The sequence below is a fragment of the Caballeronia sp. dw_19 genome, assembly GCF_018449515.1.
Lineage (GTDB): Bacteria > Pseudomonadota > Gammaproteobacteria > Burkholderiales > Burkholderiaceae > Caballeronia.
The window spans coordinates 1-57,671 of sequence record NZ_JAAVUQ010000036.1; the positions used below are offsets into that span (position 1 = coordinate 1).

Consider the following 57,671-nt stretch of genomic DNA (forward strand, 5'->3'; position numbering starts at 1 on the left):
GGAGGATGTGTGAACCCCTCTTTCTCCGAACACCGATACCCACACGCTTCGCCACCAGTGATTGAACCTGCCCAAGGGGCACCCCGCGCTATCCGCGGACAACCGCCCTCCAAATGTGTACGCACCTCGAACCACGCCGCCAACCTACCGGGTAATAAAGCTCCAAAATATGTACGGCCGTAACCGACGAAAATAACCGTGTAAGCACGCATCCAACTTACCAAAAACTGAAGCACTAAACACGCATCGAGTTGCTAGACATCAAGCTGTGATCCACGAATATGGCCGCATGAACCGGGCTGCGAACCCATCAAAAAACACGGCCGGCAGAACGCGTGAGGCCGTGCGGATTCCTTGGCAACTGGTGCTTGCCCGAGAGCGTACGGGGCGAAGCGTGTTCATGTCAGGATTCGCGAGAAGGAGGGTTTCAAACATCCGTCGCTCTGGCGAGCACCGTGCTTTTGGGGCACCTATGAATAGAAACTGCACGCTGTGGACACTTAGGGTAGCGCGGTTGGAAAGCGTTTTCTTTGCTTCGTTTCTTTGTCGCTTTGGACAAAGAAATGACGTGCCGCCACGCACAGTGGCTAATAGTGATAAAGAGAATATCCGACTCTCGCAGACCACTAGCACTGAAAGCAGCAACCCGGCATTGACCCCGACCACGAACCCCAGAACCGACCACCCCGACCGCCCCCCCCCAAAACCTGGCAACCGGGCACTCGCCCCCCCCGCCCACCCCCACCCCTGACATCCTCCCAAACCCAAGTGCCAACGCCACCCCTCCGACGCCTTATAATTCCCCCGACCCCCGCTTCTTTTACGCATTTTTCGGCAGATTCCACCCCATGAGTGACAACACGAGTGACAACACGCTTGCGAAGAGTTTCGAGCCCCAGAACATCGAGTCCCATTGGGGCCCGGAATGGGAAAAGCGCGGCTACGCTGCGCCGACCCTGATCGAAGGTAAAAAAGATTTTTCGATCCAACTCCCGCCGCCGAACGTCACCGGCACGCTGCACATGGGTCACGCGTTCAACCAGACCATCATGGACAGCCTCACCCGCTACCACCGCATGCTCGGCGAAAACACGCTGTGGCTGCCCGGAACGGATCACGCGGGAATCGCCACGCAAATCGTCGTTGAACGGCAACTCGATGCACAAGGCGTATCGCGTCATGATCTCGGCCGCGAAGAATTCCTGAAACGCGTCTGGGAATGGAAGCAGAAATCCGGCTCGACCATCACGGGCCAGGTGCGCCGCCTGGGCGCATCCATCGACTGGTCGCGCGAATATTTCACAATGGACGACAAAATGTCGCCCGTTGTCATCGATGTGTTCGTCACGCTGTTCAAACAAGGCCTGATCTATCGCGGCAAACGGCTGGTGAACTGGGACCCGGTGCTGGGTACCGCCGTCTCGGACCTGGAAGTCGCCAGCGAAGAAGAAGCCGGCAGCCTCTGGCATATCCAGTATCCGTTGCCGGACGGCTCCGGCCACGTGACGGTCGCCACCACGCGCCCGGAAACCATGCTCGGCGACACCGCCGTGATGGTCCACCCGGAAGACGAGCGTTACGCGCACCTGATCGGCAAGACGGTCATGCTGCCGTTATCGAATCGGGAAATTCCGGTGATCGCGGACGATTACGTGGATCGCGAATTCGGCACCGGCGTGGTCAAGGTCACGCCCGCGCACGACTTCAACGACTATCAAGTCGGCCTGCGCCACAAGTTGCCGATGATCGAGATCCTCACGCTCGACGCAAAAATCAACGACAACGCGCCGGAAAAGTATCGCGGCATGGACCGCTTCGTCGCACGCAAGCAGGTCGTGGCCGACCTGGAAGCGCTCGGCCTGCTGGAATCCGTCAAACCTCACGCGCTGATGGTGCCGCGCGGCGACCGTACGGGCGTCGTGATCGAGCCCATGCTCACTGACCAATGGTTCGTCGCCATGAGCAAGCCGGCGCCGGAAGGCACGTTCCATCCGGGCAAATCGATCGCTGAAACGGCGCTCGACGTCGTGCGAAACGGTGAAATCAAGTTCGTCCCGGAAAACTGGTCGACAACCTATTACCAGTGGCTCGAAAACATTCAGGACTGGTGCATCTCGCGCCAACTCTGGTGGGGCCACCAAATCCCGGCCTGGTACGGCGACAACGGCGAAATCTTCGTGGCGAAGACCGAAGAAGAAGCGCGCGCGGAAGCCACGGAAAAAGGCTACACCGGCGCCCTCAAACGCGACGACGATGTGCTCGACACCTGGTTTTCATCGGCGCTCGTACCGTTTTCCTCGCTCGGCTGGCCCAACGAGACGCCCGAACTCAAGCACTTCCTGCCTTCCTCCGTGCTCGTGACGGGTTTCGACATCATCTTCTTCTGGGTTGCCCGGATGGTGATGATGACCACGCATTTCACCGGCAAGGTCCCTTTCGACACGGTCTACGTCCACGGTCTCGTGCGCGACGCGGAAGGCCAGAAGATGTCGAAGAGCAAGGGCAATACGCTCGACCCGATCGATATCGTCGATGGCATCGACCTGGAAACGCTCGTCTCCAAGCGAATTACCGGCCTGATGAACCCGAAGCAAGCCGAGAAAATCGAGAAAAAGACCCGCAAGGAATTCCCCGATGGGATCCAGCCGTTCGGCACGGACGCGCTGCGTTTCACCATGGCGTCCATGGCGACGCTCGGTCGCAATGTGAATTTTGATCTGGCAAGGTGCGAGGGATATCGCAATTTTTGCAATAAATTGTGGAATGCGACTCGCTTTGTGCTGATGAATACCGAAGGCCACGACTGTGGTTTCGGCAAGCCCGAGGAATGCGAGGCAGGCGATTGCGGACCGGGTGGATACCTCCACTTCTCCCAGGCGGACTTCTGGATCGTGTCGCTTTTGCAGCGCGTGGAAGCCGAAGTGGAAAAGGGTTTCGCCGATTACCGTTTCGACAACGTGGCGAGCGCAATCTACAAATTCGTCTGGGACGAGTATTGCGACTGGTATCTGGAACTGGCCAAGGTACAGATCCAGACCGGCGCGCCCGAGCAGCAACGCGCCACCCGCCGCACCCTCCTTCGCGTGCTGGAAACGGTGCTGCGCCTGGCACATCCGGTGATCCCGTTCATCACGGAAGCCTTGTGGCAGAAGGTTGCACCGCTGACGGACCTGTATCCACAAGCCGCACAAGGCGGGGAAACCGCGTCTATCATGGTTCAGCCTTACCCGGTCGCGCAGCCGTCTAAAATTGATGAGTCTTCTGAACAGTGGGCAGCCGAACTGAAGGCCATTATCGATTCATGTCGTAATCTGCGCGGCGAGATGAACCTGTCGCCGGCGGTCAAGGTGCCACTGCTGGCAACAGGTGACGAAGCGCGGCTCAAGTCGTTTGCCCCTTATGTCCAGGCGCTGGCGCGTTTGTCGGAGGTAAAGATCATTGCCGACGAATCCGCGCTCGACGCAGAGGCAAGTGGCGCGCCAGTTGCTATCGTAGGAACGAACAAGCTGGTGTTGAAGGTCGAAATCGACGTTGCGGCGGAACGCGAACGGCTCACGAAGGAAGTGGATCGGCTGACGCAGGAAATCGCGAAGGCCCGTGTGAAGCTGGAAAACGAAAGTTTCGTGGCGCGCGCGCCGGCCGCAGTGGTCGAGCAGGAGCGCAAGCGGCTGGCGGAATTCGAATCGACTTCTGATAAGTTGAAAGCGCAATTGTCACGGCTTCCGGCGTAGGTAGGGCCTCGGCGGCCTTAGCCGGTCAAGCGCGGCCGGCTAAGCGCTGAAAACAACCGATTGCTTGTTCCGCCTTATAGCAAAGTGCGTATTCATGCTTGAAGAATTAATCTCGCCGCACTTTTTTATCAACGCATCAACCTGCATCATGGCATCTGCTTCCATGCCCAACGTTTCAGGCTTGACGTTTAAACACGATACGAGGATCAGGGTCATCAAATGCTAAAAGTTACGAAAGCGGTTTTCCCGGTTGCGGGTCTCGGTACCCGATTCCTCCCCGCGACCAAGGCCAGCCCGAAGGAAATGCTGCCCGTTGTCGACAAACCGCTGATCCAGTACGCGGTCGAAGAGGCCATGGCGGCCGGCATCACGGAAATGATCTTCGTGACGGGCCGCAGCAAGCGCGCGATCGAGGATCACTTCGACAAGTCGTATGAGATCGAAGCCGAACTCGAAGCACGCGGCAAGCAAAAGCTGCTCGATCTCGTGCGCAGCATCAAACCGAGCCACGTGGATTGTTTCTATGTGCGTCAGGCCGAAGCGCTCGGTCTGGGCCACGCCGTGCTGTGCGCCGAAAAGCTGGTGGGCGACAACCCGTTTGCCGTGATTCTCGCGGACGACTTGTTGTACGGCACGCCGCCGGTGATGACGCAGATGATCGAAGTGTTCGATCACTATCACAGCTCGGTGATCGGCGTGGAGGAGATCCCCGCTCAGGATTCCAAATCGTATGGTGTGATCGACGGGAAAGAGTGGGAAGACAATATCTTCAAGCTGTCGGGCATTGTGGAAAAGCCGGAACCTGAAGTTGCGCCTTCGAATCTGGGCGTGGTCGGGCGGTATGTGCTCAAGCCGCGCATCTTCGATCACATCCGTGCATTGAAGCCGGGCGCCGGCGGCGAGCTGCAACTGACGGACGCAATCCAGTCATTGCTCGCTGACGAACAAGTGCTGGCGTACAAGTATCACGGCACGCGTTTCGATTGCGGCAGCAAGCTCGGTTATTTGAAAGCAACGGTGGAATTCGCGCTGCGCCATCCGGAAGTGGCCAAGGACTTTCAGGAATACCTGAACACGCGTTCGCCGCATTTGGTCGGCTAAGCGCTAACGCCTAAGCCGTAAGTTGCCGGCACGCGGTTTGCGGCCGTAAAAAAATGCCCATGACTAAAATCATGGGCATTTTTTATTGGCCTTCAGTCGATCAGCGGCGTCGCATGAGGAAGGTGAACACCTTGTCGTGCGACGTCGATTCGACCAGTTCGTTGCCGGTCTGCTTCGAAAACGCGGCAAAGTCGCGTTGCGAACCCGGATCGGTCGCCAGCACTTTCAATATCTGACCGCTCTGCATATCGGCCAGCGCCTTCTTCGCCCGCAGGATGGGCAACGGGCACGTAAGCCCGCGCGCATCGACTTCCTTGTGCACTTCCATCGAATTGAGCCTTGTTCGAACCCGCTTATTGATCCCGCTAATGAGAGTTCGATTTTACCCCACTGCCTAAAAATTCACCGCCTGGCCTTTAGCCAGAGACTCCCGCATCGCAATCCCAATGCGCGTGGCCTCTCGCGCATCGTCAAGCGTCAGGCCCGTCGCGGGGCCTCCGCTCAGCGACGCCACGAACACCTCCGCTTCGTTCAGGAACGCTTGCTCGAAGCGCTCGAAGAAGGTCGGCGTGCATTCGTTGCGAATACCGCCGGCATCGTAGATTTCCACGCGATTCGCCCGCGGATTGTGTCCCACCGACAGCGCCCCACCCGTCCCGATCACTTCCGTCTGGGTATCGTGACCGTGGGCGCTGGTCCGCGATGCCTGGAACACCGCCAGCCGGCCGCCCTCGAATTCGCAGATGGAGACACCGTTGTCGATATCGCCGCATTCGGCCAGCCCTTCGTGGATCGCGATCGTGCCGCTGGCGAACACGCGTGTAACGCGCGGGTTACCCAGCATCCAGCGCGCGAGGTCGATGTCATGGACACTGCAATCGAGGAACAAACCGCCCGATGTCGGCGCGAAACGGACGAAAAAACCATCGGGATCGTTCTTGTCGATAGTCTGCGAACGGACCATGAACGGCCGGCCGATCGCGCCTTGGCTGATCTTGTTGAAAGCGTCGCGATAACTGGCATCGAAACGGCGCACGAAACCGATCATCACCTGAAGATGCGGAACGCGCGCGCTTTCTTCAATCACGCGATCACATTGCGCCAGGTCCAGCGACAACGGTTTTTCGCAGAACACATGCTTGCCCGCGCGCAACGCAGCGATGATCTGGTCAGCGTGCAGCGAAGTCGGCGTGACCAGCCAGACGGCGTCAAGCGATGCGTCTTTCAGCATCGATCCGTAGTCGTCGTAGAGCGTGAGTTCAGGCAGGTTGGCCGCCGCCCATTCGCGTTCCGCCGCGACCGGACTGCACGCCGCCGCGAGCGTTGCGCCCGGCACGTGCCACGCAAGGTTACGTGCGTGGCGCTGGCCTAGCCGCCCTAAGCCGACAATCCCTATCCGCACCGGCGTTTTCATGCCGCCCCCAGCTTGATGATCGTGCCTTCACGCCAGGACCGCGTGGCAGCTTCTGCAAGTTCCAATGCCTTCAGACCGTCCGCGACCGTCGTGCGAACCGGCTTGCCTTCCTGCACGGCATCGAAGAAATGGGCGATTTCCAGTGCGTACGCCGCGCGATAACGCTCCAGGAAAAACGCTTCCGGCACATCGCTCGAAACCGCGGTCTTTGAATAGGCCGTGACTTCAGTCGGGCGCACATTGCCGGCTTGCAACATGCCTTGGCTGCCGAGCAGTTCGAAACGCTGGTCGTAGCCGTAGGCCGCGCGCCGCGTCGTGTTGATCTGGCACAAGCGGCCGCGTTTGGTGCGAATCGTCACAGCCGTCGAATCGATATCACCCGCCTCCGCAATCGCCGAATCCGTCAGACAGCTTCCGGTTGCGTGCAGCGTGTCGGCTTCGTCGTCGAGCATCCAGCGGAAGATATCGAAGTCATGGATCAGCATGTCTTTGAAAATGCCGCCCGAATGCTTGATGTATTCCACCGGCGGCGCGCCCGGATCGCGGCTCGTGATCACCAGCATTTCCGGATCCCCGATCTCACCCGCCTCCACGCGCGCCTTCAACGCGGAAAAAGTCGGATCGAAGCGGCGCTGGAAACCGACCATGCACACCACGCCGGCTTTCGCGACGGCATCGGCACAAGCGCGTGCGCGTTCGAGCGTCAAGTCCACCGGCTTTTCGCAGAACACATGCTTCTTCTGCGCCGCCGATTTCAGGATCAGGTCGGCGTGCGTGTCCGTGCTCGAACACACGACGGTCGCGCCTATCGATGCGTCCCCAAGCGCGCCCTCCACATCGGCCACTTGCGCGCCGTGAAGCGCGGCCAATGCGGCAGCGGCTTCCTTATTTACGTCCACCACGTACTTCAGGCGCACACCCGGCTGCTTCGCCAGGTTCGCCGCGTGGATCTTGCCGATCCGCCCTGCTCCGAACACCGCCACATCAATCGTCATAGCCGCCTGTCTCCCTTGATTCTTCTACGTTCAGTTCAAGCCGGTACGCAAGCGCGATAAACAGCGCCTGGCACAGGCAGATCGTGCTCGTGAGCGAACGGAACGCGAACGCGCTGCCTTCCTTCACGAACAAATGCGCGCTCGCGTGACGCGCGAGCGGCGAAAGCTGGCCATCGGTAATCACGAGCGTCTTGGCGCCGTGATGCTGCGCCGCGCGCACGCAGTACTGCGTCTCCTTGCCATAAGGCGCGAAGCTGATTGCGACCACCACGTCGCCCTTCTTCACGCTGCGGATCTGCTCCCGATACATCCCGCCGAAACCGGACACCAGATGCACGCGTTTGGCCGTGTGCTGCAGCGCGTAGACGATATAACTCGCCACCGGAAACGAGCGCCGCACGCCGACCACGTAAATGTTCTCGGCCTGTTCCAGCATCTTCACCGCGGCTTCGAACTGGACGTCGTCGAGACCCGCTTCGAGTTCCTCCAATCCGCTGCGGCTCGCCGCGATAAATTCGCGCGCCACCGATCCGCCCGACAACTTGCCCGGCTTTTCATCGATGAGTTTCCTGATGCGCTGCTGATAGCTCTGCGCGGAACCGTTCTGGCCCGTGTAGGCCTGCTTGAAGATGGCCTGGAGGTCGGAGAAGCCCGAGAAGCCGAAGCGCTGCGCGAAGCGCACGACAGCCGATGGATGCACGCCGCACGCGCTGGCAATGTCGCCGGTGCGATCCATCATCACGTTGCTGCGATGCTGTTCAATATACGTTGCCACGCTTTTTAGCTGGCGCGGCAACGCGTCGTACGCCTCGGTGATCCGCAGCATCAGTTCGTCGACTGTGAGCGTCTCGGTCGTCTCTTGGGGATCTTGCGTGTCTTCCTGCATGCCGCGCTCATGGTGTGTTCTGTATTCGATGCAACCGATTATAGATACCTGATCGAACAAATGGAATTTATTTTCCAAACGATGCATAGTTAAACTTCCTATTGCAGAGCGACGAAACTTGTCCTAACCTTGGTCGTGAGCACAGGGCGATAAGCGCCGTATCCCAGACGCCGGGTGCTCGTTCAGAACAACAACCGAGATAGGTGGAGACAATGAGACTTTGCAATGGCCGAGCCGCGCTGCGCGTGCTCGCGGCTGCCGCTGCGTTGTGCGGCGCAGCAGCACTGAGCAGTCAGGCAGCGCACGCCGCTCCCGACGCCCATTTCGTTTTGATCAGCCACGCGCCGGATTCGGATTCGTGGTGGAACACGATCAAGAACGCCATCAAACAGGCGGACGAGGACTTCAATGTCCAGACGGATTACCGCAACCCGCCGAACGGCGATATTGCCGACATGGCGCGGCTGATCGAGCAAGCTGCGGCACGCAACTATGACGGCGTGATCGTCAGCATTGCCGACTTCGACGTGCTGAAGGGTTCGATCGCCAAGGTCACGGCGAAGCACATCCCGCTCATCACGATCAATTCCGGTACCGAGGAGCAAAGTGCCCAGCTCGGCGCGATCATGCACGTGGGTCAGCCTGAATACGTAGCCGGTAAAGCAGCGGGCGAGAAGGCGAAGGCGGCGGGCATCAAGTCGTTCCTATGCGTGAACCACTACGCGACCAATCCGGCTTCGTTCGAACGCTGCCGGGGTTTCGCCGATGCGATTGGCGTCGACTTCAAGTCCTCCACGCTGGACGCAGGCCAGGACCCGACCACGGTGCAATCCAAGGTGAGTGCGTATTTGCGTAATCACCCGGATACCCAGGCCGTGCTCGCACTCGGCCCGTTGTCGGCGGACCCGACCATCAAGGCGCTCAAGCAGATGGGCGTGGCGGGCAAGCTCTGGTTCGCAACCTTCGACTTCGATAGCGATATTGCGAAGGCAATCCAGGATGGCACGATCCAGTTCGCCATCGACCAGCAACCCTACTTGCAGGGTTATATCCCGGTCGCGGTACTGGCTATCGTGAAGAAGGAACATACGACCGACCCGGTCAAGATTCGCCAGATCCTTGAAGCGAATCCGAAGTTCCAGGCGCGGCTTAGCACCTACGGGCTCGCTCCGTCCTATGGGCCACGCAATATCGGCTCAGGGCCGGGCTTTATCAGCAAGGAAAATGTCGACAAGGTGCTGAAGTACGCAGGTCAGTACAGATGAACCCGATGGCGGCGCGGTTAGTTTGACCTCAAGCGTGTTGCAAACCGCGCCGCCATCTTCGAAAACACTTTCAAGCATTCATCACGTCATCCGCATTATTGAACCGTATCGCTCGCGCATCAGCATGTTCGCCCCGTGAACCAACGCCGCATCGCGAATGAAAGACGAAGGAGACATCATGGGCGTAGCCGGAAAACCTATTCTCTCGGGACATCGCAAGCCGTCTGACGGCGTCGCGACATCGAGCTCATCCACCGTCACCGCAGCGGCCTCGGCCGACGAGCGTATCCGCCGCGAATCCCGTTTCGGGCACATCCTGAATCGTCCGGAATTCGCCGCGATCTCGGGCGCCGTACTGGTCTTTGTCGTGTTCGGGATCGCTGCCGGCGGCTCGGGCATGTTCAATCTTGACGGCATCATGAACTGGTCGCAGGTGTCCGCTTACCTGGGCATCCTCGCCGTCGGCGCCTGCCTGCTGATGATTGCCGGCGAGTTCGACCTCTCGATCGGCTCCATGATCGGCTTTGCCGGGATGATGGTCGCCATTCCCACCGTCTATTTCCACTGGCCGATCTGGCTTGCGATCATTTTCGCCTTCGCGGGCTGCATGCTGCTCGGCGCGCTGAACGGCTATATCGTCATGCGCACGCGGCTGCCGTCGTTCATCGTCACGCTGGCCTTCCTGTTCATCCTGCGCGGCCTGACGCTCGCTCTATCGATCATGTTCGCCGACCGGACGATCGTTTCCGGCGTAGGCGACATTGCCGCGAAAGACTGGCTTGCCAATACCCTTTTCCATGGCGTCGCCCTCCGCGATTTATTCGTGTGGCTCGGGCACGTAGGAATCCTGAAGATGCTCGACAACGGCCAGCCGCTCGTACCGGGTATTCCGAAAGTGATCATCTGGTGGGTCGTGCTCGCCGCCATTGGCGCGTTCGTGCTCGCGAAGACCCGTTTCGGCAACTGGATTTTCGCGGCCGGCGGCGACGCGGTGGCGGCCAAGAATGTCGGCGTGCCGGTGCGGCGCGTGAAGATCTCGCTCTTTGTGCTGACCGCATTCTGTGCGTGCCTGTTTGCTGTGCTGCAGGTGTGCGACATCGGTTCGGCTGCGGCAGACCGGGGCCTCGAAAAGGAATTCGAGGCGATCATTGCCGCCGTGATTGGCGGGACCTTGCTCACCGGCGGCTATGGCTCGGTAATCGGTGCGTGTTTCGGCGCGCTCATCTTCGGCGTGGTCCAGATCGGCATTGGCTACACCAGCGTGCCCTCTGACTGGTTCCGCGTGTTCCTCGGCATGATGCTGCTGATCGCCGTGCTGTTCAATCACTACGTGCGCCGCCGCGTGTCACAGGCTCAATGAGCAGCCTCAATAAGGTCAAGGAGAAGAAACCATGTCCGATCCCATCCAGAGCGCACCGCCCGCGCCCGAAGACACCATCCTCGCGCTGGAAAACGTCAGCAAGTTTTTCGGCAAGGTGATCGCGCTGAACGGCGTCACGCTACGCCTCAAACGCGGCGAAGTGCATTGCCTGCTCGGCGACAACGGCGCCGGCAAATCGACCCTGATCAAGACGCTGGCGGGCGTCCATACGCCCTCCTCCGGCGAGTATCTCGTCGATGGCAAACCGGTCCGCTTCGGCTCACCAAAAGAAGCGCTCGATCTGGGTATTGCAACGGTCTATCAGGATCTCGCGCTAGTGCCGCTGTTGTCGGTGGCGCGTAATTTCTTCATGGGACGCGAGCCGCAGAAAAAACGCTTCGGCTTTATCAACGTGATGGACCTGGATCTGGCCGCAGAAACATCGCGCGCGCGGCTCTCCGAAATGGGCATCAACGTGCGGGACGCGCATCAACCCATTGGCACGATGTCCGGCGGCGAAAAACAATGTCTCGCTATCGCACGGGCGATCCACTTCGGCGCGCGCGTCCTGATCCTCGATGAACCCACTGCAGCGCTCGGCGTGAAGCAAAGCTTTAACGTGCTGAAGCTGATTCACACGGCGCGCGCGAAAGGCATCTCCGTGATCTTCATCACGCACAACGTACACCACGCGTATCCCATCGGTGATTCGTTCACGCTGCTCAATCGCGGCAAGTCGATGGGTACGTTTACGAAAGACACGATCACCAAAAACGAAGTACTCGACATGATGGCGGGCGGCGCCGAAATGCAGGAAATGATGAACGAACTCGAGGGCGCGCCGGCTTGAGCCGCCACGCGCCGCCGCGGCGGTTTTCGTCATCTACAGAACAGGATCGAACATGGCATTGCAATCATCAACCGGATCGCGCTTCGCAACCGGGCGAACTCGCGACATCGTGTGCCTCGGGCGGCTCGCGGTCGATCTCTACGCGCAGCAAGTCGGCGCACGGCTCGAAGACGTGTCGAGCTTCGCGAAATATCTCGGCGGCTCGTCGGCGAATATTGCGTTCGGGTGCGCTCGGCTCGGCCTCAGATCGGCGATGCTTTCGCGCGTCGGCAACGACCACATGGGCCGTTTTCTCACCGAGACACTGGAGCGCGAGGGCTGCGATACCAGCCACGTGCGCATCGATCATGACCGGCTGACCGGCTTGGTGCTGCTCGGCATAGAAGACCGCGATACGTTCCCGCTCGTGTTTTACCGCGATGACTGCGCGGACATGGCCGTCGATGAAAACGACTTCGACGAGGCGTTCATCGCTTCATCGAAAGCGCTGCTGATTACGGGAACGCATTTCTCCACCGATCAGGTCAACCGCACGAGCCGTCGTGCGCTCGATTACGCGCGCCGCAACCAGGTTCGCACGGTGCTCGATATCGATTATCGGCCGGTACTTTGGGGACTCACCGGCAAGGCCGATGGCGAGACACGGTTCATCGCGAATGAAGGCGTGACCGCGCATCTGCAAAGCATCCTGCCGTTGATGGATCTTGTGATCGGCACCGAAGAAGAGTTTCGGATTGCTGGCGGCAAGGACACGATGATCGACGCACTCGCTGCCGTTCGCGCCGTAACAGACGCAATGCTGGTGGTCAAGCGCGGGCCGATGGGCTGCTCGATCATCGATGGCGACGTGCCGGTTTCCATCGACGATGCGCCGGTTTATCGCGGTGTTGAAGTGGAGGTGCTGAACGTGCTCGGCGCGGGCGATGCCTTCGCGTCCGGCTTCCTCGCCGGATGGTTAAGAGACGAATCGCTCGAAGTCTGCGCGCGCACGGCGAATGCGTGCGGTGGGCTTGTCGTATCGCGTCATGGTTGCGCGCCCGCCATGCCGACGCCCGCCGAACTCACCTACTTCCTCAATGCCGCGCAGGCCGACCCTATCCGCATGCGCAGGCCCGATCGCGACGCAACGCTCGCGCGTCTGCATCGTGTCACGCCAGCTCGAAAAACATGGGATGAAGTGCTCGGTTTTGCCTTCGATCATCGCAACCAGTTCTTCGATCTCGCGCAGCAAACCGGCGCAGATGAATCGCGCATTGCTGCGCTCAAAGCCTTATTCGTGGAGGCCGTGGCGCAAACGGAAAAAGAACGCGGCCTGGAAGGACGCATCGGTGTACTGATCGACGACCGCTACGGCCAAGATGCGTTGAACGCGGCGACGGGTCGTGGATGGTGGATCGGACGGCCCGTGGAATTGCCGGGCTCCATGCCGCTTGTCTTCGATCATGGCCGATCAATAGGCACGACGCTGATCGAGTGGCCACGTGAGCATGTGGCGAAGTGCCTGGTTCACTATCATCCCGATCATCCGCACGATCTCCGCCTTGAACAGGAAGCGCAGATTCGCGCGCTATACGACGCGGTTCAGGCCAGCGGGCACGAGTTATTGCTCGAAATCATCGTGCCGAAGAACGGTCCGCCGATCGAGGAAGATACAGCGTTGCGATCGTTGAAACGGCTTTATAACCTTGGCATCTATCCCGAGTGGTGGAAGCTCGAACCCATGAGCGCGGCGCAGTGGCAAGCTGTCGATGCACTGATTGCCGAGCGTGATCCGGCATGCCGCGGAGTCGTGCTGCTGGGCTTGTCCGCCGCTGTCGATCAACTGTGCGAGGGCTTCAAACCGGCGGCTTTATCGAAGACGTGCCGTGGATTCACCGTCGGCAGGACGATATTTCACGAGCCGAGTCACGCGTGGCTGGCGGGTTCCATCGACGACGCTGAACTCATCGCGCGGGTTCGACGGACGTTCGAAACGCTGATCGATGCATGGCGCGCGGCACGGACGAAGAACGCCACGCAAGCGCTTACGCAGGAGCAGGCAGCATGAACAGCACGCTTCGTTTAACCACCGCGCAAGCGCTGGTCCGCTATCTCGCCGCGCAGCAAACGCCGGACGGCGAGCCGCTGTTCGGCGGCGTCTTCGCGATCTTCGGGCATGGCAACGTGGCGGGTATTGGCGAGGCGTTGTACGCGCATCGCGAGACGTTGCCGACCTACCGCGCGCATAACGAGCAGGCGATGGCGCACGCGGCTATCGCCTATGCAAAGGCACATTTTCGACGCCGCATGATGGCGGTGACCACGTCCATTGGTCCGGGCGCGACCAACCTGGTGACCGCCGCCGCGCTCGCGCATGTGAACCGGTTGCCGGTGTTGTTGCTACCCGGCGATGTGTTCGTATCGCGCGCCCCCGATCCGGTCTTGCAGCAAGTAGAAGATTTCGCCGATGGCGGTATTTCCGCGAACGATGCATTGAAACCCGTCTCGCGTTACTTCGACCGCATCGTGCATCCGGCGCAATTGCTGACTGCGTTGCCGCGCGCCATGCGGGTGCTCACAGACGCCGCATTGTGCGGACCGGTGACCCTCGCGCTGCCGCAGGACGTGCAGGCGATGGCCTATGACTACCCCGCGTCGTTCTTCGAACCGCGTGTGGTTCCGTTCCACGCGCCCTCCCCGGTCGATGAAGAAATCGCGCAGGCCGCCGCTGCATTGCGCGCGGCTAAAAAGCCCTTGCTCGTGTCGGGCGGTGGCGTTCTCTACGGTCTCGCAACCGATGCATTGCGTTCTTTCTCCGAGCGCCACGGCATCCCCGTTGCCGAAACGCAAGCCGGAAAAAGTGCGCTCGCATGGGACCATCCGCTGAATCTTGGCGGTATCGGCGTGACGGGATCGGACGCGGCCAACGCACTCGCGCACGAAGCGGATTGTGTGCTCGCGGTCGGTACGCGGCTGCAGGATTTTACGACCGGATCGAACACGCTGTTCACACAGGCCAAGCTGGTTGGCATTAACGCAAATGCATTCGATGCCTTGAAACAAGGCGCTTTATCGGTCGAAGCCGATGCGCGTCTTGCCCTCGGTGCGTTAAGCGCAGCACTCGGTGACTGGCGCGCGTCGCCGCCGTGGACCGCGCGTGCGCATGAACTTGCCGATAGCTGGCGTGCCACCGTCGACCAGGTAACGAACGCGCATCAAGACGACAACACGTTGCCGCGCGAAGCCGACGTGATCGGTGCGGTGCAGCGCTCTAGCGCGCAATCGGCGGCGCATGACGTGGTGGTTTGCGCGGCAGGAACGTTACCCGCCGATCTGCAAAAACTATGGCGCACGAGCACACCGGGCGGTTATCACGTCGAATACGGCTACTCGTGCATGGGCTACGAGATCGCCGGCGGTCTCGGTGCGAAACTCGCGCGGCCGGCAAGTGAAGTGATCGTGATTGTCGGCGACGGCAGCTATCTGATGATGAACAGCGAGTTGGCTACGTCGGTGATGCTTGGGGCCAAACTGATCGTGGTACTGCTCGACAATCGCGGATACGGTTGCATCAACCGTTTGCAGCAAGCATGCGGCGGCGCTCCGTTCAATAACCTGATCGACGATTGCCGCCAGGGCCCCGAAGGCGCGCCCGTTATCGACTTCGCGATGCACGCACGCTCGCTCGGCGCGAGCGCTGAACATGTTGCGAATATCGATGAACTCGAAGCCGCGATGCAACGCGCCCGTGCCTCCACACGCTCGTATCTGATCAGCATCGACACCGATCCGGCACGTCCCACAGAAGAAGGCGGCTGGTGGTGGGAAGTGGCGGTGCCGGAAGTGTCATCGCGTGAAGCGGTGCGCTCGGCGCGCGCAAACTATGAACATGAAATCACGGCGCGTTCGAAGCGCACGAAGGAATAAGCGATGAGCACGTTCGATGTACGGATCGGCATCAATCCGCTGTCATGGATGAACGACGACCTGCCCTCGCTCGGCGGTGAGACCCCGCTAAGCGTGGCCCTGACCGAAGGCAAGCAGATCGGCTACGAAGGGTTTGAACTCGGCAACAAATTCCCCCGCGAACCGGAAGCGTTGAAAACGCTGCTCGCCGGCTATGACCTCGCGCTCGTCTCCGGCTGGTATTCCGGACGGCTCGCCGAGCGCAGCGCGGAAGACGAGATCGCGGCCGTGGGTCCGCATCTCGACCTGCTTGCAAAAAACGGCGCGACAGTCATGGTCTACGGTGAAGTCTCGGACTCTATCCAGGGCGCACCGCGACCGCTGTATCAGCGCCCGCGTTTTTTCTCCGATGATCGTTGGAACGAGTACGCAAACCGCCTCAACACATTCGCCGAATACACGCTTTCGCGCGGCGTCCGGGTGGCCTATCACCATCACATGGGCGCTTATGTCGAAACGCCTGCGGATGTCGATCGCCTGATGAGCCTCACCAACGAAGCCGTGGGCCTGCTCTTCGACGCCGGTCACATTACGTTCGCCGGCGGCGATCCGCTGACGGTTCTCAACAAGCACATCGCGCGGGTTTGCCATGTGCATTGCAAGGATGTCCGGCCAGAAATCATCAAGCTTGCCCGGAACCGGAACTGGAGCTTCCTGGAAGCGGTGATCAACGGCGCGTTCACCGTTCCCGGCGACGGCACGGTGGACTTTCCATCGATCATCGCCCGATTGAAGCAGCAGGGTTATCGCGGCTGGCTCGTGGTCGAAGCGGAGCAGGATCCCGTCATTGCCACCAGCTATGCGTATGCCGAGAAAGGCCACAAGACGCTGCGCGCGCTCGTCGATCAAACACTTCAGGAGGCAGCATGAGCCTGCTCGTCAAGGCATCGCGCGAAGGCCAGACCATCGCGCGCGTCACGCCCGAAACTGCTCTATGGAAACACGTGGGCTTCGCCGCCTATCGGCTGGAAACCGGCGACATCGTGCATGTGCATGAGGCGCAGCGTGAAGTGTGCATCGTCGTGTTGTCGGGGACGGTGAGCATAGAAGCCGGTGAGCATAAATGGGAGAAACTCGGCTCGCGCAACAGCGTGTTCGAGGACACCGCGCCCTACGCGGTTTATCTGCCGCCCAAGCTCGCCGCGACTATACGGGCGGATCGCGATGCGGAGATCGGTGTGGCGAGTGCGCCCGCTACGGGCAAGTATCCGGCACGGTTGATCGAGCCATCACAGATGACACGCTCAACCCGCGGCAAAGGTGCGAATACGCGTTACGTCTGCGATATTCTTCCGCAAACCGAACCCGCAGAAGGTTTGCTTGTAGTCGAGGTAAGGACGCCCGGTGGTCACGCTTCAAGCTACCCTCCGCACAAGCACGACACGGACAATGTGCCGATCGAGAGTTCGCTTGAGGAGACTTATTATCATCGGTTGAATCCGCCGCAAGGGTTTGCCTTCCAGCGCGTTTATACCGACGAACGCGATCTCGATGAAACCATGGCCGTTGAAGATCACGACGTCGTCATGGTGCCGCGCGGTTATCACCCTGTCGTGGTGCCGTATGGTTACGACAACTACTACCTGAACGTGATGGCCGGCGACAAACGGACCTGGCACTTTAAAAACGACCCGAAGCACGAATGGATCGTCGAGAGGGATAGCAAGGCTTCGTGACTTAACTTCGTCAGTTAACCGCCGACCGAGAGCCATTCGTTGATCACGCGCTCGTTCGCGGCAAGCGCGTCGGGCGTGTCGTCGAAGACAATCGCACCGTGACCCATGACGGCGACGCGCGTAGCCAGCTCACGCGCAATGCTCATGCGTTGTTCGATCAATAGAATCGCCACGCCTCGCTCCCGCAGCTTTTTCAAGCAGGAAGAGACTTGCACCACGACTTGTGGCGCAAGTCCTTCCGTCGGTTCATCGACGATCACGAACGATGGATCACCCATTAACGTCCGGGCAAGCGCCAGCATTTGCTGCTCGCCTCCCGACAACATCCCCGCCTTCACGGCCGCGCGTTCTTGCAACACAGGGAAAAGTTGCTCCGCGTCGCCGATGGTGAAACGTGATCCACCCCGCTTCATGCCGAGCTGAAGGTTTTCTCTCACGCTCAACGTCGGGAAAACATCGCGCTGTTCGGGCACGTAGCCCATGCCCATGCGGGCGATTGCATAAGGACGTTTCCCCAGCACCGATACCCCGCGAAAGTTCGCCACCCCTTGCGCGTGCACCAGTCCCATCAGTGCTTTGGCGAGCGTCGAACGCCCCGAACCGTTGCGTCCAGCCAAGGCCACGATCTCGCCTTCTCCTATACACAAACTCACGCCGTGCAGCACGTGACTTGTGCCATACCATGCATTCAGGCCGTCGATTTCAAGCAGTGTTGTCATGGCATTTCGCCGAGATACGCGGCGCGAACCATCGGGTCCGCAGCGATGTCAGCGGGCGTTCCCGTTGCGATAATCTGGCCTTGCACAAGCACTGAAATGCGGTCGGCGAGTGCAAACACCGCGTCCATATCGTGCTCCACGATCAGCAATGTTTTGCCCTGCGTTGTCTCGCGAATCAATGCGAGTGCACGAGCAGCTTCCGCGCGATTCATGCCTGCGGTGGGTTCATCGAGCAACAGCACGGATGCGCCTGTTGCAAGCGCAAGGCCCAGATCAAGCGCGCGTAACTCCGCATAGCTGAGGCGGGTGGCAAGTGCATCGCTACGATCAAGCAAGCCGATAGCAGCTATCACCCGATGTGTCTCCTCGTCGATCACGCGCGAACGGAACCATCGGTCCTTCCACGACGCCGTACGGGAACCGAGGACTGCGCAACGAACATTGTCGCGAACGGTTAGACCCGTGAACACGCTTGTTGTCTGGAAGCTGCGCGCAAGACCCTGGCGTCCCAGCCGATAAGCCGGCATTCCCGTCACGTCGACGCCGTTCAACGCGATGTGGCCGCTCGTCGGTTGCGTGCGCCCCGAGATCAGGTCGAACAACGTCGACTTGCCGGCGCCATTGGGACCGATCAACGCATGACGCTCGCCTTCACGAATGTTCAGATCGACGCCGCGAAGGATCTGCGTCGTGCCGAAACACTTCGTGATGTGCTTTAGTTCGAGCGCGGTGGTCATCGTGTGCTCCGGGCTTGCCGTGTGAATACAACGGCAAGTACAGCGCTGAAGAACGCACAGCCCCAGGGAACGGCATGGCGGCCATCGAGAAGGAAACCGGCGATGTGCGCCAAGCCGTCGCCATGACTATCGAATTGCAGCGCGTAGGCGAGTTCTATGGCAATGACGATTGCCAGCAGCCACGCGGCAAAAGCGCACAACGCGAACGCGATCGCCACGTAACCCTCGCGTGATCGTGCAGCGATAAATCCGGCCAAGCCCTTGGGCGCCACCACCACGACCCACACAAAAAACAGCCCAAGATAGGCCACCCACGCCGGCGATACATTAGCCACTGCCACGCTGAAAAACGTGAGCACCACGGCTCCCAACACCGGCCCAAAAAATTCTGCCGTCCCACCGATCACCGTTGCGATCAGCACGCTTCCCGAGCGCGCGAGCCCAACCCCTTCCGCCGATGCCAGTTCCACATTGATGAGCCCAAGGCCGCCCGCCATGCCCGCGAAAAACGCCGCTACGATGACCATCGCAAAGCGCACGCGACGCGGATCGAAGCCGATGGCCGCAGCACGCACGGGGTTATCGCGGACCGCGTTCGCCACCTGCACGAACGGCGTGCGCGAGAACACGAACATTGCGATACACGCCAGTACGCACCATCCGGCAATCAACGCATAAGCCTGGATCGAGGGCCCGAAGTTCAAGCCCAAAATGGCCGGACCGCTCGCCCGGTCGATGGGAATGCCACCTTCTCCGCCGAACCAACCGGGCACGAGCGATACACCCGCCGCAACCAGTTCGCCAATACCGAGCGTGATCATCGCGAATGTCGTGCCGGCGCGACGTGTTGAAAAGAAGCCGAACACAACACCCACAAGCGCCGCCGACACGCCACCAACCAACGGCAACAAAGGCAGCGGCACCGCGAATCGATTGAAGATCTGCGCAGCGGCGAACGCACCAAGACCCGCGTACACAGCATGACCAAAAGACAGCAACCCTGTCTCGCCAAGCAGCAGATTGAACGAGAGCGCAAACACGATCATGGTCGCGGTTTGCGCGAGATAGGCAAGCAGCCAGCTCTGCGATGTAAAGACCGGCGGCAACGCAAGACCCGCCACGAGCAGCAGCCACGGAAGCACCTGACGCAAAGAGAAAGGCGCGTTAAGCATCGTCGTCGCCACGCTGGCCAAACAGCCCGCGAGGACGCAGCGCGAGCATCGCGACAAGCAGCACATACGGCAGCACGGGCGCAATCTGCGCGACGCTCAACGACGCCCACGCAGGCGGCAACACAGCGCCGGCAAGCTGGGCGATACCACCAAGCGACAACGTCGTCCCGACGGCAAACGTCTGCACGCAGCCGATCAGAATAGATGCCACCAGCGCGCCGCCCACCGACCCCAGCCCACCGACTACCACGACAACAAACACGATAGGTCCGATGTTCTCGGCCATCGAAGGTTCGATGACAAACAACGGCGCACCGATCACACCGGCCAACGCCGCGAGCGCGGTGCCGCTCGCGAACACCAGCGTAAGCACACGAGGAACGTTGTGCCCAAGCGTCTCGACAGTCGCCGCATGCGTGAGTGAGGCCCTCACCACCAGCCCTATCCGCGAGACCCGCAGCACGGCGTACAAAGCCAGCAGCATCGCCAACGATATGCTCATCATGAATGCGCGATAACGCGGGAAAGCGGCGCCGTAAAACGTGAACAACGGGCCATCGAGAGCAGAAGGAATAACAGCGTTGATGGGCGCAAGACCCCATACAAGCTTCACCGCTTCAGCGATCAGATACGCTGCACCGAACGTCAGCAAAAGCTCGGCAAGCGCACCGCGCCTTTCAATCCGGCGCAATAAAAGCCGCTCGAACAACCCGCCCAGCGCGCCAACGAGCAGCGGTGAAACAACCAGCGCAAACCAGAAGCCCCCATGCGCCGCGAGCGCGTAACCCACATATGCGCCGAGCATATAAAAGCTCGCGTGAGCGAAGTTGAGCACGCCCATCATGCTGAAGATCAGCGTCAATCCCGCTGACAGCATGAACAGCAGCAACCCGACGCTCACTCCATTCAGAAGGTTGATCGAGAACCACTGAACGAACGAGGTCACGTTACGCGAACCTACCCGGTGACAACGGTGACAACGCTGACGAGCGGCTTGAGCGCCGCGACGAGCGTCTCGGGCAAGGCAACCGGACGGCGCGTATCGCGATCGACATAAACGTGCACAAAATACCCTTGCGCCGCGGGTCGCTCGGAACCCGCGCTGAAGATGCCCACTTCGTAGCGCACGCTCGTGGACCCGATCTGGGCCACGCGCAGACCGGCATCGATACGTTCTGGAAACGCCAGCGAAGCGAAGTAGCTGCAATGCGTTTCCACCACGAGCCCGATCGTCTTGCCCGCCTCCAGATCGAGCGCGCCGTGCCGGATCAGATACTCGTTCACGACCGTATCGAAGTAGCTGTAATACACCACGTTGTTCACGTGGCCGTAGAGATCGTTATCGGACCAGCGCGTATTGATCGACAGGAAATGCGGATAATCCGCGCGCGTCGTCGGGACAGGGCGGCTCATGAATCAGAACGACTCCTGCAGCATCCGCCGATAATCGTCCGCACTCGCCTCGCGCGGATTGGTCTTGTGACAATGATCGGCAAGCGCACCCTTGATCACCTTGTCGAACATGTCCTGCTCGACACCCATTTGCGACAGGCGGGTCGGCAGGCCGAGACGCTCGGTCATGTCGTGGACGGCCTGAGCGATATCAGCATCGGCGGCGAGATTCATCACGCGGCGCATCCGTGCAAAACGCTTGTCGGCCACCACGCTCGGCGCGCTTTCGTTGAAGCGCAGTACGGCCGGAAGAACAACCGCATTCAGCGTGCCGTGATGCAGCCCGGTGCGCCCGTTCACGACCAAACCTCCCAGCGGATGCGAGAGCGAATGCACGCAGCCCAGACCCTTCTGGAACGCCATGGCGCCCTGCATCGACGCACTCATCATGTTCAGGCGCGCATCGCGGTCCTGGCCATCGTGCGTCGCCCGCTCGATAGACGCCCACGCGCGCTCAAGCCCATCCAGCGCGATGCCATCGGCCGGCGGATTGAACGCCGGGGCGAGAAACGTTTCGATGCAATGCGCGATCGCGTCCATGCCGGTTGCAGCGGTAAGCATGGGCGGCAAGCCCAGCGTCAGCGACGGATCGCAAACGGCCGACTTGGGTAGCAGATGCCACGAGTGGAAGCCGAGCTTGCGGCCATCGTCGAGAATAATGATCGCCCCGCGCGCCACTTCGCTGCCGGTGCCCGAGGTGGTCGGCACAGCAATCAGCGGTGCGGCCTCAGCGGTGATCTTGTTGCTGCCGCCTTCGATGGTCGCGTACTCCGTCAGCGTCCCCGGATGGGTCGCCATGATCGCGACGCCCTTCGCCAGATCGATGGACGAACCGCCGCCCACGGCGATCAGGCCATCGCAGCCTTCGCTTTTGTAGAGCGCGGCGGCTTTCATCACCATCGCTTCAGTAGGATTCGACGGGGTCTCATCGAAGATGGGAACAGCGCCCGCATCCAGGTTCAGCGCCTGCACGGTTTGCGACACCAGCCCCGCGGCCAGGACGCCTTTGTCCGTGATGATCAGCGGCCGCTTGATGCCGACGCGCGTGCATTCGCTGTCGAGCATAGCGAGTGCGTCGTAACCGAGGTGGATGTGGGTAACGTAGAAAATGAAGGCCATGACGAGTGTCCGCGGTTGAGTGAGGCGTCAGGCATGTTAGGAGTCCGGCGGGAGTCCGTCAATCCGCGCGGACGCATGGTTCGTGCGGGCTTGACGGATGCTACTGCCCCGGCCGGTCCACATATTCCACGGCCAGGCCGCGACGGCGCATCCATTCGGCCACGGCATGGCCGGTTCCCGCGCGCCACGGCCTGAGCTTCGCCGGCTCGACCAGACGATATTCGAGCAATTCCGGCGACAGGCTGATGCTCCCGTTCGCCTTCACGTGATACGCGATGATCAGCTCGTTCTTGCGGATGAATTCGTACACGCCGACCAGTTCCACCGACTGCGCGACCAGCGACGTTTCTTCAAGCACTTCCCGCGCGATGCCTTCCTCGGGCGTCTCGCCGTTCTCGAGAAAACCCGTGATCAGCGCGAACATGCCCTCGACCCACGCTGCATTGCGCGCGAGCAGGATCTTGCCCTCGTACTCCACGATTGCCGCGACCACCGGCAGCGGATTGTTCCAGTGCACGAAGCCGCATTCCGGGTCCGGACACGCGAGTCGCACGCGCCCGCCTTCGTGGCTTTCGTCGGTGCGTTCGACCAGCTGGTTGGCATCGCGTGGACAGAATTGGTATTCGATCATGGTGTGATTCCGGAGACTCGAAAAGTCAGTGGACCGAGCAAAGCGCGCGGATCTCGGCGGCGAACTGTTCCACCGTTTCCGGCAGCGTGTCCCACGCACACATCAGCCGGCAGCCGCCCGATCCGATGAACTGATAAAACTTCCAGCCCTTGTTACGCAGCGCTTGCGCAACAGCCGGCGGCAGCTCGGCGAACACCGCGTTCCCTTGCGGCTTGAACATCACCTTCACGCCTTCTATGCCTTCCAGCCGCGCGGCCATCAATTGCGCCATTGCGTTTGCATGGCGTGCGTTGCGCAGCCAGACATCGTTATTGAGCAAGCCGAGCCACGGCGCCGAGATAAACCGCATCTTCGACGCCAGTTGCCCCGCCTGTTTCAGCCGATACGCAAAGTCGACGGCCAGCGCCTTATCGAAGAAAATCACTGCCTCGCCGACCGGCAGGCCGTTCTTCGTGCCGCCGAAACACAGCACGTCGACACCCGCGCGCCACGTGATTTCCGACGGATGCACATTCAGCGACGCAACCGCGTTCGCAAACCGTGCGCCGTCCATGTGGACCTTCAAATGACGGCGTTTCGCGATCGCTGCGATCGCGCGGACTTCTTCCACGCTGTAGACGGTGCCCACTTCGGTGGACTGCGTCAGCGTGACGACCTTGGGCTTCGGATAGTGAATGTCAGCGCGACGCGTGACAATGGCTTCAATAGCATCCGGCGTAAGCTTTCCGTCGATACCCGGCGCCGTCAGCAATTTCGAACCGCCCGAGAAGAATTCGGGGCCGCCGCATTCATCGGTTTCGATGTGCGCGAGCTCGTGGCAAATCACTGAGTGATACGACTGGCAGAGCGATGCGAGCGCCAGTGAATTGGCCGCCGTGCCGTTGAAGACGAAGAAGACTTCGCAGTCGGTCTGAAACAGGTCGCGGATGCGGTCGCACACGCCTTGAGTCCAGGAATCGTCGCCGTAGGCCGGCTCGTGGCCGCTGTTATTGGCTTCGATCAGCGCGGCGAGCGCTTCGGGGCAGATGCCGGCGTAGTTGTCGGAGGCGAAATGTTGCATGCGGTCAGGGTGGCCAAGGCGAAGGTGAGTGTGGCCGTCATTTTAACGTTTCGAGCGTGAACACGCGGAGACGTCAATAACCGCCAAGCCCGTGTCTGTTTGTCCCCTGTTCGCTGACCGCTTTGCGATTTATTTTCCGGCGGGTTGATCAGATCCCGCAGCCTGCTGCGCCTTCTTGTCCTTCTTGTTTGCTTCGTGATGACCGATCGCGCAACCGCCGGCTGCGCCCACCGCGCCGTGCTTGCCCGCAACGTGGCCCGCCACGCCGCCTACTGCCGCACCTTCCAGACATCCTTTGGCGTAGACGGCACCCGTGGCGAAAAACATCGAAGAAGCAGCGACGAGTGTGACGAGTTTTCGATTCATGAGACAGGTTCCTTTCGTAGTCGATGCACAAGGCTTCGTGCCTGCGCTGACTAAAGCATGGCAAGTCGCGTACCTGTCGTTTTGCTTGCGGTTTTCGCGGATGCTTGCTGTGGCATCCGCCTTTCAAGGCCGCGTAGCGACCCCTTTTTCGTGGACGAAAAAAAGCCCGTTCTCTGTCGCAGCAGAACGGGCTTTTTTCAAAACATTGAGGCGCGTAGTAAGTTGAACGCGGCTAGACGCAGCTAGACGCTTAGAGCTTTCCCTTCACCCAGTCATTCACGCCGGCCAGTGCCGCTTCCAGGTTCTCCGGCTCGGTGCCGCCCGCTTGCGCCATATCCGGCCGTCCGCCGCCCTTGCCGCCAACTTGCTGCGCGACGAAGTTCACCAGATCCCCCGCTTTAACCTTCTTCGATGCCTCCGCTGTCACGCCTGCAATCAGGCTGACCTTGTTGCCATCGACGGCTGCCAGAACGATGGCTGCGTTCTTCAGCTTGTCCTTCAATTTATCGACGGTTTCGCGCAGCGTCTTGCTATCCGCGCCCGGCAACTGCGCCGCCAGCACATGGATGCCACCGATCTCGACCGCCTGCGACACGAGTTCGTCGCCCTGGCTGGATGCAAGCTTCGACTTCAGCGCGCCGAGTTCCTTTTCCAGCGCCTTCACGTGCTCCTGAACCTGCGTGATGCGCTGCGTGAGTTCGGACGGCTGCGCCTTCAGCAGCGCCGATGCCGCGTTGATCCGCGCATCGAGTTCCTGCACGAAGCGCACGGCGTTGTCGCCGGTGATCGCTTCCACGCGGCGAATCCCGGCAGCCACGCCACCTTCCATCACGATCTTGAACAAGCCGATGTCGCCCGTGCGATGCACGTGCGTGCCGCCGCAAAGTTCGCGCGAAAAACCGAGGTCGAGCACGCGCACTTCGTCGCCGTATTTTTCGCCGAACAACGCCATCGCGCCGCCCTTCACGGCCTCGTCATACGGCATCACGCGCACGATACCCGGCGCGTTTGCCAGCACTTCGGCGTTGACGATTTCTTCCACGCGACGAATCTGCTCGTCGGTCATAGGCGCGTTGTGCGCGAAGTCGAAGCGGGTCTTGTCCGGATCGACGAGCGAACCCTTTTGCTGCACGTGGCTGCCGAGCACTTCGCGCAGCGCCTTGTGCATCAAGTGCGTGGCCGAGTGATTGCGGGCGGTGCGAAGACGGCGAACCGTATCGATTTCCGCCTTCACTACGTCGCCTACTTTCAGCGTGCCCTGCTCGACCGTGCCGTGATGGCCAACGACGTCGGACTGGACCTTGAGGGTATCGACGACGGCGAAGCGCACCACCGCGTTCGCGAGCACGCCCTGATCGCCCGCCTGACCGCCCGATTCGGCGTAGAACGGCGTGTGATCGAGCACGACGACGGCCTGCTGGCCGGCCTGCGCTTCCTTCACCGAACCACCGTCCACGTAGAGCGCGACCACTTTGGCGTCGTCGAAGATTTCGTTTTCGTAGCCGTGGAACGTGGTTTTCGTGCCCGCGTAGTCCAGGCCTTGCGCCGACTTGAACTTGCCGGCCGAACGAGCCTGCTCGCGTTGACGTGCCATGGCTTCGTCGAACGCAGCTTCGTCGACCGTGATGCCGCGCTCGCGGCAAACGTCCGCGGTCAGATCCAGCGGGAAGCCGAATGTGTCGTGGAGTTTGAACGCGAGTTCGCCGTCCAGTTGCTTGGAGCCCTTGGCGTCGAGCGTGGCGAGTTCTGTTTCGAGCATCGACATGCCGTGTTCGATTGTCTCGAAGAAACGTTCTTCTTCCTGCCGCAGAACGTCCGTCACGCGCGTTTGCGCGTCCTTGAGTTCAGGGTAGGCCGCGCCCATTTCCTCGACCAGATCGGCCACGAGCTTATGGAAAAACGCGCCCTTGCGGCCGAGTTTGTAGCCGTGGCGGATGGCGCGGCGCACGATCCGGCGCAGCACATAACCGCGGCCTTCGTTGCCGGGAATCACGCCGTCGACGATCAGGAACGAGCATGCACGAATATGGTCCGCGATCACCTTCAGCGAGTTGTTGGTGAGATCCGGCGTGTCGGTTTCGCGGGCGGCGGCCTTGATCAGCGTCTGGAACAGGTCGATCTCGTAGTTGCTGTGCACATGCTGGAGCACCGCGGCGAGGCGTTCGAGGCCCATGCCGGTATCGACGCTCTGCTTGGGCAGCTTCGTCATGTTGCCCTGGACGTCGCGGTTGAACTGCATGAACACGAGATTCCAGATCTCGATGAAGCGGTCGCCGTCCTCTTCCGGGGATCCCGGCGGGCCGCCCCAGATTTCCGGGCCGTGGTCGTAGAACACTTCCGAGCACGGGCCGCACGGGCCGGTGTCGCCCATGGTCCAGAAATTATCCGATGCGTAGCGCGCGCCCTTGTTGTCGCCGATCCGGATGATCCGTTCCTTCGGCACGCCGATTTCGTTTTCCCAGATGGCGAACGCTTCGTCGTCTTCCTGGTAGACCGTGACCGTGAGCATTTCCGGCGGCAGGCCGTAGACCTTGGTCAGCAGTTCCCAGCAATAGTGGATGGCGTCGCGCTTGAAATAGTCGCCGAACGAGAAGTTGCCCAGCATTTCAAAGAACGTGTGATGGCGGGCTGTGTAGCCGACGTTTTCGAGGTCGTTGTGCTTGCCGCCGGCGCGCACGCTGCGCTGCGAGGTCGTGGCGCGCGAATACGGCCGGCTCTCCGTGCCGAGGAAGACGTCCTTGAACTGGACCATGCCGGAGTTGACGAACAGGAGCGTGGGATCGTTGCCGGGCACGAGGCTCGACGAGCGGACGATCGTGTGGCCCTTCGATTCAAAGAACTTGAGGAATTTCTCGCGGATGTCGGCGGCTTTCATGGCGTGCGGGTCTGCTGTTTTGTACGGCGGCGGCGCTGGGGGCGGAGCTTCTGACTTTTGTGTTTAGTCGCTCGCGCGGGCGGGCCGGTGCCGGGTGCCAAAATGGGATTGTCGATTATACGGGGTTTGGAGGGGGATTTTGTTCGCACTGGTGGACGGGGCTTTTCGTTCGCACCGGTGGACGGTTTTCAGGGCTCGCGGGGGAGGGTGATGTCCGGTTGCCAGGTTTTTTTGGGGTTGGCGGTTGGGGTCAGTGCCGGGTTGGTGCTTTCAGCGTTAGCGGTCTGCAAGAGTCGGATTTTCTCTTTATCACTGTTAGCCACTGTGCGTGGCGGCACGTCATTTCTTTGTCCAAAGCGACAAAGAAACGAAGCAAAGAAAACGCTTTCAACCACGCTACCCTAAGTGTCCACAGCGTGCAGTTTCTATTCATAGGTGCCCCAAAAGCACGGTGCTCGCCAGAGCGGAGGATGTCTGAACCCCTCCTTCTCGCGAATCCTGACACGAACACGCTTCGCCCCGTACGCTCTCGGGCAAGCACCATTGCCAAGGAACCACCACGGCCTCACGCGCCTTTTCGGTTTCGTTTTTTGGCGCATTGGCTACGTGGTCTGAACAGTTGTTTCCGCCGGCAATAGCATCTCGCGTATTGGTACTTCCGTATTGATACTTCATTTCTTGGCGGGTTAACTGCGTGGACCACCCGCTTATTTTCGCCGACTACGGCCTCACGCATTTTCGCGGCCTTGTTTCCAGAAGGGTTAGCTAGTTGGTTCGAGGCGCATGCACATTTGGTGGTTGGTCGTCCGCGGATAGCGCGGGGTGCTCCTTGGGCAGGTTCAATCACTGGTGGCGAAGCGTGTGGGTATCCGTGTTCGGAGAAAGAGGGGTTCACACATCCTTCGCTCTGGCGAGCACCGTGCTTTTGGGGCACCTATGAATAGAAACTGCACGCTGTGGACACTTAGGGTAGCGTGGTTGAAAGCGTTTTCTTTGCTTCGTTTCTTTGTCGCTTTGGACAAAGAAATGACGTGCCGCCACGCACAGTGGCTAATAGTGATAAAGAGAAAATCCGACTCTCGCAGACCACTAACACTGAAAGCAGCAACCCGGCATAGACCCCGACCGCTAACCCCAGAACCGACCAATCCGGCACTGGCACTAACCCCGCCCGCTCCCACCCCAAAACCCTGGCAACCCGGACATCAGCCCCACTCACGAACCCTGAAAAACCCCAAACCGTCCACCGGTGCGAACGAAAATCTTATCTCACTCCAGCCCCGATCAACCCGCCCGCCGCCGCGCCCGCGACCGTCCCAATCGGACCACCCGTCAGCACATAACCCAATGCCCCGCCGGCAGCCGCCCCAATACCCGCGTGCGCCTGCGTACGGCTCACCGCACAGGCCGAAAGCGAAGCGATAAACACCCCAATTGCCGCGACCCGCGCAACCTGAAAAGAAACCCGCGTGATCTTGTCCATGATGAAATTGTCCTTTTTATCGTCGATACCATCTGCATCCAAAACCTTTCAATTTCATTATTTCGGAACGCGTGGCTATCTTAAAATCCTCCCCTCAACGTCGACAATTCGATTTACGTCCCGTTACGCTGGATACAACCAGTGTTGAAAACGCCGTGGCCTGGTTACAACCGCACCGCAACCAAACAACAACCAAACAACCATCCGCGATGGCTCCCGGATGTCGCAGCCACGCCGCACATCGCGGCAAAATCCCGGCCTGCGCTGTCCTGACCCTCTCGCTAAGGTAGAATCGAAAGACCAGATAAGTCTTACCGAACGCAAGCCGCAGGTCTTCAACGCTAGCGCCCTCGTCCGCTCTCCTTTTTCTCGCATGAACACCGATCGCAACGACGCCCCGGCGGTAAACAATTTCATCCGCAATATCATTGACGAAGACAATCGCAACGGCAAATGGTCGCAGCGGGTCGAAACACGTTTTCCGCCCGAGCCAAATGGCTATCTGCACATTGGCCATGCGAAGAGCATTTGCGTCAATTTCGGCATCGCGCGTGATTACGGCGGCGTCTGCCACCTCCGTTTCGACGACACGAACCCGGAAAAGGAAAGCGTCGAATACGTCGATTCCATCATCGACGCCGTCAAATGGCTCGGCTTCGACTGGAACAAAGACGGCACCGAACACCTGTACTTCGCCAGCGACTACTACGACAAACTCTACGAATTCGCCGAGCTGCTGATCGAACGCGGCCAGGCTTATGTAGACAGCCAGTCGGCCGAAGAGATGCGCCTCACACGCGGCTCGGCCCAGGAGCCCGGCAAGAATTCGCCATTCCGCGACCGCACGCCGGAAGAGAACCTCGACCTGTTCCGCCGCATGAAAGCAGGCGAGTTCAAGGAAGGCGAGCACGTGCTGCGCGCGAAAATCGACATGGCATCGCCGAATTTCAACATGCGCGATCCCGTGATCTACCGGATTCGTTTTGCGCATCATTACCGGACCGGTGACACATGGTGCATCTACCCCATGTACGACTACACGCATTGTGTGTCGGACGCGCTCGAAAACATCACGCATTCACTGTGCACGCTCGAGTTTGAAGATCACCGTCCGCTGTACGACTGGTTCCTGAATCAACTCGCCGACGACGGCAAGTTCACCCGTCCGCTGCCGCAGCAAATCGAATTCTCCCGCCTGAACCTGACCTACGCGATCACCAGCAAACGCAAGCTGCTGCAACTGGTGACGGAAAATCACGTCGACGGCTGGGACGACCCGCGCATGCCAACAATCGTTGGCGTTCGGCGTCGGGGTTTCACGCCGGAAAGCATCCGGCTCATGTGCGACCGCGTGGCGGTGACGAAGGTGGATTCGTGGATCGACATGAGCGTGCTGGAAGGCGCGTTGCGCGACGATCTCGACGAAAAGGCGCCCCGTGCAATCGCGGTGCTGGACCCGCTGAAACTGATCATCGACAACTATCCGGAAGGCACGAGCGAAAATTGCAGTGCGCCGGTTCACCCGCATCATCCTGAGCGCGGCACCCGCGAATTTCCGTTTTCAAGGGAATTGTGGATCGAGCGCGAGGACTTCCAGGAAGCGCCGAAGAAAGGCTATTTCCGTTTGTTCCCGGGCAACAAGGTACGGCTGAAGTACGGCTTCGTCGTGGAATGCACTGGCGCGGATAAGGACGAGCACGGCAACATCACGGCCGTGCATTGCACGTATTTCCCCGATAGCAAGTCCGGCACGGAAGGCGCAAACGGCTATAAGGTCAAGGGCACCATTCACTGGGTCAGCGCAGAAGGCGCGTACGAAGCCGAAGTGCGGATCTACGACCGCCTCTTCAAAGAACCGCAACCTGGCGCAGGCGGCGCAGAGTTTCTTGATGCGCTGAACCCGGACTCGAAGCGCATTGTGCGTGCTTATCTCGAACCGGGCGCACGCCAGGCAAACGCCGAAGATCGCTACCAGTTCGAACGCCACGGCTATTTCGTCGCCGACCGTATCGATTCGAAACCCGGCATGCCGGTGTTCAATCGCATCGTCAGCCTGCGCGATAGCTGGACCAAGCCGGCCTAAAGCCATCGGCGCATTCCGCCGAACGTACGCACGCTCATTGTTGTTGGGGGATCCTTTGCAACGCACCTTGCCAAGGTCGTTCGTCCGCGCGTGGCACGTGTCACGCACGTCTCGCATGTCGTGCGCGTTCGCGCTGCTGGTCGCGGCGCAAACGGCTTTCGCGGGCACAGTCGACCTGTCCTCGCCTACGTTACGCAAGATCGCCGAGAACAACAGCATTGTTCTCGGCGTGCGCGAGTCGTCGGTCCCCTTCTCCTATCTCGACGCGAACGGACAGCCTATCGGCTATTCACAGGCCATTGCGCTCAAAATAGTCGACGAAGTCAGGCGCCGCTTGCAAACACCGCGGCTTGCCGTGAGCACGGTCGTCATCACGTCGGCGAACCGATTGTCGTATGTGGTAAATCACCAGATCGACCTGGAGTGCGGATCGACCGCCCACATTCGTGACCGGGAGCAATTGGTCGCGTTCTCGAACAGCTTCTTCAGCTACGGCATCCGGATGGCGGTAAAGCAAAAATCCGGCATTTCCAACTACGCCGATCTTGCCGGCAAGACTGTATCGACCACAGCAGGCACATCCGACGAACAGCTACTGCGGGAGCTGTCGCTGAACCGGAAACTCGATCTCCGAATCTTCAGCGCGAAAGACCACGCAGAAGGTTTCGATGCATTGAAAACCGGCCGCGCCGTGGCGTTCGTGATGGATGATCCGTTGCTGTACGGAAAAATAGCCCAGGAAGGTCCGGCCCAAAACGAGTACATGGTCACGGGCGACTCGCTCGCGCACGAATCCTACGCATGCATGATGCGCAAGGGCGACCCGGTCTTCAAGAAACTGGCCGATGACGTGATTGCCGACATGGAGCGCTCAGGCGAAGCCGAAAAACTCTACGACCAGTGGTTCATGCAAGCCATTCCCCCCGATAACATCAACTTGCGGTTCCCTCTGTCGCCAGAAATGAGAGCGTTGTTCGCCAATCCGAACGACCACGCCTCCGAAAACTAGCATTGGCCAAGTAGCCAGCGCCGATCAATGGCGACCCGCGACACGACGCACGCCCAAGCCTTCCGGCTCAGGCGAGCGTCTGGTGCAGCTCAGTCAGCGACAACGTGGTCTGGAACAGGCGCGCGAGGCTGCGGCTTGCGTACTGATCGACATCAACCGGCGTGACCCATCTGTACGCGTCCATTTCGGGGATCATCGCGCCGTCCCGGCGACGCGGAAAATACGATTCGCAGACGCACTCTTCAAGCTTCACTTCGTCGTCGGTCACTCGCACCGCAAACAGATGCAGGTCCTTGTCGCGGCGATAAACAAACCGCCCCAGATCCTTCAACCGATCCGCATTCAGCACGATCCCCGTCTCTTCCACGAGTTCCCGCAACGCCGCTTCCACGGGTTGTTCGTCCGCCTCACCCTGGCCTTTCGGAATATCCCAGTGCGACGTCTCGGTCGCGTGGCACAGCAACACGTCCCCTTGCGTGTTAAGAATCACGACGCCGCACGAAACCGTCCGGTCCGCCATTTAAGCGGCCTTCCGGATTCGCGATACCGCGTGACAGGAAACTTCGGGCTGGTTAAAACAGGTCACTGTTTCAACAATGCCCATTTACCGCCGTCCGGCTTGCAGACGGTGGGAGCCCAGGTCTGCGTCTGGCCCTTGGCGTGAGCCACCATGGTGAGCTTGCGGCACGTACGGTCGCCGTCTTTCTTCGTATCCGACGGCGTGATCGTGCCGTTGACCGCAACCGGATTACCCGCGCCTTCGTTGTTCCAGTCGAGCGACTCTCCGTCCTGCTTGGTGTCGAGCGCCGAGTGCGCCGCGTTGTTGAGCACCTGCAAGTCGCGCTGCTTCATGTAGGTAATCGGCGTGTTGTTGAGAAACCCGAGGTTGGCCGCGTGCGCCGCGCCGCTGGCAAGCACGACACAGCTTGCGATCAGTTTCACGGCGAATTGCACGGAGACGCGTTTGAGCGCGCGAGATGGGTATGACATGAAACATTCTCCCTCGTTGGTATTGATATTGAATTTCGGCAAGATCAGCGACATCAGCGACATCAGCGAGATCGCCGCAGGATCGATATGACTGCATGATTGGCGACGATTGCCATAACCACGTTTCAAAAAAGTCAGAAACGCTCAGGATCGACTGATAAATCACGATCATCTGGCGTCGAGGATAGCATGAGGGCACAAGGACTTTGCAAGCGCCGAACGCCCTCCGAATGGCCATGTGCTCTGTTTTTCAGAGCGACCAGGAACTATCTCAGAAGCGTCTGATAGTCGCATTGGAGACGGAAAACTAGGATCGAAAGCTTGTCGACTACGCTTCAAATCCGATCATGCCGACCCTTCTCGCTACCGCCCAGACACCCACGCTCTACGAGTGGCTGTGCATCGCCATTATCGCGTGTGCGATCACGATGCCCAAAGGGCTCATGGCGATGGACCGGATGCTGGCCAGACGGCCTGAACGGTCCGAGTGGTCAGGGTGCTCCTATGTTCCCGATCCGCGCGGCGCTACGCAGCCGCCAATCTGGCCGCGCGTGATGACCGCCATAGGCGGCGTGTTCTGGATCGGCGCATTGCTCACGCTGGTGTTTTTGTGCCGGCAACTCACGCCATAGATTTCTCGCAACCCGACATGAATCAAGGGCAGCTTCGGCTTCCTTTTTTGTTGTCGACCGCTGTCGCATTTCCGTTTTTCGGATTCCGTCATTAGCTTCGAAGCATCGCTTATTCGACGCGCAAACCCATCGCCGCTATGGTCGACGATATCGTCGCGATCTCTTCTCCCACGGAAATTTCCATGAAAAGGCTGGGTTCGTCGTTGTCTTTATCAGCGTTATGGGTCGCTGCTGCGTTCACGTTGTTGCCGCTGTCCGCGTCGGCACAAAACGCGGCGAGTGCGCCCGCGAAGCAATTGCGGATCGGATTTCAGAAGGCAGGCCTGCTTGCCGTGCTCAAGGCCCAGGGTTCGCTCGAACAAAAACTCAAGCCGCTCGGCTATACCGTCAGTTGGTATGAGTTTCCCGCCGGGCCGCAATTGCTCGAGGCGCTCAATACAAGCAACATCGATTTCGGCTACACCGGCGCGCCGCCGCCCATTTTTGCGCAGGCTGCGGGCGTGAATTTCGTTTATGTCGGCGCAGAGCCAGGCGGAGAAACCAACGAAGCGCTGTTCGTCAAACCCAATTCACCGATCCATTCGCTGGCCGATCTGAAAGGCCGGCGCATCGCGTTGCAAAAGGGATCAAGCTCGAACTTCCTGCTGCTTGCCATACTGCAGAAAGCGGGCTTGAAACTCGATGATATCCAGCCGGTTTATCTCGCGCCCGCGGACGCCCGCGCGGCCTTCGAAAACGGCGATGTCGATGCATGGATCGTCTGGGACCCGTATTACGCCGCCGCCCAAAAGGCGTTGACCGTGCGCACGCTCGCGGACTACACCGGGTTGCCGAAACCGTTCAATTTCTACGAGGCCACGCGCAGCTTCGCCACCCAGAATCCACAGGCGGTGCGTGCTGTGATCGAGCAGTTGCGCACGACCGGCGCATGGGTCACACAGCATCCGGCGGACACGGCGGCGTTGCTCGCGCCGAAAATCGGGCTTGATGCGGGACTGGTGGAGACGTGGATACGCCGGGTACCGTATGCCGCTACGCCGATCGATGAGAAAATTGTCGCGACCCAGCAGGGCGTGGCAGATACGTTCTATCGCGCGAAGCTGATTCCGAAAGCGGTGACGGTGAAGGACAACGTGTGGCGGGACCAGAGCGCGCTGACCGCGCAGTAGGCGGAACGCCTTTTGAAGCGTGGAGGGGCGCGTGAGCGCGCCCTGCTAAACATCACGCGATGCTGCGGTTTCGCCCGCCCGAGGCGTTGAGACGAACCCGAGGTTCTGGTACGGCAGGAGGGACTCGAACCCCCGCCCCTCGGCTTAGAAGGCCGATGCTCTATCCAGCTGAGCTACTGCCGCGTTGCAGGTGATCCGGGATTTTACCTCATCGAAAGGATGCGAGGCCTCATTCCGAAACCTCGCCCGCTTCAATGCGGTTTAAACCTGCTTTAAATCTGCTTTAAACCGGTTGCGGATGCAGCATGAACCAGCCAAGACAGAACGCGCCCGCGACCACGCAATACAAGCCGAAAGCCGCCAGCCGGCCGCGGCCTTCGAAGTAACGCATCAGGAAACGCACGCTCAAGTACGCCGCGATTCCCGTCAGCACGCCACCGAGGACGGCATCGAAGAGTTGATCCGGTGCGTGGAACAGCTTCGGCAATTCGAGTACGCCGGCGGCGAAGATGATCGGCGTGCCAAGCAGGAACGAGAACTCCGCCGCTTTCTCGGAACTCATTCCGGCGCCGACGCCCGCGATAATCGTCAGTCCGCTGCGCGAAAACCCCGGAATCAGCGCACCGATCTGCGCAAGACCAACCAGGAACGCCTGCTTGAACGTGAGGTCTTCAGGCGAACGTTCGGCGCGCGCACGCGTCAGCCGGTCGCCGACCCACAACAGCACGCCGTTCACCATCAACGCCGCCGCGACGATCCGCAGATCGTGGAACAGTGCCTCAAGCCGCTTTTCAAGCACCAGCCCGACGATACCCGTCGGAATCGTGCCAATGATCAGCGCCCACATCATGTGGCCGTCGGCGTTTTTGCGGCCGCGCAGCGATCCGATAAACCCCTTGATCAGCGCAATCCAGCGCTTGCGGAAATACCACAGCAGCGCGAGCGCCGTACCGAGGTGCAACGCGACCAGGAACGGCAGCAACTGCGGCGCGTGTTTATCGATGTGCATCCCGATCAGGCCGGGCACCAGAAGCGTATGTCCAAGACTGCTGACCGGGAACAATTCAGTCACACCCTGGAGTACGCTCAGAAAAATCAGAAACCACAAAGTCACGCGTCGATCCTCTTTCGTTATTGACGACAGGCGCATAGCCGCGGCGGCGCAGCAAATGGCCAAGCAAACCGGGCCGATTATGCCGGTCACCAAAAGCAGCGCCAAGCCTTTGCGTAGGCCTTTCGCCATCGAAAGCAAATCGTTTGGTTAAAAGAATATTTTTGTAAAAAATAAAAAAGCCCGTTGTAAGAACGGGCTTTTTGTTTGACTGCGTCACATCTGCGTCACGGTCGCAGCTTGTATAAGAACAGCAGTGTGCCGGCGCCGAACGTTCCAAAAATGAACACTCCAAACATCATCGCCAGATCCATATCGTCCTCGTCGTTCGGCAGGACCCATCGATCTGCGTGAGATCGTCAAGGTCGAAAAATGTTTCATGCGCGTTACATCGTGCTTGCATTATCGGGGCAATGAAAGCGGCTGTGTCAGTCGCAATTTCCCCAAAAGGGTTTCCCCGTAGAATTGAGCCGCCCATTGCGCCACACCGTCTGTTCGTTGCACGTTCGAACACTTGTGTTTGATCACGCAGTTTGACCACTTCCTCAAGGAGACCACCGACATGTCATCCCAGCCTGAAGACATCCTGGAAATCACGTTCGATGACGCCGTTCTAGAACTCGCGCCGCGCGCGGGCGGACGGCTGATGACGTGGCGCGTCGGCGGCGAGCCGGTTATTTTCTGGCCGGCCGCGCCGGACTGGTCCAACTTCGTCAAGATTCGCGGCGGCAACCCGTTATTGTTTCCGTTTCTCGGCCGCCATTTCGTCGATGGCGAAATCGGCAAATGGCGCGATCAGGAAGGCGTCGTGCACGAACTCCCCATGCACGGTTTTGCGCGCAATCTGCCGTTCGAGCACCGGAAAGACCCGGACGGCCATGGCGTGCGAATGACGCTCGTGGACAACGATTTCACGCGCCAGGGGTACCCGTTCGCGTTTCGTTTCGAGGCGGCATACAGGCTGGTCGACGCCGTGACGCTCGATGTCGAACTCACCACGTCGAATCCGGGCGAAGTGCCGCTGCCCTACTACGCGGGCCATCATTTCTATTTCGCCCTGCCGCACGACCAGCGCGGCATGAGCAGCCTGGAATTGCCGCGCACTGAAACCCGTCGGCAACTCGACGATGGCGCTATCACTGACCCGCAACCGGGCGCCGCGCGCTACGCGCTGGACGACGCCAACATCCTGGATCGTTTCCATTGTTTTACTGGCCCCTCCGACCACCCGGTCCGCCTCGTCACGCCGGGTTTGAAACGTGCGGTGAACTTCGACCTGCAACGCCCCGACTCGGTGCCCTGGTACGCGGTGACGACCTGGACCCTGGAGCCCACATCGGATTTCTACTGCGTCGAGCCGTGGGTCGGACTCCCCGATGCCATTCACAATGGCCGCGGACTGCGCTGGCTCGCGCCGGGAAAAACCGAAACGGCAGCACTGCGGCTGACCATTTCGCCGGCCGCCTGAAGGGAGAGAGGAAGCGGGCAACGAGCGGCAACTAGCCGGCCATCCGGGCCGCTTCTGAGGGCAGCGACGCCGGGACGGTAAAATCGGACATTTCGCCGATGCGCGTACTGGTTTGTTTGCCGCAGCGTTTTCGGTTTGTGCGGCGCTTTGCGAGGTTTTGGGTTTGGTAAAAATAATTCGACGGCTGACCTGCGTGTCGTTGGTCGCAGTGCTCGCCGCGTGCGGCTCCGCGCCGGTCGGACCAGGGTTTTATCGAGTTGAACGGGGCGACACGGTGTCGAAGGTCGCGCGGGCGAACCGGACGTCGGTCCAGAACATCGCGCGCTGGAACAACCTCACCGACCCGAATGCTATCGAGGTCGGCCAGGTGCTGCGTGTGGCGCCGCCCGCAGGCAGCGTGACTTCGGCCGGGTCATCAGCACCGCCGGCCCGCACGAGCAGCAGCGCGGGCACATCGGACTCGGCGCCATCGTCATCCGCATTGGTCACGCCGGCCACCAGCATTTCGCTTATCTGGCCGACGCAAGGCAGCGTGATTCGCGGTTTCGACGGCAAGAGTTCGAAGGGTATCGACATTGCCGGCGCGTCCGGGACGCAGATCGTGGCGGCCGCCGCGGGGACGGTAGTCTATGCGGGGAATGGGCTGCGCGGTTACGGCAACCTGCTGATCGTGAAGCACAACGCCGACTACCTGACCGCCTACGCGCATAACCGCGCGCTGCTCGTGAAGGAGGGCCAGAGCATCACGCAGGGTCAACCCATCGCGGAAATGGGCGACACCGACACGAATCGCGTGATGCTGCATTTCGAATTGCGCTACAAGGGTAGTTCGATCGATCCATCGCGTTATCTGCCGGCACGGTAACGCGCAAGGCACGCTCATGCAGGCGCGCGTGCCTAATCAAACACAGGGAAGAATCGATGAAATTACAAGTTTGCGCCACGACGCTTGGAAAGGTGGCCGCGACAGCTGCGGTAATGGTGGCTGCGCTGACGCTCGCGGGCTGCGCCGACTCGGCGAAGATGACCTATCTGCCGTCCGGTGACACCGGTTTTGCGATCAACTGCAGCGGTGGCGACGCAAGTACAAGCTGGGCGGAATGCTACAAAAAAGCGGGCGAGATGTGCGGGTCGTATGGCTACGACGTCGTGTCGAAGGACGTTGACAACGGAGCGACGTCTGGCGGAACGGTGGCCGGGATTTTCGGCGCGAACGTCAAGAACCGGTCGATGGTGATTCGCTGCAAGCAATAGCGCTCGCCTGTTTCTTGATCGAGCGGCCGAGGCGCGCAACGTTTTCGCCCAACGCCAGGTTTGCTCGCGGACCCAGCAGTTGCGCACCGCGCCACCGACCGGACAACGGGTCGATATGCGAGGCGAACACGAGCAGCGAACCCAGCGCGATCGGACAAATGGCGAGGAAAATCCACAACGAGGTCATGGTCGGGAATCGATTTCAGGAAATGCGATCATACCTTTGCGGCAAGAAATTCGCATAATCCGCCGCCAAAGCTGCGTGTCGATCGTAGTAATTACGTGTCGCGGCCTTCGTTGACCAGACAGGCTTAAACCTCCGGAAAGCCCGTGCACATTGGGTTACGCGTTGATACAAGTGATCACAATCAACCCGATTGATGCACTTTAGAATACGGTCAGCCCGCGATTCTCTGCGCGAACAGTCCTCGCGGGTCAGAAGCCCCGGTGTGCCCGCATCGGGGCTTCGCTTTATTCAGGCCGTCAGTTTGGGCGTCAGCGCGCGGCTCTAAGGCTCGGCGCTCACACAGCGGCGTTCGAAGCCATCCATGGAATACAAAAGGCCGTTGCCGACTGACGTCGGAAACGGCCTTTTTTGCGGGCGCTGCGCTTTATGCGTTGCGCGGGGAGATCAATGCGACGCGTGATCGTGCTGATGCGCGCTGGGGTCTTCAGCGGCCTGACATGCCGGACAAATGCCCTTTAACTCGATGTCGTCGCCGGCCAGCCGATACCCGCTCGCCTCGACCTGCGACATCAGGGTCTGGCGCAACTGTTGTTGCTGCTGCAACTCGGTCACGCGGCCACATTGCTGACACACGATCAGCACGCCGTGCTGGCAATGCGTGAGATCGTGGCAGACGGTGAACGCATTGATGGACTCAATCCGATGAATCAGCCCCGCCGACAGCAGGAAATCCAGCGCCCGATACACCGTGGGAGGTGACGCGTTCGGATGCATCGCCCGCATTTCGTCGAGCAACGTATAGGCTTTGGTCGCCCGGCCTGAAGCCAGCAGCAACTCGAGCACGGTGCGGCGAATGGGCGTGAGTTTCTGACCACGCTCGCGACAATAATCGTCGGCCATCGTGACCGCCGCCTGGAGCGCGTCGGCGGACGAGTGGGCGTGAGAGTGGGCGTCGTTGGTGGGCGTGTTCATAGGCGGATTATACGCTGCGACATAAGGGCCAAGTTCCGGGCGTGCGGCGTCACGGCTTTATTGCGGCTGCTCGGGCTTGGCCGGCGCGATGATCATGACCGGCGGCGTGGTGTCGGTGGGCACGCCCTTGTAGTCGGGCGGATCTTGCGGCGGCGTGTGGTGAGGCACGGTGGCGTCGCCACAGGCCGACAGGAGCAGGGAGCAGATAAACAAAGCAGCGAAACGCGGCATGGACGGCCCGGAAATGAAGTTCAGGAGGTTTTAGATACGAATACGAAGAGTGAACGCAGAAGATTAAACGATATCGGAGATTGGCGAGAGAACGGAAACGTGGGCGCTGTGACCACAGCGCCAGAAATGGCGAAGGGGTCACGAGTTAAACTCGTGACCCCTTCATTTAAAACGTGGTCGGAGCGAAAGGATTCGAACCTTCGACCCTCTGATCCCAAATCAGATGCGCTACCAGGCTGCGCTACGCTCCGACAAGAACGAGATGATAGCGTTTTACCGACACCCGCGCAATCGAAACTATTGGACGCCGCGTTGAGTCCGAAGCCATAGCACTTGCGCGGCCTTCGCCGGTCCAAATTGAAAAACCCACAGGAGACATCCGATGAACCTCATTCTCTGGCGCCACGCCGAAGCAGAAGACCAGGCTGCGAGCGATCTCGTGCGCCAGCTGACGCCGCGTGGCGTAAAACAGGCTCAGGGCGCGGCGAAGTGGCTGAAGAGCCGGTTAGACGACGATGCGGTGTTTCTCGTCAGTCCGGCCACGCGCACGATCCAGACAATGGAAGCGTTTGGCGACCGCTATCGCGTCGCAAAGGAACTCGCGCCGGGGGCCAGCGCCCAGGCCGTGCTGGATGCCGCGGAATGGCCGCGCGGCGTCGCGGAGACTGTCGTCGTAGTCGGACATCAACCAACGCTCGGGCGCGTCGCGGCTTCGCTGATGACCGGCCACGAAGCCGAATGGACCCTGAAGAAAGGCGGTATCTGGTGGTTCCAGCAACGCTCCCGCGCAGGCGACGACCAAGTCGTGCTGCGGGCGGTAACAAGTCCTGATTTACTGTAGCAAAAGACTGTAGCAATAGCTCAAACAGCCCCCCAAGGCGGCAAAACCGTGGCTTCGCGGTGACGCTTCATTGAATCGTCATAGTCACGCCATGCGAGCGTCATTCGGAATACTTACATTGGCGGCTAAACGGTAATACGTCAGCCAAATCCACTTGGGGGTTGCCAATGCAGAAATCGACGACGCTCGCTTTATTGAGCACATCGAATGGACTGAGCGGGTCTGGTGGCTCGAACGTTGCTGAACTCCGCCGGCGTTTGCCGAGTGCGGCGGAGACCGTGGCGGGGCAACATCGGCTGCGGGTATCGTGGGCGCATTCCGAAGCTGAATTGCGCGAAGCGCAGCGCCTGCGGTATCGCGTGTTCGCCGATGAGATGGGGGCACAACTGAAGGGTCCGGCCGGCCTGGACGTAGACGCGTTCGATGCCTTTTGCGACCACTTGCTCGTCCGCGACCTGAACACGCTGAAGGTGGTGGGAACGTATCGCGTGCTGCCCCCGCATCAGGCGGCGCGCGCCGGACGTCTCTATGCCGAGAGCGAATTCGATGTATCCCGTCTCGCGCATCTACGCCCGAAGCTGGTGGAACTCGGCCGCTCGTGCGTGCATGCGGACTACCGCAGCGGTGGAGTGATCATGTCGTTGTGGGGCGGCCTGGCCGCGTACATGAAGCAGAACGGCTACGAGACCATGCTGGGTTGCGCGAGCGTCGCAATGGCGGACGGTGGCCACTACGCCGCCGACCTGTACGAAGGGTTGGAGAAGGAAGCGCTGACGTCGCCGGAATACCGGGCGTTTGCGCATACACCGTTGCCGGTGCAGGAACTGCGGACGGGCGCCAAGGTAGCGCCGCCGCCTTTGCTGAAGGGCTATTTGCGTCTGGGCGCGAAAATCTGCGGCGCGCCGGCGTGGGATCCCGATTTCAATACGGCGGACTTTTTGACCTTGCTGCGCATATCGGAGATAGGGGACCGCTACGCGCGTCACTTCATGGCCGACTGACAACGCCAACGAGCAACAAGAAAAGCGGAAGAGACGAAGCGCGCCAGCGATAACGATCAGACCAACACCGCTGGCGGCACGTACTACGATGCCGCAATAACTGCGCGTGACGGGTATTCCGTTCAAGCGTAAAAAATAGGTTCGAAGTCCGTACTACTTTTTCACAGGGAGACGGTCGAGGGATCAACGTGGCCCAAGAGAAGCCGTCGCCCTCCTCCGCCGGACCCCTCAAACGCCCGTATAAACCACCCGATACGGCTTGCCGATCTTCTCCCACTCAGCCGCTTCCTGAACGAGGCTGTAGTCGGTAAGCGGATTGAGCGAGACCCAGTCGTTGGGCAAACGCACATCGAAGCCGCCGTTGGCCAGCGAAACCTGAATGGCCGGAAACCCGACATCCGCCCGCCGCCGGCAAAGCAGCGCCGCAAGCCGCAGACAAAACAGCAAGGTCCAGTCGACATCCCGAGCTTGCGACAGCTTGCCCAACTTGCCCACATGCCCAAGCACCAGGCCGGCTAACCGGGCCTGATCAGTCCGCGAGAACCCGGGCATATCCGCATGACTCGCGATATACGCAGAATGCTTGTGATAAGCGCTATGCGAGATAGAAAGCCCGATCTCGTGCAATGCCGCCGCCCATCCCAGGAACATCTGATTTTCGATCCGCCGGTCGGCGTCGATATCGATCGCTTCGATCTGCTCATAGAAACCGATTGCCAGTTCGGCAATACGGTCCGATTGCTCGCCATCCACCGCATAGCGCCGCTTGAAGCCTTCCACCGTCACCGTACGCATGTCCTGGTGCTGCGTGCGCCCCAGCAGGTCATAGAGCACGCCAAGACGCAGCGCGCCATCGGTGGTATCGACGTATTCAATCCCCAGCTCCTCGAACACGCCGAGCATGATCGACAAGCCGCCCGCCAGCACGGGAATCCGGTCAGACTTCAACGCGATCAACTTCAGCCGGTTCACATTCTCAGCCTTGATCAGCGCCTTCTTCAGCCGCTCCAGCCCGCCGCGTGAAATGCCGTGGGTAATGCCGGGATCGTTGAAACCGTTTGCTTCGATCAACTCGGCCAGCGCCCGCGCCGTACCCGACGATCCAATTGCCTGATCCCAGCCCGTCTGTTTGTATTCGCTCGAGATAATCTCGATTTCTCGCTTGGCGGCGAGTTCGGCTTGCCGCATTGAATATTCATCGACATTGCCGGCTGCGAAAAACTGCCGGCTGTGACTCACGCAACCTATATACAGGCTCTCCATATGAATGGGCGTATAGTGCGAGCCGATAATAAATTCCGTCGATCCCCCGCCGATATCCACCACCAGCCGCTTGCCCGCGCTCGCCGGCACCGAATGCGCAGCACCCGCATAAATAAGACGCGCTTCTTCCCGTCCGGCAATCACTTCAATGGGAAAGCCAAGTGCGTTCTGTGCTTCGGCCAGGAATTCGTCAGCGTTTTTAGCCACGCGCAGCGTGTTGGTCGCGACCGCGCGCACGTGGTCGGGATGAAAGTCCCGCAGCCGCTCGCCGAACCGCTTCAGCGCGTCCCAGCCGCGCAGTTGCGAGGCCCGGTCGAGGAACTTGTCCCGCGACAATCCCGCCGCGAGCCGCACGGGTTCACGCAGCGCGTCTACCTGATAGATCGGGCTGCCGGAAGGCGTCTCCTCGACGCGGCCAACAATCAGCCTGAAGCTGTTCGATCCGAGATCTACGGCTGCCAAAAGATGAGGGGGGTTGACCATCGATTTTCCAGGTTCCGTAGGGTTGTGCCCGCGAGCTCGTTGCAACCAGACGCGGTCCGGGCAGCATTTGAACACGCCGAGCCGCAGCAGCGCGCCAATTTTAAGTCCAAGCGGACGACTGTGCTGGCCTGGCAAATAATCCAATGCAGCAAACTGCGCCAATGAATCGATTTCAATTGTTAGCCGAAATTGGGCGAATGTCGCCAGGATCAACCATATCCGAGACGTGCGTTAGATTTATGACACCATGTTTTCACAAAAACGTCATCATACTGTGGCCCATTCCGAGCGATCCTTGCACATTCTGATTTTTTGACTGCCAATACTATCGATGTCCTTACGCTATCCCCTTCTTAATCGCGAACTGGGCATTCTGGGTTTTAACGAACGAGTATTGTCGCAGGCCGCCGACACCGGCGTCCCGCTGCTCGAACGGCTCCGCTTCATCTGTATTACCAGCAGCAACCTCGACGAGTTTTTCGAAGTCCGCATGGCCGGCATGCAGGAACAGATGCGCGACAACCCGGGCTCGCTCTCGCCCGACGGCATGTCGCTGCAGCATGTGTACGACCTTGTGGTCGAACGCGCGCATCGCCTGGTCCATCAGCAATACGTCATGCTCCAGGACACCGTGTTTCCCGCGCTGGAAAGCGAAGGGATCTACTTTCACGGCGTGGAATCATGGACCGAAGCGCAGACGGGCTGGGCGCGCGATTATTTCCAGAACGAGTTGCTGCCGGTGCTGACGCCAATCGGACTGGACCCCGCGCACCCGTTTCCGCGCGTGCTAAACAAGAGCCTGAACTTCGTTGTCGAACTGGAGGGCCGCGACGCGTTCGGCCGCCAGGCGATGATGGGCATCGTGCAGGCGCCGCGCGCGCTGCCGCGGCTCGTGCGCATGCCCGAGCCGCTGTCGGGGTATCCGCACGGCTTTGTGCTGCTGAGCTCGCTGCTGCAGCGTTTTGTCGACGCGCTGTTTCCGCATCTGGTCGTGCGCAGTTGCAACCAGTTTCGCATCACGCGCAACAGCGAATTGTTCGTCGATGAAGACGAAATCACCAACCTGCGCGTGGCGCTGCAGGGCGAACTGCCCGCGCGGCATCTGGGCAATGCGGTACGTCTGGAAGTGTCGGCGGAGACGCCACCGCACATGATCCGGCGCCTGCTTGACGAGAGCGAACTGAACGACCGCGATTGTTATCGCGTGAACGGGCCGGTCAATCTCGTGCGCCTGATGCAGTTGCCCGAGATGGTCGACCGGCCGGACCTGAAGTTCGTGCCGCATATTCCGGCCGTGCCGAAAGCTATTGCGGCCGCATCGAACATGTTCGATGCCATCGATCAGGCCGATATCCTCCTGCACCATCCGTACGAGAGTTTTCAGCCCGTGCTCGAGTTGCTGCTGCAGGCGGCCAAAGATCCGCAGGTGGTGGCGATCAAGCAAACAATCTATCGGACCGGTACGGACTCGCCACTGATGGACGCGCTGATGCAAGCCGCGCGCAACGGCAAGGAAGTCACCGTAGTGGTGGAACTGCTCGCGCGCTTCGACGAAGAGACGAATATCAACTGGGCGTCGCAGCTCGAAGCCGTGGGCGCGCATGTGGTGTACGGCGTGGTCGGCCACAAATGCCACGCGAAAATGATGCTGATCGTGCGGCGCGTGTCGCACAACGGCAAGATGATGCTCAGGCGTTATGTGCATCTCGGCACGGGGAACTATCACCCGCGTACTGCGCGTCTTTATACCGATTTCGGCGTGATGACTTCGGATCAGGAAGTCTGCGAAGACGTGCATCACGTGTTCCAGCAACTCACCGGCATCGGCGGCGAATTGCGCTTGCACCAGCTCTGGCAAGCGCCTTTTACGTTGCATCCGAATCTGATGGAAGCCATTCGTGCTGAAGCCGACAACGCGCGCGCGGGAAAGAAAGCGCGGATTGTCGCGAAGATGAATGCGCTGCTCGAACCGACCGTGATCATCGCGTTGTATGAAGCGTCTCAGGCAGGCGTGAAAATCGACCTGATCGTGCGCGGTGTCTGCGCGTTGAAACCCGGCGTGGAAGACCTGTCCGAGAACATCACGGTGCGCTCCATCGTCGGACGCTTTCTAGAGCATCACCGCATCTTTTATTTTTACTCGGGCGGAGAGGAGAAGGTGTATTTGTCGAGCGCGGACTGGATGGACCGCAACTTCTTCCGGCGCGTCGAAGTGGCATTTCCCGTGAATGACCGGCGCCTGAAACGGCGCGTGATTGCCGAAGGACTCTCAGTCTTTCTCGGCGATAACCAGTCGGCATGGCTCATGCAAAGTGACGGCCATTACAAGCGCCGCCGCCCGGGCAAGTCGATGCGTAATGCGCAACTCGGCCTGCTCGCGAAGTTCTGCCCTTGATGTTTTGATGTTGCCGCGGCTTGGGGCGCGCGCTGCCTTCCAGGCACGTCAAGCCGTTGCAAACCCCTGCAAGCTCATTCAAGCCGCGATCGACTTTCTCATCGCCGTGCGGGCGGCCGAAAACTTGACCGAGAAGGTGCTTCCCCGCCCTTCCTCGCTCTTGACTTCGAGGTCGGCCAGATGGCGTTGCAATACATGCTTCACGATCGCGAGCCCAAGGCCCGTGCCGCCGGTATCGCGCGAGCGGCTTCTATCGACACGATAAAACCGCTCGGTCAGACGCGGAATATGTTCGGCCGGAATACCGAGTCCGCTATCGCGTACTGAAAACACCGCCCGATCGCGAACGCGCTGCCACGAGACGTCAATGGTTCCGCCGTCCGGCGTATAGCGAATCGCATTCGTCACGAGATTCGCGAGCGCACTGACAATCTCCGTTTCCGAACCGGACACCGTCAACGCTTCATCAATATCGAATGTAATTCGATGTCGGCCATTCGAAAGATTATCAGCGTCTTCTTCAAGGTGGCGCAGAACCGCGCGCATATCGAGAACGTCGTCGCTCGGTGGTTTGACATCGCCTTCCAGATTCGCGAGCACGAGCAGATCGCGCACGATGTTCTGCATGCGTGACGACTGCTGCTCCATCATCTCCAGATAACGCGCCCGGTCGGATTCATCCAGCGGCAACTCGCGCATGGTTTCAAGAAAGCCGGATAGCACGGTCAGCGGCGTCTTCAACTCGTGCGAAACATTTGCGACAAAATCCCGGCGCATGGAATCCGTTCTTTCCAGTTCCGTTATGTCCTGGGTCAGAATCAGCTTCCGGTTTTCACCATAGGGGAATATTTGCACCGACAACACATGCTGCCGGTTCAGCCCCATCCCGCGCATCACCAGCACCGACTCATAATGCTGCGAAGCGAGATAACGAACGAAGTCGGGTTGGCGTACGAGATGCGTGATGTGCTGGCGCAGATCGCGTTTGGCGTCGAGCCCGAAATGCGTTTCCGCGATGGCGTTGCACCACTCTATCTGGTCGCTGTCGTCGAGCATGGCCACGCCATTCGGTGACGCCTGAATGCCCTGGATAAACCGTGAATGCTGCTGCTCGACCTGGCGCACCTGCGCGTGCCAGCGCTTCGCAAGCTTATGCAGCCGATAATAAATCTCGCCCCACACGCCAGGCGCGCTCGGCACTTCGCCGTACACGGGCGCGTCGAGCAAACGCCACAAGCGCTGCGTATGAAAGGTGGTGAAGAGGGTTTGCAGAACTAGCATGACGAGCGCAAAACAGAGCGCGGCGCGCACTCCGAACAGCACGCCCACAATCCCGCTCAATACCGCGAGCAACGCGAGGGACACGAGGGAACGCGTCCAGATGATATTCATGAATTAGCGGGATCGAGATTATTGCCACGCGACCACAATTGGCCGCGGGCTTCATTCACTCTTCTCAAGCACTCTTCTCATTTACTCCATCAAGCACTCTTGGCCAGCCTGTAACCACTGCCGCGAACCGTTTCAATCATAGCATCGCAACCAGCCGGCTTTAAGGCTGCCCGCAGACGCTTGATATGCACGTCCACCGTCCGCTCTTCCACGAATACATGGTCGCCCCATACCTGATCCAGCAATTGCGTGCGGCTATGCACGCGCTCAGGATGCGTCATGAAGAAGTGCAGCAAGCGGAACTCGGTCGGCCCGAGATCGAGCTTGATGTCGTCGCTACCCTGACCGTTCGAATGCGCCGCTACCCTATGGGTCGCCGGATCGAGGCGCAAGCCGTTGATCGCGACCACGTCTTCCGTCAATTGCGGCGCGCGCCTGCGCAATACCGCCTTGATCCGCGCCATCAATTCTTTCGGCGAAAACGGCTTCGTCACATAATCGTCGGCACCAATTTCAAGTCCGAGCACCTTGTCCTGCTCATCGCCACGGGCAGTGAGCATGATGATCGGAATATGTTTCGTGCGTTCGTTGCCCCGTAATTCCCGCGCAAAGGCGATGCCGGATTTACCCGGCAGCATCCAGTCGAGAAGTACTAAGTCCGGCAAGACGTCGCTGATCAGGTTTTGCGCCTGTTCCGCGTTATAAGCACGAATGGGGCAATGGCCCGCGTGTTGCAGATTCACCGAAATCAATTCGGAAATCGCGGGTTCGTCTTCTATAACGAGAATGCTGCTGGGCATCGGCACCTCTGTAACCTTCTTCGCGTAAGTTGAACAACTGACATCTGAATCACAAAAGAATCAGCTCAGTGCTTCGCGTTCGAGTTGATCGCGCGACACATGGCGGACATCCGTTCCCTTCACAATGTAAATAATGAACTCCGCAATGTTCTTTGCATGATCGCCAATTCGTTCGACCGCTTTAGCGATGAACAGATAGTCGAGACCCGCCGAAATCATGCGTGGATCTTCCATCATGTACGTCACCAGCTTGCGCACGAACGCACGGAATTCTTCGTCGATGGCTTTGTCGTCGCGAACGATTTGAGCGGCGGCGACCGTATCCAGGCGCGCGAATGCATCTAGCGCACGGCGCAGGATGGAGACCGCCATTTCGCCGGACAACTTGATTTCCGCGATGTTGACGTTACGCCCCATGCCATCTTCATTGATGCGCCTCACGCGCTTGGCGATCTTTTCGGCTTCATCGCCCGCACGCTCGAGATTCGTAATCGTTTTCGAAATTGCCATCAACAAACGCAAGTCACGCGCAGCCGGCTGACGGCGCGCGATGATGTTGCTGCATTCCTCGTCGATCTCGACTTCCATGGTGTTCAGGCGCGTCTCGGCGAGCACTACCTCTTCGACAATATTCATGTCGAACGTATTGAGCGCCTGCATGGCCTTGATGATCTGGGACTCGACCAGACCACCCATTTCCAGCACCTTCGATGACACCGCATTCAGATCGGCGTCGAACTGGCTCGACAAATGTTTATCGGACATATTTGCTCCTGAAGTCCTTTTTTAGCCCGTGTGACCTGGCGGCAAACTCCGCCGCGCGATTCAACCAAACCGGCCGGTGATGTAGTCTTCCGTTTCCTTTCGGGACGGTTTGATGAAGATCTTTTCCGTATCGCCGAATTCAATCAATTCGCCCAGATACATATAAGCAGTGTAGTCCGAACAACGCGCCGCCTGCTGCATGTTGTGCGTGACGATCACCACCGTGTAATCATCCTTCAGTTCGGCAATCAATTCTTCAATGCGGCCCGTCGAAATCGGGTCGAGCGCGGAGCACGGTTCGTCGAGTAACAGCACTTCCGGGCGAATGGCAATGCCGCGTGCAATGCACAGGCGCTGCTGTTGTCCGCCCGACAGGCCATAGCCGCTTTGCGGCAGCTTGTCCTTCACTTCGTTCCAGAGCGCCGCTTTCGTCAGCGCCCATTCCACGCGGTCATCCATCTCCGAGCGCGACAGTTGCTCGAACATCTTTACGCCGAACGCAATGTTGTCGTAGATCGACATGGGAAACGGCGTCGGCTTCTGGAACACCATGCCCACGCGTGCACGCAGCAGCGAGATATCACGGCTGGTATCGAGCAGGTTGTTGCCGTCCATCAGGATCTCGCCTTCCGCGCGCTGCTCCGGATACAGCGCGTACATCTTGTTGAACGTGCGCAACAACGTGGACTTGCCGCACCCCGACGGACCGATGAACGCCGTCACCTTATGTTCAGGAATCCGCAGGTTAATGTTCTTCAGTGCATGAAACTTGTTGTAGAAGAAGTTGAGGTTGTTCACCTCGATCTTCGGTTTCATCGATCCGACCGGCGGCGCCTGATGGGCCGGCTTGAAGCCCCCGGGTGTTGCACCGCGCTCAACCGTGCTGGAATGGTCACCGCTGGCGGCGGGATTAGCGCTCCGGGCGCTCACATCGCTTGCGACTGTGTTCATGGAATGATTCCGCCTTATTTTTTCGAGAAGATCGTGCGTGCCAGGATGTTCAGACCGAGCACGCCGAGCGTGATCAGGAACACGCCGGCCCACGCGAGCGCTTGCCATTGGGGGAACGGGCTCATCGCGAACTTGTAGATCGTGACGGGCAGGTTGGCCACCGGTTGATTCATGTCCCACGAGAAGAACTGGTTGGACAGCGCCGTGAAGAGCAGCGGCGCGGTTTCGCCGGTGATGCGTGCAACAGCCAGCAGGACGCCCGTCACGATGCCGCTGACCGACGCCTTCAGCGTGATCGAGACAATCATCTTCCACTTCGGCGTGCCGAGTGCGAAGGCGGCTTCACGCAACGCGTTCGGCACGAGCCTCAGCATGTTCTCGGTCGTACGGATCACGATCGGGATCTGCAGCAACGCCAGCGCGATCACGCCGGCCCAGCCGCTGAAGCGGCCCATTTGCGCAACCACCAGCGCATACACGAACAAGCCGATCACAATAGACGGCGCCGACAAGAGGATGTCGTTGATGAACCGCGTCACGCTCGCCAGCCAGCGCTTGTCGCCGTATTCAGCGAGATAAACGCCCGCGAGAATGCCGAGCGGCGTGCCAACGCAAGTCGCGAGAACCACCAGCATCAAGCTGCCGACAATGGCGTTCAGCAACCCACCGCCATCGGTATTAGGCGGCGGCGTGTTCTGCGTGAACAACTCAATCGACAAACCGCCGATACCCAGCTTCAGCGTTGTATAGAGAATCCAGATGAGCCAGAAGAGGCCGAACGCCATGGCCGCGAGCGACAACACCAGCGCGACGACATTCTTGCCGCGGCGGCGGCGCTGCAATTTGTTGCGCGTGGCTTCTTCCCGTTCCGGATTGCCGGAGCCGGGGAATTGAATGGTGGACTGGCTCACTTGGCGCCCTCCCCTTTTTCAAGTCGAAGCAGCATGAGTTTGGACAGCGACAACACAATGAACGTGATCAGGAAGAGGATCAACCCGAGCTCCATCAACGCCGATGTATGCAAGCCCGGACTCGCTTCGGCAAACTCGTTGGCGAGTGCCGAGGTAATGCTGTTGCCTGGTGAAAACAACGAGACGTTATCGAGCAGATTGGTGTTGCCGATCACGAATGTCACCGCCATCGTCTCGCCGAGCGCGCGGCCGAGGCCAAGCATCACGCCGCCGATCACACCGGTCCGCGTGAAAGGCAGCACGATTTTCCACATCACTTCCCACGTCGTGCAGCCGATGCCATACGCCGATTCCTTCAGCAGGACCGGCGTGACTTCGAACACATCGCGCATCACGGCCGCGATGTACGGAATGATCATGATCGCGAGAATGACGCCGGCACACAGGATGCCGATGCCAATTGGTGGCCCCTGAAAGAAGCGGCCGATAAGCCAGACATCGCCGAGCAGTTTGCCCAGCGGTTTTTCGAAATACGTCGCAAAAATGGGGGCAAAAACGAGCAGGCCCCACATGCCATAGACAATCGACGGGATCGCCGCGAGCAGTTCAATTGCCACGCCGAGCGGCCGGCGCAGCCATGCGGGCGCGAGCTCAGTCAGGAACAGCGCAATGCCGAAGCTCACAGGCACGGCGATGATCAACGCGATGATTGAGGTGGCGATGGTGCCGTAGATAGGCACGAGCGCGCCGAAACTATCGGTCTGCGGATCCCACTCGGCGCGCCAGAGGAAACTGAGACCAAATTTTTCAAGCGTAGGCAGCGAGGCCACGACCAGCGAGACGATAATGCCGCCCAGCAGCAGCAGCGTGACGACGGCGGAAAGCCGCGTCAGCCCACCGAAAACGATATCACCGAGTCGGCTCGGAGCGCGTTGAGCGCGGCTGGCCGGCGGAGTCGATGCGAGGTTGATGTCCGACATGGGAACCTTCGGAAGGGCCGCGCGGCGGATGCCGCGCGGCAATACGGACCAAGAAGCCGGATGCTTGTTGCTTAACGCTCAAAAATGCGGCTTACTGCGCGACTGCCTTGCCCGACGCGTCCTTGACCTTCGATTTCCACTGCGTTTCGATTTCGGCGACAACCGAATCCGGCAACGAGATGTAGTCGAGATCGTTTGCTGCTTGCGTGCCGTTCTTGAACGCCCAGCCGAAGAACTTCAGCGTTTCCGCGCCTTGCGCTTCCTTGTCCTGCGTCGTGTGCAGCAGCACGAAGGTTGCGCCCACGATCGGCCATGCGTCCTTGCCCGGCTCGTCCGTCAGGATCTGGTAGAACGACTTCGACCAGTCCGCGCCCGCTGCCGCTGCCTTGAACGTTTCCGTTTTCGGCTCGACCACTGCGCCCGACGAATTCTTCAGGCCGACGTACGTCATCTTGTTTTGCTTAGCGTACGCCCATTCCACGTAACCGATAGCACCCGGCAGACGCTGAACGAACGCGGCGACGCCGTCGTTGCCCTTGCCGCCCGTGCCCGTCGGCCAGTTGACCGTCGAACCTTCACCCACCTTGGCTTTCCATTCGGCGTTCACCTTGGACAAGTAGTTCGTCCAGATGAAGCTCGTGCCCGAACCGTCGGCGCGGCGCACGACGGCGATGTCGTCATCCGGCAGCTTCAGCTTCGGATTCAACGCGACGATAGCCGGGTCGTTCCATTTCTTGATCTTGCCGAGGTAGATGTCGCCGAGAACTTCACCCGACAGCGTCATCTCGCCTGCTTTGATGCCCGGCACGTTGATGGTCGGTACTACGCCGCCCACTACCGTCGGAAACTGGAAAAGCCCCTGCTTTGCCAGTTCGTCATCTTTCAGCGGTGCGTCCGAGCCAGCGAAATCCACCGTCTTTGCGATGATTTGCTTGATACCGCCCGAGGAACCGATGCCTTGGTAGTTGACCTTGCCGCCGCCCGACTTCTGGTACGTATCAGCCCATTTCGTGTAAATCGGTGCAGCGAAGGTACTGCCCGCGCCGGTGATGTCGGCTGCTTGTGCCGACATCGCGAACATTGCGCCGACGATGCCTGCGAGCGCAGTGTGCATCAATTTCATGTGATCTCCAGGGTTGTGAGCAAGTGGCTCGACACCGCGAAGGATAGGGCGTCAATGTGACAGTCCGATGACGATTGATGAAGGAAACGTGACAACGGGCTTACGATGACGAAAGTTCGGAGCATGGCGGAAATTCGACGGTTGCGTATTAAGGAAGCGCATTCTTACCTATGAATGCCGGGCGCACCATGAAAAAAAGGGCGATCCGGAAATCCGGATCGCCCTTTTTACCTCAATGTAACTTCAAGCGGTTTAGAACTCGTAACCTGCCTGCGCGCGCACGCCCGTGTCACCATTCGGCGTGACCGAAACCGCCGCGTTCATCAACCACTTGCTGTTCTCCGAACGATACGTCGCGCCTGCTGCAAAGGCGCTGTAGCCCTTGTAATTCGCCACGCCCGCACCCACGACCGTCTTGCCTGGCGCGCTAGGCATCAGGTTCGGCATGGCCATGGCCGCCGCTACGCCACTCATTGCCGATCGTTCGATCGACGACAAGCTGCTGCTTACGTCGTTGCGCAATGCATTCAACTGGTTCACGTTAGTCGCGTCGGTTCCATTGACACCCGGCGCCACATTAGTCACGCGGCGTTCGTTACCTGCCGATCCCATCGACACCGTGTTGGCTTCGTTGGCGACCGAGTTCGCGCCAATCGCCACGGAGTTGTCGCCCGAAGCGATGCTGTTGGCGCCCATTGCCATGGAATTGCTTCCCGAGGCTTGCGAGTTCCCGCCGATAGCCACGGCATTATCAGCAGTCGCGGCAGCATTGCCACCGAAGGCCGCCGACGAATCGCCCGAGGCCATCGAATGAGCGCCTGCAGCTGTCGAATTGTCGCCGGAGGCCGTGGAGTTAGAACCCGTTGCAGTCGAGTCATTGCCCGACGCTGCGGCATTCGCACCTGCTGCAGTGGAATTGTCGCCGGAAGCCGTGGAGTTAGAACCCATTGCGGTCGAGTCACTGCCCGACGCTGCGGCATTCGAGCCTGCTGCAGTGGAATTGTCGCCGGAAGCATCGGCATTCGTGCCCATCGCCGCTGCGTCTTGGCCTGTCGCCGTTGATCCGCCGCCCGATGCCTCAAGGTTGGCGATGGCGGATTCCGTGGCAGAGACTCGGGCGTTGGTCGCGCCGAGTTGGCTGCCATTGACGGCATCCGTGCTCGAGTCCGAAAGATCGCCCGCAGCCACGTTGGTCAACTGCACGGTCGCGCTTGAATCCGTGCCGCCCAGCGTGACCTTGCTGTGATCGGCGGAATCGTAGGCCACGGCGTTCGCAGCGGTCTTCGATACATCGGCGAGATCGCCCTTGATTCCAGCTATGTCCGCGCTGTTTTGCGTGACGCGGCCATCAAGGTTGCTGACGGCTGAACCGACATCGCTTACCTGTTTGCCGCCCACCGAGTATGAAGGCGCCGTCACGCCGCCGTTCGCGTCCACACTTGCTCCGCCGCCCAACGCCGTAGCAACGCTCGTCGATGCATTGAACAGCTGCGAGCCGTTGATCGCTTCCGAGCTGGCGCTGCTGACCGCGCCGTTTGCTACGCCGGTAAGCACGCGTGCGCCGTTCAGACCTGCGAAGCTGATGACGCCACCGCCCGTATTGGCGCCGACGCTAAGCGCCAGCGTCGTGGCGTCCTGGCGCACCAGTCCGGCCGTTCCGTCGTTCAAGTTGTTCATCGATACATTCAGGCTCGCAATATCCGTCGTGTTTTGCGTGACGTTCTGCGTGACCGTGTACAACTGCGAACCGTTCACGGCGTCAAGGCTGCTCGCCGATACATCGCCTGCCTTGACATTCGTCAGCGCCACGGGCGTGCCCGGGTTGCCGAGAGTGATCGTGTCGTGGCTGCTCGAATCGTAGCGAACCGAGTCCGCCAGAGCGGCGCCTTGATCGCTGACACTTTGCTGCACGGAGAACAATTGCGAACCGTTCACGGCCTCGGTGCTGTCTGCCGTCATTTGTCCCGCGGCCACGTTCTTGATTACCGTGCCTGCCGAGCCGCCCAGCGTCATCGAGCCATGTCCGGCGTCGTCATATTTGACGGTGTCGGCCATTTGCGTGTTCAGCGTGCTGATATCGCTGGTATTCGCTGCGATAGCCGTCGCGTTTTGCGCCACGTTCTGGTTCGTCGCGTAGAGCTGGGAGCCGTTCACCGCGTCCGTGCTCGTGGCCGATGAAATATCGCCTGCGGCTACGTTTGTGATCTTCGTGCCGGCTGGGCCGTCCAAGGTGATCGAGTCGTGTGCTGCGCTGTCGTATTTCACGGCATCGGCGACTTGCGTATTCAGCGTGCTGATATCGCTCGTGTTTTGCGCGATGTCGGTTGTGTTCGTTGCGATGTCAGCCGTGTTGGCGGCGATCGCCGTCGTGTTTGCCACTACGTTCTGATTCGTCGCATACAGTTGCGAACCGTTCACCGCGTCCCTGCTGGTTGCCGATGAAACATCGCCCGCCGCTACGTTCGTGATCTTCGTGCCGGCTGTGCCGTCGAGGGTAATCGAGTCGTGCGTTGCGCTATCGTATTTCACGGCATCGGCGATCTGTGTATTCAGCGTGCCGACTTGCGTATTGATCGTGCTGATATCGCTCGTGTTTTGTGCGATGTCGCTTGTGTTGGCAGCGATAGCCGTCGTGTTCGTCGCAATGTCAGCCGTGTTGGCAGCGATAGCCGTCGTGTTTGCCACTACGTTCTGGTTTGTCGCATACAGTTGCGAGCCGTTCACCGCGTCCGTGCTGGTCGCCGATGACACATCGCCCGCCGCTACGTTCGTGATCTTCGTGCCGGCTGTGCCGTCGAGGGTAATCGAGTCGTGCGCTGCGCTGTCGTATTTCACGGCATCGGCGATCTGTGTATTCAGCGTACCGACTTGCGTATTGATCGTGCTGATATCGCTCGTGTTTTGCGCGATGTCACTTGTGTTAGCAGCGATAGCCGTCGTGTTTGTCGCGATGTCGCTTGTGTTCGTCGCGGTAGCCGTTGCGTTCGTCGCGATGTCAGCCGTGTTGGCGGCGATCGCCGTCGTGTTTGCCACTACGTTCTGATTCGTCGCATACAGTTGGGAGCCGTTCACCGCGTCCGTGCTGGTTGCCGATGAAACATCGCCAGCCGCTACGTTCGTGATCTTCGTGCCGGTCGTTCCGTCCAGAGTGATCGAGTCGTGCGCTGCGCCGTCGTATTTCACGGCATCGGCGATCTGTGTGTTCAGCGTGCCGACTTGCGTATTCATCGTGCTGATATCGCTCGTGTTTTGTGCGATGTCGCTTGTGTTCGTCGCAATGTCAGCCGTGTTGGCGACGATAGCCGTCGTATTCTGAGCCACGTTCTGGTTTGTCGCATACAGTTGCGAACCGTTCACAGCGTCCGTGCTGGTCGCCGATGAAACATCGCCGGCTGCTACGTTCGTGATCTTCGTGCCGGTTGTACCGTCCAGAGTGATCGAGTCGTGCGCTGCGCCGTCGTATTTCACGGCGTCGGCGATCTGTGTGTTCAGCGTGCCGACTTGCGTATTGATCGTGCTGATATCGCTCGTGTTTTGCGCGATATCGCTTACGTTTGTTGCGATGGCCGCTGTGTTTGTCGCGATGTCGGCTGCATTGGCAGCAATAGCCGTTGTATTCGCAACTACGCTTTGATTCGTCGCATACAGCTGCGAACCGTTCACCGCGTCCGTGCTGGTCGCCGATGAAACATTGCCTGCCGCTACGTTCGTGATCGTCGTGCCAGTGGTGCCACCGAGGGTGATCGAGCTTAACGTCGTTTTGTCATAAGCGACGAATGCGTTTGTGGCGATTCCGGCCGTGTCGACCTTCAAGCCAGCTGCTTGAAGTTGGCCGTAGTTCACGGCATCGGTCGTTGACGATCCGGCCATGAGATTCACAATCTTTCGAGGGGCAACGGCAGAGCCCACTGCTACGGTGTTATTCCCTGTGGCGACCGAAGCCTGCCCGATCGCCACCGAGTTGTATCCGCTTGCCGTGGCCCCGGCGCCCAAAGCTGTTGAATAACCAGCCGTTGCGCTCGCTCCTTTGCCTAGCGAAGCAGATGATAGAGTTGCGCTCGCATGATATCCGACAGCTGTTCCACCACCGCTTGCCGACGTTGCCGTACCGACCGCCATCGATCCATATTGCCCACCGGCCGTCGCAACCGCACCACCGCCTATGGCGACGGTGCCGGTATAGTCACCGGTATCGGCTTGTGCGCCCGCGCCAATCGCCAATCCTGAGGCGCTACTGAGTACGGCATTATCTGTACCGTTATTCGCGCCGCTAACCTTAAAATAGGCAGAGTTAATCACTGACGTTCCGTCAGTAATGTGAAACAACTGTGCCCCATTGACCGCGTCCATGCTGGTCGCCGATGAAATATTGCCGGCTGCTACATTCGTGATCTTCGTGCCGGCTGTGCCATCGAGAGTGATCGAGTTGTGCGCTGCGCTAGCGTATTTCACGGCATTGGCGGCTTGCGTGTTCAGCGTGCTGATGTCGGTCGTATTCGTCGAGATAGCCGCTGCGTTTGTCGCAATGTCAGCCGTGTTGGCGGCGATCGCCGTCGTGTTTGCCGCTACGCTCTGATTCGTCGCATACAGTTGCGAACCGTTCACCGCGTCCGTGCTGGTCGCCGATGAAACATCGCCCGCTGCTACGTTCGTGATCTTCGTGCCGGTTGTGCCGTCGAGCGTAATCGAGTCGTGCGCTGCGCCGCCGTATTTCACGGTATCGGCTGCTTGTGTGTTCAACGTGCTGATGTCGCTCGTGTTTTGCGCGATATCGCCTACATTAGTTGCGATGGCCGCTGTGTTTGTCGCGATGTCAGCGGCAT

Annotated in this window: 49 protein-coding genes and 2 tRNA genes (1 of these 51 running past the window's edge); 19 read left to right on the forward strand and 32 right to left on the reverse strand. The window is 59.8% G+C overall.

Annotated features, from left to right (window positions below; translation table 11 throughout):
* The first annotated feature begins 848 nt into the window (after positions 1-848).
* Entirely contained in the window at positions 849-3,731 is a 2,883-nt protein-coding gene (locus HB376_RS32170) for a valine--tRNA ligase (protein WP_213767703.1), read from the forward strand.
* Positions 3,732-3,950: 219 nt separating this feature from the next.
* Positions 3,951-4,832, forward strand: a complete 882-nt coding sequence (galU, locus tag HB376_RS32175; protein ID WP_213767704.1) for a UTP--glucose-1-phosphate uridylyltransferase GalU — start codon at positions 3,951-3,953, stop codon at positions 4,830-4,832.
* A gap of 100 nt (positions 4,833-4,932) precedes the next feature.
* On the opposite strand, the gene HB376_RS32180 is transcribed toward galU, so the two are convergent.
* The 4 genes from HB376_RS32180 to HB376_RS32195 all read right to left on the reverse strand — a co-directional run bounded on the left by HB376_RS32180 (position 4,933) and on the right by HB376_RS32195 (position 8,127).
* On the reverse strand, positions 4,933-5,160 hold the full coding sequence (locus tag HB376_RS32180; RefSeq protein WP_062084604.1) for a sulfurtransferase TusA family protein: 228 nt from the start codon (positions 5,158-5,160) through the stop codon (positions 4,933-4,935).
* 66 nt (positions 5,161-5,226) lie between these two features.
* On the reverse strand, positions 5,227-6,246 hold the full coding sequence (locus tag HB376_RS32185; protein WP_213767705.1) for a Gfo/Idh/MocA family oxidoreductase: 1,020 nt from the start codon (positions 6,244-6,246) through the stop codon (positions 5,227-5,229).
* Positions 6,243-7,241 (reverse strand): inositol 2-dehydrogenase, encoded by a 999-nt coding sequence (gene iolG, locus HB376_RS32190; RefSeq protein ID WP_213767706.1) that lies wholly within the window; start codon positions 7,239-7,241, stop codon positions 6,243-6,245. The genes HB376_RS32185 and iolG overlap by 4 nt, the downstream gene beginning before the upstream one ends.
* Positions 7,231-8,127 carry a MurR/RpiR family transcriptional regulator gene (locus tag HB376_RS32195; RefSeq protein WP_213767707.1) on the reverse strand — a complete coding sequence of 299 codons (897 nt, stop codon included), beginning with the start codon at positions 8,125-8,127 and terminating at the stop codon, positions 7,231-7,233. Before HB376_RS32195 ends, iolG begins: the two co-directional genes overlap by 11 nt.
* Before the next feature lie 212 nt (positions 8,128-8,339).
* Between HB376_RS32195 and HB376_RS32200 the strand changes: the two genes are divergently transcribed.
* The 7 genes from HB376_RS32200 to iolB all read left to right on the forward strand — a co-directional run bounded on the left by HB376_RS32200 (position 8,340) and on the right by iolB (position 17,223).
* Positions 8,340-9,392, forward strand: a complete 1,053-nt coding sequence (locus HB376_RS32200; protein WP_213767708.1) for a sugar ABC transporter substrate-binding protein — start codon at positions 8,340-8,342, stop codon at positions 9,390-9,392.
* A gap of 178 nt (positions 9,393-9,570) precedes the next feature.
* Complete coding sequence (locus tag HB376_RS32205) at positions 9,571-10,752, forward strand: ABC transporter permease (protein ID WP_213767758.1); 1,182 nt, start codon at positions 9,571-9,573, stop codon at positions 10,750-10,752.
* 31 nt (positions 10,753-10,783) lie between these two features.
* Positions 10,784-11,602 carry an ATP-binding cassette domain-containing protein gene (locus HB376_RS32210; RefSeq protein WP_213767709.1) on the forward strand — a complete coding sequence of 273 codons (819 nt, stop codon included), beginning with the start codon at positions 10,784-10,786 and terminating at the stop codon, positions 11,600-11,602.
* 52 nt (positions 11,603-11,654) lie between these two features.
* Entirely contained in the window at positions 11,655-13,649 is a 1,995-nt protein-coding gene (gene iolC / locus HB376_RS32215; RefSeq protein ID WP_213767710.1) for a 5-dehydro-2-deoxygluconokinase, read from the forward strand.
* A complete protein-coding gene (iolD, locus tag HB376_RS32220) occupies positions 13,646-15,508 on the forward strand; it encodes a 3D-(3,5/4)-trihydroxycyclohexane-1,2-dione acylhydrolase (decyclizing) (RefSeq protein ID WP_255631678.1) in 1,863 nt (620 codons plus the stop codon). The genes iolC and iolD overlap by 4 nt, the downstream gene beginning before the upstream one ends.
* Before the next feature lie 3 nt (positions 15,509-15,511).
* Positions 15,512-16,417 (forward strand): myo-inosose-2 dehydratase, encoded by a 906-nt coding sequence (gene iolE / locus HB376_RS32225; RefSeq protein WP_213767712.1) that lies wholly within the window; start codon positions 15,512-15,514, stop codon positions 16,415-16,417.
* Positions 16,414-17,223, forward strand: coding sequence for a 5-deoxy-glucuronate isomerase (iolB, locus tag HB376_RS32230; protein ID WP_213767713.1), 810 nt, complete (start codon positions 16,414-16,416; stop codon positions 17,221-17,223). Before iolE ends, iolB begins: the two co-directional genes overlap by 4 nt.
* Positions 17,224-17,237: 14 nt before the next feature.
* On the opposite strand, the gene HB376_RS32235 is transcribed toward iolB, so the two are convergent.
* The 11 genes from HB376_RS32235 to HB376_RS32285 all read right to left on the reverse strand — a co-directional run bounded on the left by HB376_RS32235 (position 17,238) and on the right by HB376_RS32285 (position 28,837).
* The gene (locus HB376_RS32235; protein ID WP_213767714.1) at positions 17,238-17,942 is read right to left on the reverse strand and encodes an ABC transporter ATP-binding protein; all 705 of its coding nucleotides are present in this window, start codon (positions 17,940-17,942) and stop codon (positions 17,238-17,240) included.
* Positions 17,939-18,679 (reverse strand): ABC transporter ATP-binding protein, encoded by a 741-nt coding sequence (locus tag HB376_RS32240; RefSeq protein ID WP_213767715.1) that lies wholly within the window; start codon positions 18,677-18,679, stop codon positions 17,939-17,941. Before HB376_RS32240 ends, HB376_RS32235 begins: the two co-directional genes overlap by 4 nt.
* Positions 18,676-19,851, reverse strand: coding sequence for a branched-chain amino acid ABC transporter permease (locus HB376_RS32245; protein WP_213767716.1), 1,176 nt, complete (start codon positions 19,849-19,851; stop codon positions 18,676-18,678). Before HB376_RS32245 ends, HB376_RS32240 begins: the two co-directional genes overlap by 4 nt.
* A complete protein-coding gene (locus HB376_RS32250; RefSeq protein ID WP_346730621.1) occupies positions 19,844-20,797 on the reverse strand; it encodes a branched-chain amino acid ABC transporter permease in 954 nt (317 codons plus the stop codon). The genes HB376_RS32245 and HB376_RS32250 overlap by 8 nt, the downstream gene beginning before the upstream one ends.
* Before the next feature lie 11 nt (positions 20,798-20,808).
* Positions 20,809-21,264, reverse strand: a complete 456-nt coding sequence (locus HB376_RS32255) for a thioesterase family protein (protein WP_213767717.1) — start codon at positions 21,262-21,264, stop codon at positions 20,809-20,811.
* Positions 21,265-21,267: 3 nt separating this feature from the next.
* The gene (locus HB376_RS32260) at positions 21,268-22,422 is read right to left on the reverse strand and encodes an iron-containing alcohol dehydrogenase (RefSeq protein ID WP_213767718.1); all 1,155 of its coding nucleotides are present in this window, start codon (positions 22,420-22,422) and stop codon (positions 21,268-21,270) included.
* Positions 22,423-22,522: 100 nt separating this feature from the next.
* On the reverse strand, positions 22,523-23,053 hold the full coding sequence (locus HB376_RS32265; protein ID WP_213767719.1) for an NUDIX domain-containing protein: 531 nt from the start codon (positions 23,051-23,053) through the stop codon (positions 22,523-22,525).
* A 25-nt stretch (positions 23,054-23,078) separates the two neighbouring features.
* The gene (locus HB376_RS32270; RefSeq protein WP_213767720.1) at positions 23,079-24,113 is read right to left on the reverse strand and encodes a low specificity L-threonine aldolase; all 1,035 of its coding nucleotides are present in this window, start codon (positions 24,111-24,113) and stop codon (positions 23,079-23,081) included.
* A 129-nt stretch (positions 24,114-24,242) separates the two neighbouring features.
* Positions 24,243-24,479, reverse strand: coding sequence for a hypothetical protein (locus HB376_RS32275; RefSeq protein WP_213767721.1), 237 nt, complete (start codon positions 24,477-24,479; stop codon positions 24,243-24,245).
* 250 nt (positions 24,480-24,729) lie between these two features.
* Positions 24,730-27,354, reverse strand: a complete 2,625-nt coding sequence (gene alaS, locus HB376_RS32280) for an alanine--tRNA ligase (protein ID WP_213767722.1) — start codon at positions 27,352-27,354, stop codon at positions 24,730-24,732.
* Between the two features lie 1,264 nt (positions 27,355-28,618).
* Complete coding sequence (locus HB376_RS32285; RefSeq protein WP_213767723.1) at positions 28,619-28,837, reverse strand: ornithine acetyltransferase; 219 nt, start codon at positions 28,835-28,837, stop codon at positions 28,619-28,621.
* 373 nt (positions 28,838-29,210) lie between these two features.
* On the opposite strand from HB376_RS32285, the gene HB376_RS32290 reads away from it, so the two are divergent.
* A complete protein-coding gene (locus HB376_RS32290; RefSeq protein WP_213767724.1) occupies positions 29,211-30,920 on the forward strand; it encodes a glutamine--tRNA ligase/YqeY domain fusion protein in 1,710 nt (569 codons plus the stop codon).
* A gap of 97 nt (positions 30,921-31,017) precedes the next feature.
* Entirely contained in the window at positions 31,018-31,929 is a 912-nt protein-coding gene (locus HB376_RS32295; RefSeq protein ID WP_346730624.1) for a transporter substrate-binding domain-containing protein, read from the forward strand.
* A 67-nt stretch (positions 31,930-31,996) separates the two neighbouring features.
* Here the strand turns inward: HB376_RS32295 and HB376_RS32300 are convergent, their stop codons facing one another.
* Entirely contained in the window at positions 31,997-32,449 is a 453-nt protein-coding gene (locus tag HB376_RS32300; RefSeq protein WP_213767725.1) for an NUDIX domain-containing protein, read from the reverse strand.
* 62 nt (positions 32,450-32,511) lie between these two features.
* Positions 32,512-32,919 carry an RT0821/Lpp0805 family surface protein gene (locus tag HB376_RS32305; RefSeq protein WP_213767726.1) on the reverse strand — a complete coding sequence of 136 codons (408 nt, stop codon included), beginning with the start codon at positions 32,917-32,919 and terminating at the stop codon, positions 32,512-32,514.
* 347 nt (positions 32,920-33,266) lie between these two features.
* Here HB376_RS32305 and HB376_RS32310 point away from each other — a divergent pair, with 347 nt between their 5' ends.
* A complete protein-coding gene (locus tag HB376_RS32310; protein ID WP_213767727.1) occupies positions 33,267-33,551 on the forward strand; it encodes a hypothetical protein in 285 nt (94 codons plus the stop codon).
* A gap of 182 nt (positions 33,552-33,733) precedes the next feature.
* Positions 33,734-34,720 carry a sulfonate ABC transporter substrate-binding protein gene (locus tag HB376_RS32315; protein WP_213767728.1) on the forward strand — a complete coding sequence of 329 codons (987 nt, stop codon included), beginning with the start codon at positions 33,734-33,736 and terminating at the stop codon, positions 34,718-34,720.
* A 106-nt stretch (positions 34,721-34,826) separates the two neighbouring features.
* Here HB376_RS32315 and HB376_RS32320 read toward each other — a convergent pair.
* The 3 genes from HB376_RS32320 to HB376_RS32330 all read right to left on the reverse strand — a co-directional run bounded on the left by HB376_RS32320 (position 34,827) and on the right by HB376_RS32330 (position 36,111).
* Positions 34,827-34,903 (reverse strand) — tRNA-Arg (locus HB376_RS32320).
* 100 nt (positions 34,904-35,003) lie between these two features.
* Positions 35,004-35,834, reverse strand: coding sequence for an undecaprenyl-diphosphate phosphatase (locus HB376_RS32325; protein ID WP_213767729.1), 831 nt, complete (start codon positions 35,832-35,834; stop codon positions 35,004-35,006).
* A complete protein-coding gene (locus HB376_RS32330; protein ID WP_213767730.1) occupies positions 35,785-36,111 on the reverse strand; it encodes a hypothetical protein in 327 nt (108 codons plus the stop codon). Before HB376_RS32330 ends, HB376_RS32325 begins: the two co-directional genes overlap by 50 nt.
* A gap of 282 nt (positions 36,112-36,393) precedes the next feature.
* Between HB376_RS32330 and HB376_RS32335 the strand changes: the two genes are divergently transcribed.
* The 3 genes from HB376_RS32335 to HB376_RS32345 all read left to right on the forward strand — a co-directional run bounded on the left by HB376_RS32335 (position 36,394) and on the right by HB376_RS32345 (position 38,553).
* Positions 36,394-37,299: an aldose epimerase gene (locus tag HB376_RS32335; RefSeq protein WP_213767731.1), complete on the forward strand. Its 906-nt coding sequence runs from the start codon at positions 36,394-36,396 to the stop codon at positions 37,297-37,299.
* Positions 37,300-37,492: 193 nt separating this feature from the next.
* Positions 37,493-38,164 carry a peptidoglycan DD-metalloendopeptidase family protein gene (locus HB376_RS32340; protein WP_346730625.1) on the forward strand — a complete coding sequence of 224 codons (672 nt, stop codon included), beginning with the start codon at positions 37,493-37,495 and terminating at the stop codon, positions 38,162-38,164.
* Between the two features lie 56 nt (positions 38,165-38,220).
* Positions 38,221-38,553, forward strand: coding sequence for a hypothetical protein (locus HB376_RS32345; RefSeq protein ID WP_213767732.1), 333 nt, complete (start codon positions 38,221-38,223; stop codon positions 38,551-38,553).
* On the opposite strand, the gene HB376_RS32350 is transcribed toward HB376_RS32345, so the two are convergent.
* The 3 genes from HB376_RS32350 to HB376_RS32360 form a co-directional block, all read right to left on the reverse strand.
* Positions 38,516-38,740, reverse strand: a complete 225-nt coding sequence (locus HB376_RS32350) for a hypothetical protein (protein ID WP_213767733.1) — start codon at positions 38,738-38,740, stop codon at positions 38,516-38,518. The genes HB376_RS32345 and HB376_RS32350 overlap by 38 nt on opposite strands.
* A gap of 444 nt (positions 38,741-39,184) precedes the next feature.
* Entirely contained in the window at positions 39,185-39,712 is a 528-nt protein-coding gene (locus HB376_RS32355) for a Fur family transcriptional regulator (protein ID WP_213767734.1), read from the reverse strand.
* 405 nt (positions 39,713-40,117) lie between these two features.
* Positions 40,118-40,194 (reverse strand) — tRNA-Pro (locus tag HB376_RS32360).
* A gap of 131 nt (positions 40,195-40,325) precedes the next feature.
* Here HB376_RS32360 and sixA point away from each other — a divergent pair.
* Positions 40,326-40,784 (forward strand): phosphohistidine phosphatase SixA, encoded by a 459-nt coding sequence (gene sixA / locus HB376_RS32365; protein ID WP_213767735.1) that lies wholly within the window; start codon positions 40,326-40,328, stop codon positions 40,782-40,784.
* Positions 40,785-40,951: 167 nt separating this feature from the next.
* Entirely contained in the window at positions 40,952-41,785 is an 834-nt protein-coding gene (locus HB376_RS32370; RefSeq protein WP_213767736.1) for a GNAT family N-acyltransferase, read from the forward strand.
* Positions 41,786-42,013: 228 nt separating this feature from the next.
* Here the strand turns inward: HB376_RS32370 and ppx are convergent, their stop codons facing one another.
* A complete protein-coding gene (ppx, locus tag HB376_RS32375) occupies positions 42,014-43,531 on the reverse strand; it encodes an exopolyphosphatase (protein ID WP_213767737.1) in 1,518 nt (505 codons plus the stop codon).
* 331 nt (positions 43,532-43,862) lie between these two features.
* Between ppx and ppk1 the strand changes: the two genes are divergently transcribed.
* Positions 43,863-45,926, forward strand: a complete 2,064-nt coding sequence (gene ppk1 / locus HB376_RS32380) for a polyphosphate kinase 1 (protein ID WP_213767738.1) — start codon at positions 43,863-43,865, stop codon at positions 45,924-45,926.
* Between the two features lie 78 nt (positions 45,927-46,004).
* Here the strand turns inward: ppk1 and phoR are convergent, their stop codons facing one another.
* The 8 genes from phoR to HB376_RS32420 form a co-directional block, all read right to left on the reverse strand.
* Positions 46,005-47,318, reverse strand: a complete 1,314-nt coding sequence (gene phoR / locus HB376_RS32385; protein WP_213767739.1) for a phosphate regulon sensor histidine kinase PhoR — start codon at positions 47,316-47,318, stop codon at positions 46,005-46,007.
* Positions 47,319-47,407: 89 nt separating this feature from the next.
* The gene (gene phoB / locus HB376_RS32390) at positions 47,408-48,118 is read right to left on the reverse strand and encodes a phosphate regulon transcriptional regulator PhoB (RefSeq protein ID WP_089159157.1); all 711 of its coding nucleotides are present in this window, start codon (positions 48,116-48,118) and stop codon (positions 47,408-47,410) included.
* Positions 48,119-48,178: 60 nt separating this feature from the next.
* Positions 48,179-48,883 (reverse strand): phosphate signaling complex protein PhoU, encoded by a 705-nt coding sequence (gene phoU / locus HB376_RS32395; RefSeq protein WP_213767740.1) that lies wholly within the window; start codon positions 48,881-48,883, stop codon positions 48,179-48,181.
* Positions 48,884-48,943: 60 nt separating this feature from the next.
* Entirely contained in the window at positions 48,944-49,699 is a 756-nt protein-coding gene (gene pstB / locus HB376_RS32400) for a phosphate ABC transporter ATP-binding protein PstB (protein WP_213767762.1), read from the reverse strand.
* A gap of 149 nt (positions 49,700-49,848) precedes the next feature.
* Positions 49,849-50,745: a phosphate ABC transporter permease PstA gene (gene pstA / locus HB376_RS32405; RefSeq protein ID WP_213767741.1), complete on the reverse strand. Its 897-nt coding sequence runs from the start codon at positions 50,743-50,745 to the stop codon at positions 49,849-49,851.
* Complete coding sequence (pstC, locus tag HB376_RS32410) at positions 50,742-51,725, reverse strand: phosphate ABC transporter permease PstC (protein WP_213767742.1); 984 nt, start codon at positions 51,723-51,725, stop codon at positions 50,742-50,744. The genes pstA and pstC overlap by 4 nt, the downstream gene beginning before the upstream one ends.
* Positions 51,726-51,816: 91 nt before the next feature.
* Positions 51,817-52,848 carry a phosphate ABC transporter substrate-binding protein PstS gene (gene pstS / locus HB376_RS32415; RefSeq protein WP_213767743.1) on the reverse strand — a complete coding sequence of 344 codons (1,032 nt, stop codon included), beginning with the start codon at positions 52,846-52,848 and terminating at the stop codon, positions 51,817-51,819.
* Between the two features lie 252 nt (positions 52,849-53,100).
* On the reverse strand, positions 53,101-57,671 hold the 3' portion of the coding sequence (locus HB376_RS32420; RefSeq protein WP_213767744.1) for a YadA-like family protein. It continues 364 nt past the right edge of the window; the window shows 4,571 of its 4,935 coding nt (coding positions 365-4,935); the start codon falls outside the window, past its right edge; the stop codon is at positions 53,101-53,103.

Bases quoted from the DNA above. Each gene is read 5' to 3' on its own strand.
- HB376_RS32170 (WP_213767703.1), top strand. From the start codon at position 849: ATGAGTGACAACACGAGTGACAACACGCTTGCGAAGAGTTTCGAGCCC.
- galU (WP_213767704.1), top strand. From the start codon at position 3,951: ATGCTAAAAGTTACGAAAGCGGTTTTCCCGGTTGCGGGTCTCGGTACC.
- HB376_RS32180 (WP_062084604.1), bottom strand. From the start codon at position 5,160: ATGGAAGTGCACAAGGAAGTCGATGCGCGCGGGCTTACGTGCCCGTTG.
- HB376_RS32185 (WP_213767705.1), bottom strand. From the start codon at position 6,246: ATGAAAACGCCGGTGCGGATAGGGATTGTCGGCTTAGGGCGGCTAGGC.
- iolG (WP_213767706.1), bottom strand. From the start codon at position 7,241: ATGACGATTGATGTGGCGGTGTTCGGAGCAGGGCGGATCGGCAAGATC.
- HB376_RS32195 (WP_213767707.1), bottom strand. From the start codon at position 8,127: ATGCAGGAAGACACGCAAGATCCCCAAGAGACGACCGAGACGCTCACA.
- HB376_RS32200 (WP_213767708.1), top strand. From the start codon at position 8,340: ATGAGACTTTGCAATGGCCGAGCCGCGCTGCGCGTGCTCGCGGCTGCC.
- HB376_RS32205 (WP_213767758.1), top strand. From the start codon at position 9,571: ATGGGCGTAGCCGGAAAACCTATTCTCTCGGGACATCGCAAGCCGTCT.
- HB376_RS32210 (WP_213767709.1), top strand. From the start codon at position 10,784: ATGTCCGATCCCATCCAGAGCGCACCGCCCGCGCCCGAAGACACCATC.
- iolC (WP_213767710.1), top strand. From the start codon at position 11,655: ATGGCATTGCAATCATCAACCGGATCGCGCTTCGCAACCGGGCGAACT.
- iolD (WP_255631678.1), top strand. From the start codon at position 13,646: ATGAACAGCACGCTTCGTTTAACCACCGCGCAAGCGCTGGTCCGCTAT.
- iolE (WP_213767712.1), top strand. From the start codon at position 15,512: ATGAGCACGTTCGATGTACGGATCGGCATCAATCCGCTGTCATGGATG.
- iolB (WP_213767713.1), top strand. From the start codon at position 16,414: ATGAGCCTGCTCGTCAAGGCATCGCGCGAAGGCCAGACCATCGCGCGC.
- HB376_RS32235 (WP_213767714.1), bottom strand. From the start codon at position 17,942: ATGACAACACTGCTTGAAATCGACGGCCTGAATGCATGGTATGGCACA.
- HB376_RS32240 (WP_213767715.1), bottom strand. From the start codon at position 18,679: ATGACCACCGCGCTCGAACTAAAGCACATCACGAAGTGTTTCGGCACG.
- HB376_RS32245 (WP_213767716.1), bottom strand. From the start codon at position 19,851: ATGCTTAACGCGCCTTTCTCTTTGCGTCAGGTGCTTCCGTGGCTGCTG.
- HB376_RS32255 (WP_213767717.1), bottom strand. From the start codon at position 21,264: ATGAGCCGCCCTGTCCCGACGACGCGCGCGGATTATCCGCATTTCCTG.
- HB376_RS32260 (WP_213767718.1), bottom strand. From the start codon at position 22,422: ATGGCCTTCATTTTCTACGTTACCCACATCCACCTCGGTTACGACGCA.
- HB376_RS32265 (WP_213767719.1), bottom strand. From the start codon at position 23,053: ATGATCGAATACCAATTCTGTCCACGCGATGCCAACCAGCTGGTCGAA.
- HB376_RS32270 (WP_213767720.1), bottom strand. From the start codon at position 24,113: ATGCAACATTTCGCCTCCGACAACTACGCCGGCATCTGCCCCGAAGCG.
- HB376_RS32275 (WP_213767721.1), bottom strand. From the start codon at position 24,479: ATGAATCGAAAACTCGTCACACTCGTCGCTGCTTCTTCGATGTTTTTC.
- alaS (WP_213767722.1), bottom strand. From the start codon at position 27,354: ATGAAAGCCGCCGACATCCGCGAGAAATTCCTCAAGTTCTTTGAATCG.
- HB376_RS32285 (WP_213767723.1), bottom strand. From the start codon at position 28,837: ATGGACAAGATCACGCGGGTTTCTTTTCAGGTTGCGCGGGTCGCGGCA.
- HB376_RS32290 (WP_213767724.1), top strand. From the start codon at position 29,211: ATGAACACCGATCGCAACGACGCCCCGGCGGTAAACAATTTCATCCGC.
- HB376_RS32300 (WP_213767725.1), bottom strand. From the start codon at position 32,449: ATGGCGGACCGGACGGTTTCGTGCGGCGTCGTGATTCTTAACACGCAA.
- HB376_RS32305 (WP_213767726.1), bottom strand. From the start codon at position 32,919: ATGTCATACCCATCTCGCGCGCTCAAACGCGTCTCCGTGCAATTCGCC.
- HB376_RS32310 (WP_213767727.1), top strand. From the start codon at position 33,267: ATGCCGACCCTTCTCGCTACCGCCCAGACACCCACGCTCTACGAGTGG.
- HB376_RS32315 (WP_213767728.1), top strand. From the start codon at position 33,734: ATGAAAAGGCTGGGTTCGTCGTTGTCTTTATCAGCGTTATGGGTCGCT.
- HB376_RS32335 (WP_213767731.1), top strand. From the start codon at position 36,394: ATGTCATCCCAGCCTGAAGACATCCTGGAAATCACGTTCGATGACGCC.
- HB376_RS32345 (WP_213767732.1), top strand. From the start codon at position 38,221: ATGAAATTACAAGTTTGCGCCACGACGCTTGGAAAGGTGGCCGCGACA.
- HB376_RS32350 (WP_213767733.1), bottom strand. From the start codon at position 38,740: ATGACCTCGTTGTGGATTTTCCTCGCCATTTGTCCGATCGCGCTGGGT.
- HB376_RS32355 (WP_213767734.1), bottom strand. From the start codon at position 39,712: ATGAACACGCCCACCAACGACGCCCACTCTCACGCCCACTCGTCCGCC.
- sixA (WP_213767735.1), top strand. From the start codon at position 40,326: ATGAACCTCATTCTCTGGCGCCACGCCGAAGCAGAAGACCAGGCTGCG.
- HB376_RS32370 (WP_213767736.1), top strand. From the start codon at position 40,952: ATGCAGAAATCGACGACGCTCGCTTTATTGAGCACATCGAATGGACTG.
- ppx (WP_213767737.1), bottom strand. From the start codon at position 43,531: ATGGTCAACCCCCCTCATCTTTTGGCAGCCGTAGATCTCGGATCGAAC.
- ppk1 (WP_213767738.1), top strand. From the start codon at position 43,863: ATGTCCTTACGCTATCCCCTTCTTAATCGCGAACTGGGCATTCTGGGT.
- phoR (WP_213767739.1), bottom strand. From the start codon at position 47,318: ATGAATATCATCTGGACGCGTTCCCTCGTGTCCCTCGCGTTGCTCGCG.
- phoB (WP_089159157.1), bottom strand. From the start codon at position 48,118: ATGCCCAGCAGCATTCTCGTTATAGAAGACGAACCCGCGATTTCCGAA.
- phoU (WP_213767740.1), bottom strand. From the start codon at position 48,883: ATGTCCGATAAACATTTGTCGAGCCAGTTCGACGCCGATCTGAATGCG.
- pstB (WP_213767762.1), bottom strand. From the start codon at position 49,699: ATGAAACCGAAGATCGAGGTGAACAACCTCAACTTCTTCTACAACAAG.
- pstC (WP_213767742.1), bottom strand. From the start codon at position 51,725: ATGTCGGACATCAACCTCGCATCGACTCCGCCGGCCAGCCGCGCTCAA.
- pstS (WP_213767743.1), bottom strand. From the start codon at position 52,848: ATGAAATTGATGCACACTGCGCTCGCAGGCATCGTCGGCGCAATGTTC.